This window comes from Leuconostoc sp. BM2, from assembly GCF_002095565.1.
Classification (GTDB): Bacteria; Bacillota; Bacilli; order Lactobacillales; family Lactobacillaceae; genus Leuconostoc; species Leuconostoc falkenbergense.
Map to the genome: position 1 here is coordinate 1 of NZ_MOWQ01000004.1, position 57,671 is coordinate 57,671.

55 protein-coding genes, 4 tRNA genes, 2 pseudogenes and 1 riboswitch (1 of these 62 running past the window's edge) are annotated in these 57,671 nt (G+C 39.9%); of the genes and pseudogenes, 22 read left to right on the forward strand and 39 right to left on the reverse strand.

Annotated features, from left to right (window positions below):
- Positions 1 to 257: 257 nt before the first annotated feature.
- The 3 genes from BMG01_RS02270 to BMG01_RS02280 form a co-directional block, all read right to left on the reverse strand.
- Positions 258 to 872: a hypothetical protein gene (locus BMG01_RS02270; RefSeq protein WP_233127264.1), complete on the reverse strand. Its 615-nt coding sequence runs from the start codon at positions 870 to 872 to the stop codon at positions 258 to 260.
- A 184-nt stretch (positions 873 to 1,056) separates the two neighbouring features.
- On the reverse strand, positions 1,057 to 2,499 hold the full coding sequence (locus BMG01_RS02275) for an amino acid permease (protein ID WP_036068619.1): 1,443 nt from the start codon (positions 2,497 to 2,499) through the stop codon (positions 1,057 to 1,059).
- Between the two features lie 77 nt (positions 2,500 to 2,576).
- Positions 2,577 to 2,744: riboswitch (Lysine riboswitch) on the reverse strand.
- A gap of 19 nt (positions 2,745 to 2,763) precedes the next feature.
- Positions 2,764 to 3,420: a hypothetical protein gene (locus tag BMG01_RS02280; protein ID WP_004913980.1), complete on the reverse strand. Its 657-nt coding sequence runs from the start codon at positions 3,418 to 3,420 to the stop codon at positions 2,764 to 2,766.
- A gap of 177 nt (positions 3,421 to 3,597) precedes the next feature.
- On the opposite strand from BMG01_RS02280, the pseudogene BMG01_RS02285 reads away from it, so the two are divergent.
- The 3 genes and pseudogenes from BMG01_RS02285 to BMG01_RS02295 all read left to right on the forward strand — a co-directional run bounded on the left by BMG01_RS02285 (position 3,598) and on the right by BMG01_RS02295 (position 6,006).
- A pseudogene (locus BMG01_RS02285) lies at positions 3,598 to 4,420 on the forward strand (sulfite exporter TauE/SafE family protein).
- A gap of 11 nt (positions 4,421 to 4,431) precedes the next feature.
- Positions 4,432 to 4,794: a DUF1634 domain-containing protein gene (locus tag BMG01_RS02290; RefSeq protein ID WP_036068621.1), complete on the forward strand. Its 363-nt coding sequence runs from the start codon at positions 4,432 to 4,434 to the stop codon at positions 4,792 to 4,794.
- Between the two features lie 12 nt (positions 4,795 to 4,806).
- On the forward strand, positions 4,807 to 6,006 hold the full coding sequence (locus BMG01_RS02295) for an LCP family protein (protein ID WP_004913961.1): 1,200 nt from the start codon (positions 4,807 to 4,809) through the stop codon (positions 6,004 to 6,006).
- Positions 6,007 to 6,066: 60 nt separating this feature from the next.
- Here BMG01_RS02295 and BMG01_RS02300 read toward each other — a convergent pair whose 3' ends face one another.
- Both BMG01_RS02300 and trpS read right to left on the reverse strand, forming a co-directional pair.
- A complete protein-coding gene (locus tag BMG01_RS02300) occupies positions 6,067 to 7,395 on the reverse strand; it encodes an APC family permease (protein WP_004913959.1) in 1,329 nt (442 codons plus the stop codon).
- Between the two features lie 139 nt (positions 7,396 to 7,534).
- Positions 7,535 to 8,551: a tryptophan--tRNA ligase gene (gene trpS / locus BMG01_RS02305; protein ID WP_004913956.1), complete on the reverse strand. Its 1,017-nt coding sequence runs from the start codon at positions 8,549 to 8,551 to the stop codon at positions 7,535 to 7,537.
- Between the two features lie 273 nt (positions 8,552 to 8,824).
- Between trpS and hflX the strand changes: the two genes are divergently transcribed.
- The gene (gene hflX, locus BMG01_RS02310; protein WP_036068622.1) at positions 8,825 to 10,105 is read left to right on the forward strand and encodes a GTPase HflX; all 1,281 of its coding nucleotides are present in this window, start codon (positions 8,825 to 8,827) and stop codon (positions 10,103 to 10,105) included.
- A 54-nt stretch (positions 10,106 to 10,159) separates the two neighbouring features.
- On the opposite strand, the gene BMG01_RS02315 is transcribed toward hflX, so the two are convergent.
- The 8 genes from BMG01_RS02315 to BMG01_RS02350 all read right to left on the reverse strand — a co-directional run bounded on the left by BMG01_RS02315 (position 10,160) and on the right by BMG01_RS02350 (position 16,024).
- Positions 10,160 to 10,233: transfer RNA gene (locus tag BMG01_RS02315), tRNA-Pro, on the reverse strand.
- A 46-nt stretch (positions 10,234 to 10,279) separates the two neighbouring features.
- Positions 10,280 to 11,473 (reverse strand): MBL fold metallo-hydrolase, encoded by a 1,194-nt coding sequence (locus tag BMG01_RS02320; protein WP_036068623.1) that lies wholly within the window; start codon positions 11,471 to 11,473, stop codon positions 10,280 to 10,282.
- The gene (locus tag BMG01_RS02325; protein WP_036068624.1) at positions 11,473 to 12,762 is read right to left on the reverse strand and encodes an ABC transporter substrate-binding protein; all 1,290 of its coding nucleotides are present in this window, start codon (positions 12,760 to 12,762) and stop codon (positions 11,473 to 11,475) included. The genes BMG01_RS02320 and BMG01_RS02325 overlap by 1 nt, the downstream gene beginning before the upstream one ends.
- Positions 12,763 to 12,875: 113 nt before the next feature.
- Positions 12,876 to 13,697, reverse strand: a complete 822-nt coding sequence (locus tag BMG01_RS02330; RefSeq protein ID WP_036068625.1) for a carbohydrate ABC transporter permease — start codon at positions 13,695 to 13,697, stop codon at positions 12,876 to 12,878.
- Between the two features lie 12 nt (positions 13,698 to 13,709).
- Positions 13,710 to 14,603: a carbohydrate ABC transporter permease gene (locus BMG01_RS02335; protein WP_036066994.1), complete on the reverse strand. Its 894-nt coding sequence runs from the start codon at positions 14,601 to 14,603 to the stop codon at positions 13,710 to 13,712.
- Positions 14,603 to 15,643: an ABC transporter ATP-binding protein gene (locus BMG01_RS02340; RefSeq protein ID WP_004913945.1), complete on the reverse strand. Its 1,041-nt coding sequence runs from the start codon at positions 15,641 to 15,643 to the stop codon at positions 14,603 to 14,605. The genes BMG01_RS02335 and BMG01_RS02340 overlap by 1 nt, the downstream gene beginning before the upstream one ends.
- Before the next feature lie 152 nt (positions 15,644 to 15,795).
- Positions 15,796 to 15,868, reverse strand: a tRNA-Thr gene (locus tag BMG01_RS02345).
- Positions 15,869 to 15,942: 74 nt separating this feature from the next.
- Positions 15,943 to 16,024: transfer RNA gene (locus BMG01_RS02350), tRNA-Leu, on the reverse strand.
- A 110-nt stretch (positions 16,025 to 16,134) separates the two neighbouring features.
- Here BMG01_RS02350 and BMG01_RS02355 point away from each other — a divergent pair.
- Positions 16,135 to 16,485 (forward strand): bacteriocin immunity protein, encoded by a 351-nt coding sequence (locus BMG01_RS02355; RefSeq protein WP_004913943.1) that lies wholly within the window; start codon positions 16,135 to 16,137, stop codon positions 16,483 to 16,485.
- 100 nt (positions 16,486 to 16,585) lie between these two features.
- Here BMG01_RS02355 and BMG01_RS02360 read toward each other — a convergent pair whose 3' ends face one another.
- From BMG01_RS02360 to mutY, 3 genes are read right to left on the reverse strand one after another with little or no spacing between them, the layout of a single operon-like run.
- Entirely contained in the window at positions 16,586 to 16,960 is a 375-nt protein-coding gene (locus tag BMG01_RS02360) for a DUF6508 domain-containing protein (RefSeq protein WP_004913942.1), read from the reverse strand.
- 30 nt (positions 16,961 to 16,990) lie between these two features.
- Positions 16,991 to 18,094 carry an AI-2E family transporter gene (locus tag BMG01_RS02365; RefSeq protein WP_004913941.1) on the reverse strand — a complete coding sequence of 368 codons (1,104 nt, stop codon included), beginning with the start codon at positions 18,092 to 18,094 and terminating at the stop codon, positions 16,991 to 16,993.
- Positions 18,072 to 19,106 (reverse strand): A/G-specific adenine glycosylase, encoded by a 1,035-nt coding sequence (gene mutY / locus BMG01_RS02370; protein WP_004913938.1) that lies wholly within the window; start codon positions 19,104 to 19,106, stop codon positions 18,072 to 18,074. Before mutY ends, BMG01_RS02365 begins: the two co-directional genes overlap by 23 nt.
- 89 nt (positions 19,107 to 19,195) lie before the next feature.
- Here mutY and BMG01_RS11280 point away from each other — a divergent pair, with 89 nt between their 5' ends.
- From BMG01_RS11280 to proC, 3 genes are all read left to right on the forward strand, one after another.
- The gene (locus BMG01_RS11280) at positions 19,196 to 19,339 is read left to right on the forward strand and encodes a hypothetical protein (protein WP_004913936.1); all 144 of its coding nucleotides are present in this window, start codon (positions 19,196 to 19,198) and stop codon (positions 19,337 to 19,339) included.
- A 99-nt stretch (positions 19,340 to 19,438) separates the two neighbouring features.
- Positions 19,439 to 20,842, forward strand: coding sequence for a DHA2 family efflux MFS transporter permease subunit (locus BMG01_RS02375; RefSeq protein WP_004911700.1), 1,404 nt, complete (start codon positions 19,439 to 19,441; stop codon positions 20,840 to 20,842).
- 60 nt (positions 20,843 to 20,902) lie between these two features.
- On the forward strand, positions 20,903 to 21,670 hold the full coding sequence (proC, locus tag BMG01_RS02380; protein ID WP_004911702.1) for a pyrroline-5-carboxylate reductase: 768 nt from the start codon (positions 20,903 to 20,905) through the stop codon (positions 21,668 to 21,670).
- Positions 21,671 to 21,725: 55 nt separating this feature from the next.
- Here the strand turns inward: proC and BMG01_RS02385 are convergent, their stop codons facing one another.
- The 20 genes from BMG01_RS02385 to BMG01_RS02480 form a co-directional block, all read right to left on the reverse strand.
- A complete protein-coding gene (locus tag BMG01_RS02385) occupies positions 21,726 to 22,016 on the reverse strand; it encodes a bacteriocin immunity protein (protein WP_004911703.1) in 291 nt (96 codons plus the stop codon).
- A gap of 180 nt (positions 22,017 to 22,196) precedes the next feature.
- Positions 22,197 to 22,268, reverse strand: a tRNA-Glu gene (locus tag BMG01_RS02390).
- 64 nt (positions 22,269 to 22,332) lie between these two features.
- Positions 22,333 to 23,568: an NADH-dependent flavin oxidoreductase gene (locus tag BMG01_RS02395; RefSeq protein ID WP_004911706.1), complete on the reverse strand. Its 1,236-nt coding sequence runs from the start codon at positions 23,566 to 23,568 to the stop codon at positions 22,333 to 22,335.
- A 212-nt stretch (positions 23,569 to 23,780) separates the two neighbouring features.
- Positions 23,781 to 24,377, reverse strand: coding sequence for a LysM domain-containing protein (locus BMG01_RS02400; RefSeq protein WP_004911708.1), 597 nt, complete (start codon positions 24,375 to 24,377; stop codon positions 23,781 to 23,783).
- 205 nt (positions 24,378 to 24,582) lie between these two features.
- Positions 24,583 to 26,088 (reverse strand): bifunctional UDP-sugar hydrolase/5'-nucleotidase, encoded by a 1,506-nt coding sequence (locus BMG01_RS02405; protein ID WP_004911709.1) that lies wholly within the window; start codon positions 26,086 to 26,088, stop codon positions 24,583 to 24,585.
- A 48-nt stretch (positions 26,089 to 26,136) separates the two neighbouring features.
- Complete coding sequence (gene phnE, locus BMG01_RS02410; protein ID WP_004911711.1) at positions 26,137 to 26,946, reverse strand: phosphonate ABC transporter, permease protein PhnE; 810 nt, start codon at positions 26,944 to 26,946, stop codon at positions 26,137 to 26,139.
- Positions 26,947 to 26,956: 10 nt separating this feature from the next.
- Positions 26,957 to 27,778 (reverse strand): phosphonate ABC transporter, permease protein PhnE, encoded by an 822-nt coding sequence (gene phnE / locus BMG01_RS02415; protein WP_004911713.1) that lies wholly within the window; start codon positions 27,776 to 27,778, stop codon positions 26,957 to 26,959.
- Positions 27,778 to 28,524: a phosphonate ABC transporter ATP-binding protein gene (gene phnC / locus BMG01_RS02420; RefSeq protein ID WP_004911716.1), complete on the reverse strand. Its 747-nt coding sequence runs from the start codon at positions 28,522 to 28,524 to the stop codon at positions 27,778 to 27,780. The genes phnE (BMG01_RS02415) and phnC overlap by 1 nt, the downstream gene beginning before the upstream one ends.
- A 95-nt stretch (positions 28,525 to 28,619) precedes the next feature.
- Positions 28,620 to 29,663 (reverse strand): phosphate/phosphite/phosphonate ABC transporter substrate-binding protein, encoded by a 1,044-nt coding sequence (locus tag BMG01_RS02425; protein ID WP_004911720.1) that lies wholly within the window; start codon positions 29,661 to 29,663, stop codon positions 28,620 to 28,622.
- Positions 29,664 to 29,996: 333 nt separating this feature from the next.
- A complete protein-coding gene (locus BMG01_RS02430) occupies positions 29,997 to 30,440 on the reverse strand; it encodes a F0F1 ATP synthase subunit epsilon (protein ID WP_004911722.1) in 444 nt (147 codons plus the stop codon).
- 14 nt (positions 30,441 to 30,454) lie between these two features.
- Positions 30,455 to 31,855 (reverse strand): F0F1 ATP synthase subunit beta, encoded by a 1,401-nt coding sequence (gene atpD / locus BMG01_RS02435; protein WP_004911725.1) that lies wholly within the window; start codon positions 31,853 to 31,855, stop codon positions 30,455 to 30,457.
- A gap of 147 nt (positions 31,856 to 32,002) precedes the next feature.
- Complete coding sequence (locus BMG01_RS02440) at positions 32,003 to 32,911, reverse strand: F0F1 ATP synthase subunit gamma (RefSeq protein ID WP_004911728.1); 909 nt, start codon at positions 32,909 to 32,911, stop codon at positions 32,003 to 32,005.
- 14 nt (positions 32,912 to 32,925) lie between these two features.
- On the reverse strand, positions 32,926 to 34,443 hold the full coding sequence (atpA, locus tag BMG01_RS02445) for a F0F1 ATP synthase subunit alpha (protein ID WP_004911729.1): 1,518 nt from the start codon (positions 34,441 to 34,443) through the stop codon (positions 32,926 to 32,928).
- A gap of 12 nt (positions 34,444 to 34,455) precedes the next feature.
- Complete coding sequence (gene atpH, locus BMG01_RS02450; RefSeq protein WP_004911731.1) at positions 34,456 to 34,998, reverse strand: ATP synthase F1 subunit delta; 543 nt, start codon at positions 34,996 to 34,998, stop codon at positions 34,456 to 34,458.
- Positions 34,999 to 35,009: 11 nt separating this feature from the next.
- Positions 35,010 to 35,513, reverse strand: coding sequence for a F0F1 ATP synthase subunit B (gene atpF, locus BMG01_RS02455; protein WP_004911733.1), 504 nt, complete (start codon positions 35,511 to 35,513; stop codon positions 35,010 to 35,012).
- A 26-nt stretch (positions 35,514 to 35,539) separates the two neighbouring features.
- Entirely contained in the window at positions 35,540 to 35,767 is a 228-nt protein-coding gene (gene atpE, locus BMG01_RS02460) for a F0F1 ATP synthase subunit C (RefSeq protein WP_004902064.1), read from the reverse strand.
- A 168-nt stretch (positions 35,768 to 35,935) separates the two neighbouring features.
- Positions 35,936 to 36,661, reverse strand: coding sequence for a F0F1 ATP synthase subunit A (gene atpB, locus BMG01_RS02465; protein ID WP_004911735.1), 726 nt, complete (start codon positions 36,659 to 36,661; stop codon positions 35,936 to 35,938).
- 305 nt (positions 36,662 to 36,966) lie between these two features.
- Positions 36,967 to 38,241: a uracil-xanthine permease family protein gene (locus BMG01_RS02470; RefSeq protein ID WP_004911737.1), complete on the reverse strand. Its 1,275-nt coding sequence runs from the start codon at positions 38,239 to 38,241 to the stop codon at positions 36,967 to 36,969.
- Between the two features lie 453 nt (positions 38,242 to 38,694).
- Positions 38,695 to 39,387 (reverse strand): PTS glucose transporter subunit IIA, encoded by a 693-nt coding sequence (locus BMG01_RS02475; protein WP_051586154.1) that lies wholly within the window; start codon positions 39,385 to 39,387, stop codon positions 38,695 to 38,697.
- A 52-nt stretch (positions 39,388 to 39,439) separates the two neighbouring features.
- The gene (locus BMG01_RS02480; protein WP_084013411.1) at positions 39,440 to 40,357 is read right to left on the reverse strand and encodes an IS30-like element IS1070 family transposase; all 918 of its coding nucleotides are present in this window, start codon (positions 40,355 to 40,357) and stop codon (positions 39,440 to 39,442) included.
- 121 nt (positions 40,358 to 40,478) lie between these two features.
- Between BMG01_RS02480 and BMG01_RS02485 the strand changes: the two genes are divergently transcribed.
- From BMG01_RS02485 to BMG01_RS02505, 5 genes and pseudogenes are all read left to right on the forward strand, one after another.
- Complete coding sequence (locus BMG01_RS02485; protein ID WP_004913200.1) at positions 40,479 to 41,009, forward strand: GNAT family N-acetyltransferase; 531 nt, start codon at positions 40,479 to 40,481, stop codon at positions 41,007 to 41,009.
- A gap of 134 nt (positions 41,010 to 41,143) precedes the next feature.
- The gene (locus BMG01_RS02490; protein WP_036067865.1) at positions 41,144 to 41,749 is read left to right on the forward strand and encodes a nitroreductase family protein; all 606 of its coding nucleotides are present in this window, start codon (positions 41,144 to 41,146) and stop codon (positions 41,747 to 41,749) included.
- Between the two features lie 215 nt (positions 41,750 to 41,964).
- Positions 41,965 to 42,693: pseudogene (locus tag BMG01_RS11625) on the forward strand (glycerophosphodiester phosphodiesterase); the annotation flags it as partial.
- Positions 42,685 to 43,545: a C39 family peptidase gene (locus tag BMG01_RS02500; protein ID WP_369802583.1), complete on the forward strand. Its 861-nt coding sequence runs from the start codon at positions 42,685 to 42,687 to the stop codon at positions 43,543 to 43,545. The pseudogene BMG01_RS11625 and the gene BMG01_RS02500, both read left to right, overlap by 9 nt.
- Positions 43,546 to 43,554: 9 nt before the next feature.
- Entirely contained in the window at positions 43,555 to 43,953 is a 399-nt protein-coding gene (locus BMG01_RS02505) for a hypothetical protein (RefSeq protein ID WP_036067863.1), read from the forward strand.
- A 60-nt stretch (positions 43,954 to 44,013) separates the two neighbouring features.
- Here BMG01_RS02505 and BMG01_RS02510 read toward each other — a convergent pair whose 3' ends face one another.
- A complete protein-coding gene (locus tag BMG01_RS02510; protein ID WP_036067861.1) occupies positions 44,014 to 44,415 on the reverse strand; it encodes a ribonuclease HI family protein in 402 nt (133 codons plus the stop codon).
- Between the two features lie 167 nt (positions 44,416 to 44,582).
- On the opposite strand from BMG01_RS02510, the gene BMG01_RS02515 reads away from it, so the two are divergent.
- Genes BMG01_RS02515 through BMG01_RS02540 form a run of 6 tightly spaced genes read left to right on the forward strand, consistent with a single transcriptional unit; the run spans position 44,583 to position 50,330 of the window.
- The gene (locus BMG01_RS02515) at positions 44,583 to 44,972 is read left to right on the forward strand and encodes an EbsA family protein (protein WP_004910865.1); all 390 of its coding nucleotides are present in this window, start codon (positions 44,583 to 44,585) and stop codon (positions 44,970 to 44,972) included.
- Positions 44,962 to 45,900, forward strand: a complete 939-nt coding sequence (locus tag BMG01_RS02520) for an RluA family pseudouridine synthase (RefSeq protein ID WP_004910866.1) — start codon at positions 44,962 to 44,964, stop codon at positions 45,898 to 45,900. The genes BMG01_RS02515 and BMG01_RS02520 overlap by 11 nt, the downstream gene beginning before the upstream one ends.
- Entirely contained in the window at positions 45,890 to 46,417 is a 528-nt protein-coding gene (gene pyrR / locus BMG01_RS02525; protein ID WP_004910867.1) for a bifunctional pyr operon transcriptional regulator/uracil phosphoribosyltransferase PyrR, read from the forward strand. Before BMG01_RS02520 ends, pyrR begins: the two co-directional genes overlap by 11 nt.
- A gap of 59 nt (positions 46,418 to 46,476) precedes the next feature.
- Entirely contained in the window at positions 46,477 to 47,556 is a 1,080-nt protein-coding gene (locus BMG01_RS02530; RefSeq protein WP_036067859.1) for a carbamoyl phosphate synthase small subunit, read from the forward strand.
- On the forward strand, positions 47,537 to 50,050 hold the full coding sequence (locus tag BMG01_RS02535; protein WP_036067857.1) for an ATP-grasp domain-containing protein: 2,514 nt from the start codon (positions 47,537 to 47,539) through the stop codon (positions 50,048 to 50,050). Before BMG01_RS02530 ends, BMG01_RS02535 begins: the two co-directional genes overlap by 20 nt.
- Entirely contained in the window at positions 50,031 to 50,330 is a 300-nt protein-coding gene (locus BMG01_RS02540; protein ID WP_004910870.1) for a hypothetical protein, read from the forward strand. Before BMG01_RS02535 ends, BMG01_RS02540 begins: the two co-directional genes overlap by 20 nt.
- Before the next feature lie 32 nt (positions 50,331 to 50,362).
- On the opposite strand, the gene BMG01_RS02545 is transcribed toward BMG01_RS02540, so the two are convergent.
- Positions 50,363 to 51,574 carry an MFS transporter gene (locus tag BMG01_RS02545; RefSeq protein WP_036067854.1) on the reverse strand — a complete coding sequence of 404 codons (1,212 nt, stop codon included), beginning with the start codon at positions 51,572 to 51,574 and terminating at the stop codon, positions 50,363 to 50,365.
- Positions 51,575 to 51,916: 342 nt separating this feature from the next.
- Here BMG01_RS02545 and BMG01_RS02550 point away from each other — a divergent pair, with 342 nt between their 5' ends.
- Together BMG01_RS02550 and dtd are read left to right on the forward strand one after the other, a co-directional pair.
- A complete protein-coding gene (locus BMG01_RS02550; protein ID WP_036067875.1) occupies positions 51,917 to 54,154 on the forward strand; it encodes a bifunctional (p)ppGpp synthetase/guanosine-3',5'-bis(diphosphate) 3'-pyrophosphohydrolase in 2,238 nt (745 codons plus the stop codon).
- 222 nt (positions 54,155 to 54,376) lie between these two features.
- A complete protein-coding gene (gene dtd, locus BMG01_RS02555) occupies positions 54,377 to 54,823 on the forward strand; it encodes a D-aminoacyl-tRNA deacylase (RefSeq protein ID WP_004910873.1) in 447 nt (148 codons plus the stop codon).
- A 6-nt stretch (positions 54,824 to 54,829) separates the two neighbouring features.
- Here dtd and plsY read toward each other — a convergent pair whose 3' ends face one another.
- Positions 54,830 to 55,447: a glycerol-3-phosphate 1-O-acyltransferase PlsY gene (gene plsY, locus BMG01_RS02560; protein WP_004910875.1), complete on the reverse strand. Its 618-nt coding sequence runs from the start codon at positions 55,445 to 55,447 to the stop codon at positions 54,830 to 54,832.
- A gap of 177 nt (positions 55,448 to 55,624) precedes the next feature.
- On the opposite strand from plsY, the gene parE reads away from it, so the two are divergent.
- Positions 55,625 to 57,671 carry the 5' portion of a DNA topoisomerase IV subunit B gene (parE, locus tag BMG01_RS02565; RefSeq protein ID WP_004910877.1) on the forward strand. It continues 20 nt past the right edge of the window, so only the first 2,047 of its 2,067 coding nucleotides appear in the window; the start codon lies at positions 55,625 to 55,627; its stop codon lies beyond the right edge, outside the window.

A 57,671-nucleotide genomic window follows, 5' to 3' on the forward strand; every position in this document is an offset into this window, starting at 1 on the left:
GAATCTAAGCTCATATAACTCATAATTTCACCTCTTAATTAACAAACCATGGGAACGTTTTAAAATAGTAATTTAAAACGTTTATTTGTCGTTCAACCAAATTATTATTCTACATTTAGTTGTTTTTCTTGACTTTTAACATAGTTTGTCTTTCTTAGTACCAAACCGGCTTTCTGCATCTGAAAGCGGTATCATTTCTTTTACAAAATATATCTTACCACGGTTAGTTTGTTCATGCAACCAACTATGATATATTTTTAATCCAAAACGGCACATTCTTGACATTTTGGTGCGCGGCTTCTCAACACTAACATATAAATAATGCACCCACTCATAATAAATACCCATATTAATGGCACAAAAACAGTTTCAAAACTAATGATATGAACCGCTAAAAGGCTCAATAACATCGAGATATCATTCCAAACATAACAAGATAAACTCTCTGAATACGGTGCCTGTTTAATTTTCTGAATCGTCGGAATAATTGCCAAGGCTTCAACAATCGCCAATATAAACAATAGCTCTCCCTGCGTCAGCCCATGACCCAAGGTCAACAAAAGTGGCACTATAACTGCACCTAACATGGCCACAATAAATCGTCGATTAATTGGTTGTTCTTTGGCGTATTTGAGTCCAATAATGCCAAAGTAGGAAAAAAAGATAACGCTCAAAACCATTGATGTTGCGCCAAAACCGCCACGATTAGCCAAAATAATCACAGACTCAATTAACGAAATTAATGCCCAAATCATAAAAGTCGCAAAATTTGGTTGGAATTGTCCACGTTTTAACGCACGAAGTGCTGGCACATTTCGATAAAATACTGCTAACATTGCTAGTCCACCCAACCACGTCTGTATATGTAACATTAATCTGCCCCACTTTCTCATCATGACAGTTGCTATCATAATGATTCATTACTTTGCTATTTATCATAACAAATATTCGTTAATAGGGGCTAAAGTTCATATTTTATTCACATAAATTGCTCTTTAAATGAATTTATTGCATAAAAAAGCTGGATGCTCGTTGGCATTCAGCGATAAGTGCTATTTACTTTTTAGGTTGTGACAAGTCAACCTCTTCTAACTTAATCACTTTTGTTTTATGGGAAATTTTGTACCAAATATATAAAATTGCAAATAATGGTACAGACAAGTATGTTATTGCGATTTTTTCCCAATTCAAGTTAGTAAAACTTTCTGGATCTTGTCCAATAATTACCCCAATTGAGATAACCAATGCAAATAGTGGCCCAAATGGGAACCACTTTGCCCGATACTTCAAATCCGACAAGCTTTTACCCTGTGCAACATACGCGCGGCGGAAGCGATAATGTGAAATCGCAATTCCAACCCAAGCAATAAACCCAGTCAATCCAGAGGCATTAACGAGCCAAGTATAAGCGACCGAACCACCTTTAGTATTAGAAATAAACGCTAACAAACCAATTGCCGTCGTCAAAACCAATGCTGCCACAGGTACACCGCGTTTGGACACTTTACCAAAAATCTTAGGGGCTTCACCCTTACGCGCCATGGCAAACAACATACGTGATGATGCATAAGATCCAGAATTCGCTGATGATACAATTGATGTCAAAATAACAGCATTCATCAAACTGGCTGCAAAAGCGATACCCGCATTTTTAAAGACAATCGTAAATGGTGATACAGCAATATTTTCAGTTGATGAACTTAACAAACGTGGATCTTGGTAGTAAACCAAAGCCGAAATCACAAAAATTGCTAAAATATAAAACAACAAAATTCGCCAAAAGACTTGATTGATAGCCTTGGGCACTGATTTGTCAGGGTCTTGTGCTTCTCCAGCAGTAATACCAATTAGCTCAGTCCCTTGGAAAGAAAATCCTGCCACGACAAAGACTGACAAAATGGCTTGTGGTCCGCCAACGAAGCCATGGTTGCCAACTGATAAGTTTTTCATGACATTGACGTCAGAATGAATAACGCCAAAGATTGTTGCCACGCCAACCACCAAAAAGACGATGATTGTAATCACTTTAATCATTGACAACCAAAATTCAGCTTCACCAAAAGCTCCAACGGAGAACAAATTAATCAAAAAGATGAATGCCAAAGCAACGGCTGAAAAAATCCAACCCGGTGTATTTGGCCACCAAAACTTGGCAACTAATCCAACAGCCACAATATCAACCGCCAGCGTGATCGCCCAATTGAACCAATAATTCCAGCCCATCGCAAATCCTAATGCGGTATCAACATATTTACCTGCATAATCTGAAAATGAACCAGAAGTTGGTGCATAAGTCGCCATTTCTCCTAAACTGGTCATCAAAAAATAAACCATCACGCCAATCGCTAAATAAGCGACAATAGCGCCCATTGGACCAGCCTGCGCCACTGTGGCACCCGAAGCAACAAACAACCCCGTACCAATTGATCCACCTAACGCAATCATCGACACATGACGTGTTTTTAGATTTCGTTTAACTTGCCCACTATCCTCAGACATAAAAAATTCTCCTTTTCCCAACAAAAAACCTCTTCCTGCTCACACAGAAAGAGGTTTAAAAAGTCATTTTCTTAATCACTTTTCAAAGCGCACCGTATTACTACGACAGTCTAGTAACTGTTAATTACCAGCCCAAACATCATATTGCCAGATGACATTTTCGGCAATCGCCCCTTTAACATAACATCAACGTCTTGGCAGACTCAATTATGCGACTCATGTTGATTGCAACCTCTTTGATATATTAGTAAAAGCATATCACAATCAAACCCGACCGTCAATTTTTAGGGCATGTTGCCATTGACGAGCTCGCTTGCGATACGTTTGTGCGGTTAATTGCCACCAAAAATAGCCAAATAATAACGCGCCAAGACCGCTAGATAATAACATGTTATTGATTTGGACCAATGAAATCATCATGAAAATCCAAAATACACCAATCAGCCAATTCATCATTATCTGCAATCGCCTTGATTGAAATAAACGTGGCACAATCAATGCTACCACCAAGAATAAGATTTGCGACCACCATACCAACAATAAATTTGGCATCATATCACGTAGCTTTAGCCCATTATCCCAAGAGATACCAACTACGATGGCAACAATCAAACACACTAACATCCCCATTGATTGTGAAATAATGAACCACCACATCGCGATTTTGTATTGTGCCAGATAAAGAACACCAGCCATCAAAGCGATAAATGGCAGGACTACCCAATAATGCGCAAACAGATGCCCTATTGTTATCAAAGCTTGCAGAGAATGTGGCAACATATTTTGAACCACTAAGGTAGCTGCATCATCCCCAAATGTCAACAAAACCGCGTTAAACCTGACGGCAAGGCAAAACACAGCAAATACTAGACCAAAAATAATAATCAACAATTTTCGTAATTTATCAGGTTGAATTAACACAAATACACTTCCGTTCACCCGCCATGACGCAGTAAACGCTCTCCCAATTTATTAAAATTCTACAAACACGTTTGCTTATCGTACATAATAATTGTAGCATTGTGTAGAATATAATTATTGAAAAAACAGTGAAGTGGTAGGAATTTAATCTTGGCTTTAACTTTGTCCATTATCATTATGCTATTGGTTGGTGTTCTTGCCGGAGTCCTTGGGGCGCTTTTGGGCCTTGGTGGTGGCATGATTGTCACGCCAATCTTAGTGATTGGTTTTAATATTCCTATTCACTACGCAATCGGTGCCAGTATTGTCGCTGTGATTGCGACTTCATCTGGTGCTTCAATCGCATATTTAAAAGACGACATGTTGAATTTGCGTGTCGCTATGTTACTCGAAATTTTTACGACAATTGGTGCGCTGGTCGGCGCAATATGTGCAGGCCTTTTCGCCCCAATTTGGTTAAATTTCCTTTTTGGCGTGCTACTAGTTTATCAATCTTACCGGATGTGGCGTAAATTGCACGTACACAACCAAGCTGATTTGGTCGCACGCGATGACCCACTCGCCAACAAGTTGCAACTCAACACCGCATACTATGACAAAGCACTGAATCAAACCATTGATTATCGTGTGGAGAATATTCCCGGTGGCGCTGTTGTGATGTTATGGGCTGGCCTCGCTTCTGGTTTATTAGGCATTGGTTCTGGTATGTTCAAAGTGTTTGCCATGGACGGTATCATGAAAATGCCACTCAAGCCTGCCAGCGCGACCTCTAATTTAATGATGGGTGTCACGGCCGCAGCCAGCGCCCTCGTTTATTTTTTTAATGGCACTATTCGAGCCGACATCGCCGTCCCAATTGCTCTAGGTATCGTTTTAGGTGCAACAATTGGGGCAGGCATCATGCCATATGTACCAGCAATACCGACAACTATTTATCCCAGTTGTCGGTATTGCTGGTATACAACTCTTGCTCAAAGCATTTAATATTACATTATATTGAGGCCCTCACCTATGCCCACTAATCAAGCAGAAAAAGATTTAGAACGTCAAATTGGCATTGTTTTAAGAATTGGCGTTATGATTGCTGTTGTTGTGATGATTCTTGGTTTTGCTTGCTACCTCATTAATGGTGCCAAAACCGGTTTCCCCGACAACCAATTTCCGCGTCAACTAGCACAGATTGTACATGGTTCCTATCATTTTCAAGCTGGCGCTCTCATGATGTTAGGACTATTTTTACTCATTCTAACGCCTGTTTTACGAATTATCGCTTCCATTTATGCTTTCACCAAAATTAAAGATTGGCGATATGCTGGCATTACCCTCGCAGTTTTCATTATTTTACTCGTTGCCATGTTCATTGGCCAACACTAATCGGAGATCATCATGGCAGAAAATCAAACAAAGTCTCGTACAGATCGTTTTAAGAAACCAACCCACAAATTGCGAAATATGATTTTAGCAATCATCGCTGTATTAGCAATCACGGCCGGTGGCTTCGCGTGGTACGCAATTAATAACGCTAAATCAACAATTGATAAGGTTTATAAGAGCACAGGCACTAAAAAGGCCCGCAATGTCTCAAGCGTTGTTTCTAGTGGTAAACCATTATCTATTCTATTGTTTGGAACTGATACAGGCGAACTTGGTCGTACTTACAAAGGACGTACCGATTCAATGATGTTATTGCTTATCAATCCCAAAACAGAAAAAACGACAATGATTTCAATTCCTCGTGACGCAATGGTTGCCATCCCCGGTTATGAAGATACTTTCCCACAAAAAATGAATGCCGCTTATGCCTATGGTTCAACATCAACGGCCATCAAAACTGTTGAAGCTTATCTTAATATTCCAGTTGATTTCTATGCGTTAGTAAATATGGCTGGTTTGGAAAAAATGGTCACCCAAGTTGGCGGTATTTCCGTAAAGTCACTACTTGATTTTACTTATAGCCAAGACACCGCTCACGATTACGGTCCCAACTTATACCGGTTCCACAAAGGTAGTACCGGTTATGAACACTCTGATGACAATGGTGTCACATGGTCTGCAACAAAGCATGTTATGACCGGCGATGCAGCACTAGCCTTCTCTCGGATGCGCTATGACGATCCTGAAGGTGATTATGGCCGTCAAAAGCGTCAACGTCTCGTTCTTGAAGGTTTGATTAAAAAATCTGCCAATGTTTCAAGCCTCTTGAACAATTCATTTATGACAACGCTTAGTAAAAATGTCCTCACTGATTTGACATTTGGTGACATGACAACAATCGCAAGTAAATATATTAAAGCCAAGAATAATATTGTGAGTGAACATATTCAAGGCGTGGGAACAAGCTATCCAGACGCTTCTGGTAATGCCATTTCTTATGAAGTCGTGACACAGAAAGAAAAGCAACGTGTAACTAACCTAGCTCGTAAAGCACTAGGGTTAAAGGCAGCAACAACTGGTCCGGCCTATGGTGGTGAAGTACCAAGCACACTACAAGCCGTGGCTGCTTCTCTCCGACCTGCAGATGATGAGTCCTCAAGTAGCACTGAAAGTTCATCTGACACGTCGACAGAGAGTTCTTCTGATCAATAATTTTATCATTTTAAAACCCCTGAAAAATTAATTTCGGGGGTTTCTTTTTGATTAAAACACTTACTTTTTAAGTTGTCGCTTTGATAGAATCAGATAGACCGGCAAGCCCATCGCGACCACGGCAATTGATATTACAACACCAGAAAAATCATGCAAAATTTCTGAAATTTCCACGTAAAGTGAACCTGCAATTGCTAGTATTGGGATAAACGGATATAAGGGTGCTGAAAATGCTCTATTAACGCCAGTCGGATCTTTGTGTCGCAAAATGAGAACCCCGACAAATGCCAAAATATAGAACAAGAAAGTCGTGAACATGGCAATGTCAGTGAGTCGATCAGGATTAGTCAACAATAACATTAAGTCGCCCAGCACAATCATAAACCAAATCGCAGCATTAGGTGTTTTGGTCCGCATGTTAATCTTAGAAAACGTTTTTGCAAACGGGAATAAGCCATCTCGCGCCATTGCAAATAACACACGTGGAAATGAAACAATTTTACCATTGAGTGTCCCTAGTAATGAAATTAAAACCGCCACACTCATCAAACGACCACCAACGACACCAAAGGCACTGGTTGCCATATGAATTGTTGTATTTTGACCCAGCGCAACAATCTTTGATGCCTCTAAGCTTCTGTATGTCCCATAACTGACCCCGACGTAAGAGATAATGACAATAATCAAACCAAATACAATTGCCTTTGGTAGAACTTTTTGCGGATTTTTAATTTCACCACTAATATTTGCCAAAGTTACCCAGCCGTCGTAAGCAAATAGCGTTGCTAAAATAGCGACCCCAAATCCCCCACTATTAGTGTGTGCTACCGCAGTAACTGTCTGTCCCAACGCTTCATGCTGTCCAAAAAACATACCAAAAATGATCAACGCAACAATCGGCAACATCTTAAGTGTCGTCGTCAATATCTGAAAGCCAGCACTGAAACGATTAGGAATTGAGTTGATTATGCCAACAAACGCTAACGCAATAATCGCTGAGGGTATCGCCCACATTTTGGGTAATTGAAACAAGTCAACAAACAATATCCCAAAGTAAGCAGAAATAGATCCCATCATAGCCGGTCCATAAAATATGACTTGCATCCACCCTGCTAAATAGCCCCAAACTTTGCCATAAATTTTTTCAATATAAATGTATAAGCCGCCAGTTTTAGCCATTTGGGAACCAATTTCAGCAACACTCATACCGGAGGCCAGTGTCAAAATACCACCAGCCGCCCATGCAATTAATGCGGACGTCGTACTACCAGCCGACGCTAATACGCTACCTTGTTTAAAAAAAATCCCTGAACCAATGATTGTGCCAACCACTAAAGCCAGTGATGCAGTCAGGCCGAAGCCGCGGTTGAGTTGTGCTTTATTATCCATATCGTCCCCTGATTTTGTTTCTATCTTGCCATTATATACTATTTTAATTTATCATATTTTAACAATTTGTGTCTTTTTTATGCCACTATTACTATGATCGACACTAAAAAAGCAATCTTTTCAGATTGCTGTGATTTATTTAGTCGAAATAATCAATGCCCATTGCATGGCGTACATCTTTCATTGTTGACTCTGCTACTTCATTAGCATGATCAGAGCCAGCCTTTAACATAGCCATCACAGCTGGAATATCTTGGGCAAATGTTTCACGTCGTTGACGAATAGGTGCCATTTCAGCTTCCATCACTTCAATCAAGTGCTTTTTGATTTTCATGTCGCCAAGGCCACCAGCAGTGTATTGCTCTTTTAATGCCTGCACACGTTGCTTATCAGGATCAAAAATATCCAAATAAGTAAAGACGACATTGCCTTCAACATGACCGGGATCATCAATGTTTATGTGCAATGGGTCAGTGTACATCGACTTGACTTTTTTAGCTAATGTGTCTGCATCATCACTAATATAAATACCGTTGTTCAGTGATTTTGACATTTTAGCATTACCATCAATGCCCGGTAGACGTCCTTGCCCCTTCGGTGGAAAGACACCGACAGGCTCAACCAATACTTCTGATTGATAAGCATTTTTGAATGAACGAACTAGCTCGCGTGTCTGTTCAATCATGGGTTCTTGATCATCACCAACCGGCACTTTTGTGGCCCTGAAAATTGCAATATCGGCCGCTTGAGACACAGGATAAGTCAAAAATCCCGCTGGAATACCCTCTCCAAAACCTTTTTGTTGAATTTCTGATTTAACAGTCGGATTGCGTTGCAGACGTGCCACACTGACCAAATTCATAAAATATTCAGTTAATTCTGGCAACCCAGTAATTTGAGATTGTACAAAAATCGTTGATTTAGTAGGATCAATACCAACTGCCAAATAATCCAATGCAACTTCTGTTAGCGAACGGCGAATTTTTTCAGGATTACGAGCGTTGTCTGTAAAAGCTTGCGTGTCAGCAATCATAATAAATGGATCAAATTCACCAGAATCTTGCATTGCCACACGATTTTTCAATGAGCCAATATAATGCCCAATATGCAATTTACCAGTTGGTCGATCACCCGTTAAATAAATTTCTTTTGCCATGTTTAACCTCGATTTAATTGATTAGCTTATTTCATTATACTTGAAAAAACACACCACGTGATAAGAAATATCGTCTAAGTTTGACATTAGGTTTAAAAACTTATACACTATCACTATTAAGAAAAAGAGGTACGGGAACTTGTTGAACGAATTTTAAGATGTAGTGACAAAAAACAGGCAACTGTTTTGGTGCGCTTTTCTTGAGATTGGTCTGCAATTTTCGTCAACACGTTAAATGCCCCAGTCTCGTAGTTTGATTGGAGGCATTTTTTGATGCGAGAAACACCCCGAAAAGTATTTTTAGTTGGCTTGACAACGAGTCAGGCAAATTTAACTTATGAATTAGAAGAATTAGGCAACCTAGCAAAAGCAAATAACTTAGACCCAGTTGAGACGTTCACCCAAAAACTGGAACGCCCTAACCCAGCAACTTATTTTGGTAAAGGCAAAGTTGAGGAAATTAGCGCGGCAGTAGCAACTTACGAGGTCGACATGATTGTGGCTAACGACGAGTTGACACCTTCGCAAATCCGTAATTTGGAAAAAGCAACCAACGCGACTGTGGTGGACCGCACTGGTTTGATTTTAGATATTTTTGCACAACGTGCGCAAACTAAAGTGGCCCAATTACAGGTTCAATTGGCGCGTTTGCAATATCAGTTAACAAGATTACGTACAAGTATGTCAATCACGCTGGATCAGCAAACTGGTGCTGGTGGTGGTGGCTTTACGTCACGAGGCGCTGGAGAAACCAAACTCGAACAATCTCGTCGCCGTATTACAGCTCAAATGGTTCATATTCGTCAAGAATTAGCAGACCTTGAGAAAGGTGAGACAACACGTTCAGCACAACGCCAAAATAACGATTTACCAAGTGTAGCCTTGGTCGGCTACACTAACGCAGGTAAATCGACACTAATGAACCGGCTGTTGGCGCGTTTTGGTGTTGGTGCTAATAACGATGATAGCAAACAAGTTTTTGAAAAAGATATGCTTTTTGCCACTTTGAACACAACCGTGCGCCAACTGACATTACCAGATAAAAAACAATTTTTGCTCAGTGATACCGTTGGTTTTGTCTCTAAATTACCTCACAACTTAGTCGCTGCTTTTAAATCGACTTTGCAAGAAGCGGCCAGCGCAGATTTACTGCTACACGTTGTTGATGTCTCTGATCCTCACTATCAAGACATGATGACCACGACCAGCCAAACATTACAAGAAATTGGTGTTAGCGGTCGACAAACCATCACAGTTTATAATAAAGCTGATCGTACCGAGCTCGTTTTTCCAGAAGTAACTGGTGAAAATGCAATTACCATTTCTGCTTTAGATATTGCTTCCCAAGATGCCTTAATTGATCTCATCAAACAACATGTGTTCAAAGATGTTGCAGTCGTCAACTTGCACATTCCTTTTGACAAAGGTAACGTTCAGGCTCAGCTCGCCGCAAAACACACATTTTTACAGGAAGATTATGATGATACTGGCACTCTGATAACAGTTGAGCTGTCAACTAATGAACGCGAGACTTTCAGAGATTATATCGTTTAAAAAAAGGGCAGCAAACCAATTATGGTTTGCTGCCCTTTTAATATTTCTCGTTCATCGGGATGACGAGATTTGAACTCACGACCCCCACGTCCCGAACATGGTGCTCTACCAAGCTGAGCTACATCCCGTTGATACGAGAATAATTTTAACGCAATCAATGCGCCAATTCAAATTTTAATACGCTAATGTTTCACCTTTTGTTGGTAGATAGACATTCAAACCTACTTTGCGTAATGCTTCTGCTTCTTTTTCTGGCTTGAACGAATGCCAAGTAACAGTCTTTTGAGCATTGACATGTTGTGCTAATGCCACCAAATCTTCTGGCTTGGCGTGACCACTTGCACCCAAGCGTTGGAGCTCGACATGATTGGCATCTAAGTATGCCTGTAATTCGGCAAATCGAGGATCATACTCTCCTAAAGGTTCGCCATTCATGTGTAGATATACAAATTGACCATCAAATTGATCTAAATCATGTAATTGATTAAAGTGATTTTGAATAACATAATGATGAGGTCGTGCCAAAGCGGCTTCCCAATCAATTTCTTTAACATCCGCAACACCCATTGCCCGCATAATTGTAGCAAATTGCTTATCCCAAAGGATTTCACGACCATGCAGCCGTGCTGTATTTTGCAGAGCCTCTAAGCGATCAATGTTACGTTCATAAGGATTAATGACAACCAATTGATGATGTTCATCTAAAATTTGTCCAAAATCTTGTTGCAATGACATCTCAGTATGGCGCACATGTTCCTTTTCGTCATCGGCATCAAAGCTAAATTCTGTACCTTCTAACAAAAATAAATCAATGTGTGCTTCACGTAAGATGTCTGCCCAATGATTGACACGTTCGGGGTGCGGACCATCAAGTCGCACATCCCCACTATGAACAAACGTGTGTACACCGTCACGGACACGAATTGCAGCAGCACCACGTGCATCATGGTCAGTCTCAAAAAATGTAACTTCAAAATCACCAAACATCATTGGCGTCTCAAATGGGATTACTTTGATAGTCGCATTAGGTGCAGATTCGGTCCCTAATTCAGTCAAAACATGGTATAAATCAGCCGAAGCTTGACTCATGTACACATCGGTTAGCTTGGTTAGATACTTCAACGCGCCCATATGATCCAGATGTAAATGAGAAACAAAAATGGTTGTTGTCTTATCACTTTCAACGTCAGTGAATAAATCAGGTAGTGCTGGTAATGTCCCATCTGCTAATAAATCGCCAGTCGGTGTTTCAGCCGGTGCAAAATTAACACCGAAGTCCATCACTAATCGTGTATTCCCCTCTGTGAACGAGACCACATTACCACCAATTGTATTCAGTCCATTTAAAAATTGTACTTGCGTACTCATTATTTATTCTCTTTCAAAGTCTTCTTTGTTTGATCAGATAAAGTTTTCAAAGCGTCTGCAGCAGGTGTTTTCTTCGTCAACATTGAATCAACAGCATTCAGCAAGTTCGTACGATAGTCTTGGTAACCCAAGAATGCAGTATCTGAGAAGGCTCCTGGTAATGAGTCTGACGCTGCTTTAGCTAATGGGTTCTTCTTTAGGTATGCTTTATAAGCAGATGACTTAGTTGCTTTCTTAGTAATTGGCAAGTAACCTGTGGCTTCTGCCCACTTTTCAGTTTGCTTATCAGACATCAAATATTTCATGAATGCCCAAGCGCCTGCTTGTTGCTTCTTAGAGGCTGTTGCCGTAACTACTAAGCTATTACCAGCCAAAACAGTTGCTGATTTGCCCTTATAAGATGGTAATGGTGCTGTACCCCAATCAAAGTCTTTAGCTGCAGCTGCTTGTGTTGCTGTAATTCCTGCAGATGATGAGAAAGTCAAAGCTGTCTTACCATTAACAAAGTTTGTTGTGCCGTAGATATCAGAACCAGCCGTTTTAGCAGTGCCATCAGCGACCATATCGGTAATTAACTTGGCAGCAGCCACTGCTTTCTTTGAGTCAACATTAACTTTGTCTTTGCTAGTTACCAATGATACACCAGCCGAACGGACCATTGAATTCCATTCCATATCAAATGACTTATCAAAGCCTACTGTTGCAATGCCATCTTTCTTCAAAACGTCAGACATCTTTGCAATATCATCCCAGGTTTTTGGTACTGATAAATTGTATTTCTTCAGAAGCGTTTTGTTATAGAACATTTCTCGTACAGAGGCTGAGAAAGGTGTTGAATAGAATTCACCCTTATACTTAGATTGTTGCAAGAAACCAGAATAAATATTGTTTAGTTGCTTCTTTGACAATCCATTCTTACCATCAACCTGTGATTGAAGTGAAGTTACAATACCGTCTTTTACGTAATCAGGCACTTGTGTGTAAGTTGCTTGCGCCATAACCGGCAAAGTTTTTGACTTCGCACCAGCCATGATTTTTTGGTTCAAAGTCGTATAGTCACCTTGCGCAGTTGCCACAATTTTATACTTACTTTGTGATTTGTTGAAGGCATCAATACGCTTTTGCAAAGCGTCTTTGTATGTGCCAGCCATGGCGTGCCAAAATGTGACTTTAACTGGTTTCGTTGCTGCACTCACTGTCTCTGTATGCACAGCCGACAAACCTGCAAAAGATGAACTTGCCATAATCGTGATAGCAGCCAAAGCTGCAACTTTCTTCCCAGTACTCATGTGTACATGTTTCCTTTCGTGTTCCCAAAAAATTTTAGCTGCTTTTTATAAGCAGTAAAGAGATATCATGTCCCATCACATCTCTTTACTGCCCACAAAATGTGGACTGTAAGTTAACCCTTAATGCCGCCACCGGAAATACCAGCAACAACATATTTATTCAAGAATAAGTACAAGATAACCATAGGTAGAATCACAAACGTCGACGCTGCCATCAATTCTGGATAATTGACACCTGAATCTGAACTGAACGCTTGTAACCCAACAGGTAGAGTACGCATCTTGTCTGTATTTGTGACAATTAATGGCCACATAAATGAGTTCCATGAGCCAATAATTTGTAACAAGCCAATTGCCGTAATGGACGACTTAGCATTTGGTACCAAAATTTGCCAAAGAAACTTCCATTCAGAAGCACCATCAAGCTTGGCGGCGTAATAAAGCTGGTCCGGCACACTGGCAAAAGATTGACGCAAAGTAAATACTGCAAAGAAACTAGCTAACCATGGAATAATCAAAGCACCATAAGTATTCACTAGATGTATTTGTGATAGTGTCACGAAGTTAGGAATAATCAGCATTTCCCCTGGCACCATCATTGTTGCTAACAAAATAGTGAAGAGCGTTTTTTTGCCGAAAAAATTCATTTTAGCAAACGCAAATGCTGCCATGATAGCCGTGATAATCTGACCTATTGTGGTCACAAATGATACAACTGCCGAATTCAGAAGATACGTTGCAAAAGGTGCTGCCTTCCAAGCTGAAATCCAATTAGTGATTTGAAGCTTTTTTGGCAACCAAGTTGGTGGTGTTTGTAATGCTTCAAAACCAGTTTTAAATGATGTTGATACCATCCAAAAGAATGGCAATAACATTGTCAGTGCACCAATCACTAACAGTAAGTAAACGATTGTTCTTGATATTGTCTTTTTCATCGTCGACCCCTCTTAGTAATGAACATGTTTTTTGCTAAACCATGTCTGCAATAATGTCACAATTAAAATCATAAAGAATAGTACAACACCTGCGGCTGCAGCGATACCGTATTTGTTTTGCTCATAAAACATACGATATAAGTAAAATACAACTGTCATTGCAGCATTTCCAGGTCCTGCCTGTCCGCCAAACAATGAGAATATTTCATCAAAAACCTTAAATGATCCAATCACAGCATTGACGGCAATCAAAAACGTCATAGGACTAATCATTGGCACTGTAACATGCAAAAAACGATTCCAAGCGTTGGCACCATCTAAGGTCGCCGCGCTATATAGTCGTTTGTCAACATTATTGAGAGCAACCAAGAAAAGCATAATATTGAAGCCCAAACTCTTCCAAATAGCCAAAATAATCAACGCTGGCAATGCCCATGTTGGATCATTCAACCAGTCAATTGGATGGATACCCACAAAGCTCAAAAAATAATTCAATAAGCCCGCATCTTTGTTATAAATCCACTTCCAAACCATTGATATAGCAACAATACTGGTCACAAATGGTAGAAAATAGATGGTACGGAAGAACCCAGCCAACACTTTAATCTGGTTTAAAAGCACAGCCACGGTCAAAGAAATGATAATTTCTAATGGGACAACACCAACAACGAAAATTAAAGTGTTCGCCACAGCAGAATGAAATAATGGGTCTTCCCATAAATATTTAAAGTTATCAAAACCAAGCGCCATTACTTGGTTCGTGAAAAAGTTATATTGCGTATAAAAACTCATCGCCAAACTTGACACAATCGGGTATAAACTAAAAATCGCAACGATGATTAGCATTGGCAAGACATAAAGCCACCCTTTTAATGTCTGTTTCCAAGTAGGCTTTTGATTGTTCATCATGCGTGATCACCCCTTAGTGGCAATCGCTGACCACTTTGATCGAAGGCGTAAACACCACTAAGTGCGGCAAAGAGTGTTGTTTCTTGTTCCAAAGGTGCTGCCGTTGTGACTTCTGTTGCAACTAGTTGTTGTGACCCAACTGAAATCGCCGCTTGTCGATCACGTCCAAATGACAATACTTCATGGACAACCGCTTGCATTTTGATGGCAGGTTCTTTTACCTCATTTGTTAATGATTCGGCACGAATACCAATTGTAGCAACATCGCCATCAAATAATCGTCTCACCTCTTCATCAAACTGGTCTGCTGGTACCATATTTAGCGCAGGTTCTCCGATAAAGCTAGCGACAAATTGATTGTTTGGGTTTTCATATAGTGATTGCGGTGCATCATATTGCTGAATTCGGCCATCATTTAATAGCATGATTTTATCAGCAACATGCATTGCTTCACTCTGATCATGTGTGACAAATACCGTTGTGACGCCTGTTTCCTTTTGAATACGGCGAATTTCCTCACGCATTTCAACTCTGAGACGTGCGTCAAGATTAGATAAGGGTTCATCAAGCAACAAAATGTTAGGTGATTTTGCTAAAGCACGTGCAATGGCAACACGTTGTTGCTGGCCACCAGACAGATCACTTGGTTTTTTGTTAATTTGATCAGCGACACGGACAAGTTCGGCTAATTCTAGCGCACGCTGTTTACGCGTGGCTTTATCCACCTTAGCCATTTTCATCGGGAAAATGATGTTATCTAAAACAGTCATATGAGGATACAAGGCATAGTTTTGGAAAACCATCCCAACACCACGTTCCAACGCATCTTGCTTTGTCACATCTTTGTCCCCAAAGTATATATTGCCACTTGTCGCTGATAATAGACCTGAAATCAAATTCAGCGTGGTAGATTTACCACCACCTGAAGGTCCTAAGAGTGCAACGAGTTGTCCGTCTGTGATATCGAAATCCATGTCATGTAAGACTTCAACGCCATTTGGATAGGTCAAAGTCACGTGATTAAATTTAACTTCCACTGTGTTTCTCTCTTCTTTTTTTGTTATAAATTAGTATAGATGAAATAATCTGCCCTGTGCAAATAAAATGTAGAATTTGTGGGTAAAGATGTCAAGTTAGATTACACAAAAAAAACTTTGAATAATTACTCATTTAAAGCTTTCATAAATTATGCCGACCGCCGGGCTCAAACCGGCGACCCCCTCATTACTAGTGAGGTGCTCTATCAACTGAGCTAGGTCGGCAGATCAAAGTACTCAAGTATTATATCAAATAATACCAGATACCTCAATATAATAATATGGCGGCGACCATATTATACGGGTGACAGGAATCGAACCTGCACGGATTTCTCCACTGGAACCTAAATCCAGCGCGTCTGCCAGTTCCGCCACACCCGCATATCTAACACAACCCTTTAATTTTACTGGAAAAATGATTATACGTCAAGCGTTTATTTACCTTTGATCACAAATAAGCGTAACATAGAAGTAGTGAGGAAAAACAACAAATGACAAAAAGAAACGTTACAACAGTAATCGAAGCAAAGCACAACATTGAATTATTATACTTATCGCTACAATCTAAGCTTATTGTCCCAGGTATTCGCGATATCACTGATGTTCTATTACAAGTTAACAAACAAATAGACACCAGTAAAAATCCAGAGGCTTTAATAAACAGAATGGTTAATTATATCCGTATCACGGCCTCGTCTGAAAAACTTCATTTTTCAAAAGCTGATGAAAAACTGATTATTGATTTAGGCGTGATCGGACAACAAGCTGGTCTGAATGGTCAATATATGGCCGATTTTTCTGATAAATCACAATTTTATAGTTACGCTGACACATATAGATAGATTGTAATTAGTTAGCCACTTTCATCATCAAAAAAGGTTCGATACACTATTTTCTGTATCGAACCTTTTAATGTTCATAGTCCTATTTTAGTCACAATCATTAGGCTTTTTGTTTTAAATCACGTTCTCTTACTAACAAATCAAGTAAAATCCCATTTTGTACCAACGCTTGCCACATCCCCGGTGTGTATTTTTCACCGCGAATAATCGCTGATACAATTGCTCTTATTAAGCTATAATCCTGAGACGTATTCGCTAATTGGGCTACATCTGCCTCTGCCAAACCTTCATGAAATTGATGTTGGCGCAACGTGCGATCAAAATTTCTATCATATTCATCCGACTTAAAATAACTTTGCGCAAACGTCAAAATATCAGCCGTATAAGACGGGTATGTCGTCTCATGCCATGGAATTGCTTGCCCTTTTGCCTGCCGTAAAATACTAATATTTTTGTCAAAATCAAATGCTTGCATTGCGATACCTCTTTCTATGGTATGATTATATCACTTATTTTTAGTAAGTTCACGCATTTGTGTGCCAAATTTGATGACAGTTCTGAGCACAGCATAGACTGGCACCACCAAAATCATGCCAACGATACCTTTCAAGTTACCCGCTACCATCAGTAAAATCATGATTGTCAGCGGATGAATCTGTAATGATTTACCAATCACATTTGGATAAATAAAGTTGCCATCCAATTGCTGAACAACTGTCATAACAACTAATACCAAAATCATTTGCTTCCAAGATTGCGTTCCTGCCACTATTAAGGAAGGAATGACACCAATCCAGGGACCTACATAAGGGACAATATTAGTAATGCCGGCGATGACCCCTAAAAGCCAAGCATAAGGTTGACCGATGATTAGGTAGCCAATCGCCATTGCCACCCCGACAAACAGCATCTCAATCGCTTGACCAGAAATATACTTTTCAATCGTGTGGTCCATCTTATTTGTCAAATCTGCAACATTATCAGCAAAGCGATCAGGAAAAAGACGTTGTAAAGCTGGCAGAAGACGATTGCCGTCACTTAACATATAGAATAAAACAACCGGTATTGTCACTAAATTAATGGTCACTGACGTGATTGTTGAAATCACATTGCCTAGCGTCCCCGCCGTAATAGTCAAAAACGAAGCTGCATACTTTCCAACAGCGCTTTTCACCTCATCAACATCAATCGACAAATGCAAACTGTTAAACCATTTACTTTGCAACGTATCATTAACATAAGATTGGACCGTCTTAGCAAATCCCGGCAAAGCATTGATCAAATTGGTCATTTCACGAACCAAGGTTGGCACCAGCAATATTAAAGCCCCACCAATCACAGTCAAAAATAGCACAAATGTTATGATCACTGCCAGTTGATGTGGCATTTTATGATTTTTAATGGTGATTTTTTCAAGTAAGGTCAAGATTGGTTTCAAGACATAATACAAAAAGCCGGCCACAATTAACGGAACGAATACCGTTGAAATGAAAACTGATATCGGCTGCATCAAAAAATCAAACCGTGACACAATCCAAATTAGTGCCGACAGTGCTAATAATTCTATTGTCCAAAAAAACAAATTTTTATATTTCAGATTCGGAAACATTTAATTTCTCCAGCAATTTATATTGTAATTTTGGCAGACTTAATGCTGCCAATTCTTCTTGATTAAAGTATTTTTGCCATGAATCCGGCGTAATCGATGTCGATTTGACCAACCAAATTTCCCAACGGCGATGTGTGAAAATATGAACCACGGGCTTAATATTGAGCATGTTGCCTTGAATATCTTCCACACTGTTAATTGGTGTTAGTGGGAACGTCCAAAAATTAGCTAACAATCCTGTTTCTGGCCTTTGTTCTAAAAGTAGAGCGCCATTTTTCTCATAAACATGAGCGACAAACAGTTGCTTGACTGGTTTTGGTTTGGGTGTTTTAACCGGATAATGACTTTCAACACCATCACGATAGGCCGCATTAAAAGATTTGACTGGTGAATGTTGCGTGTCAGCGTTTTTAGCGGACATATAGCTAGCACCTAAGTCCATAATGGCCTGATTAAAGTCCCCCGGCCGTTTAGGATCAACAATTGGCAAAATGGCATCATAAAATATTTGCCGTGACTTAGGTTGTGCAATGTCTGCATCAATCTTTAATAACCGACTAAATACGCGATACTGATTACCATCAACTGCTGGTACCACTTCGCCAAAACTGATTGAAGCAATCGCAGCAGCCGTGTATGGCCCAACGCCCGGCAAAGTCTGCAACTCTTTACTTGTCGTCGGCCACTCACCATCATATTCACGAACAACATACTGCGCTGCTTTTTGTAAATTGCGCGCCCGCGAATAATAACCAAGTCCTTCCCATAATTTTAACACAACTTCCTCAGGTGCCTGTGCTAAAGCGCTCACTGTTGGTAACTGCTGCATAAATCGTTCAAAATAAGGGATTACCGTGGCAACTTGTGTTTGCTGTAACATTATTTCTGAAACCATTACGCGGTAAGGATCGTGATTTTGCCGCCAAGGTAAGGTTTTACGCCCCTCGTCATCATACCAATGAAGTAGTGTTTCTCGAAAAGATTCAATTGTTTGTTGAGACCATTTTTCCATAATATCTATTGTAGCACTTGTAATTGCTATTTTTTTACAGTATAATATTTATTTGTATGGAAAACATTGGATAAAAAAGGAGCACTATCATGGCATTAAAGAAGCCTCTTAACTCATTCGCCCGTGCCCGCAAAGTTAGTCACAGCGCTGCGAAGAAGCAACGTCAAGCTGCTATTGCAAAGTTGCAACAATGGGCCAAAGGTAAGTCAGAAGAATTACCTACGACAAAGTAAGTTTGACTTAAAAAAACAAAACCAGTATACGTACTGGTTTTGTTTTTTTAACAGCAACACTTTGATAACTAAAATTTCAAAAAGAAAGGATGTTATTGCTTGAATATATCTCAAAAAAATCGCACAATTTTAATCATTTTAGTGATTGGTACTTTCCTTGGCTTCTTAAATCAAACACTGATGAACGTTGCCCTACCTGATATTATGCGTGAATTTCACATTTCAACCGCATTAGGACAGTGGCTAACCAATGGTTATATGTTAGTCAATGGCATTATGGTACCTTTAACTGCCTTCCTCATTCAACGCCTAACAACACGTGCGCTTTATCTGACAGCGGTTGGTCTATTTGCGATTGGAACGATTACTGCTGGCTTTGCGCCTAACTTTGAAATTTTGATCACGGGTCGTATGATTCAAGCAATGGGCGCCGGTGTTTTTGGACCATTAATGAATGTCGTTGTGATGAATTTATTTGCCCCTGATCGTCGTGGATCGGCAATGGGAACGATTGGGTTGGCGCTAAACTTTGCGCCAGCCCTAGGGCCGAGCTTGTCTGGATTTATTGTAACTAATCTGAATTGGCGTTTTCTGTTTTACATTGTTGCACCCCTCATTATTGCTAATTTTATTTTGGCATATTTTCTCTTAAACAACATTGGCACACCAAAACGATTAAAGTTCGATGTACTCGGTGTTATTCTATCAAGTATTGGTTTAGGATCGTTACTTTACGGCTTTTCAAATGCAGGCGGTACCCCGTGGCATGACTTCACTGTTTGGGGTTTTGTGGTAATTGGCTTGGTTGTCACAACATTATTCATCCTTCATCAATTGCATACGTCAACGCCATTGCTTAACATGAGCGTTTTTTCTCATCGAGAGTTCAATGTTGCTGTTTTGATTAATATTGTTTTGATGATGGCTATGTACGGTGGTGCGTTAATGTTACCACTTTATATGCAAAATGTCCGTGGTGCTTCTGCCTTTATTTCTGGTTTGGTTTTATTCCCCGGGGCATTGGTTACAGCATTTTTGTCACCATGGAGTGGCCGCTTATATGATCGCTATGGTGCCAAATATCTCACCCTTACCGGTATCTTAATTACCGCTGTGGGTACTTTTATTCTTGCTTCATTAACGTTGACAACGCCACTTTGGTTCGCTGTCATTGGACAATTTGTACGGCAACTGGGGCTAGTCTTGGTTTTGATGCCGATCCAAACTGAAGCATTTAATGCACTACCTCTTAACATCATCCCTGATGGTTCGGCCATGTTTACAACGATTCGTCAGTTGGCTGCTTCGTTTGGTACGGCAGCCTTGGTAACAATTATGACAAAAAGTGCTACTAATTATCAGCTGCACCACCAACAAGCTAGTAGTTTACTTGTCAATTTGCATGGCGTCCACATCACTTTTTTAACTGCTGCGTTGTTAATGCTTGTTGCTGCAGCGATGACTAGTTTGCTTAAACCCAAACCAGTTATCACCAAAAAGTAGCAAGTGCTTCGACTATTTCAGTTATAATATAAATAAACTTAATTAATTGGAGGTATTGTTATGACCTACGGGTTTATTGGTGCCGGCAACATGGCGACGGCGATGATGAAAGGACTGTTGCACGCGAATGTTGATCCAGCAGATATTTACGTGTCTTCACCACACCGTGCCAAGTCGTTGGCAGAGGAACTTCACATCAATGCTGCTGATTCACAAACAGTTATTAACCAAAGTGACATCATCATATTAGCGTTTTTACCTAATCAGTTAACAGACATTGGTGCTACGCTTAATTTCACTAATAAAATTGTCGTCTCTGTGTTAGCACAAATCACGATTTCTGATCTAAATCAAGCTATTCCAAATGCATTCAATGTTCGCGCTTTACCCAACATCAATTCAGCTATTGGGCAAGGTAACACAGCGCTCGCTTTTGCCGACAACATAGACGCGGAACAAAATAAAAGCGTTACTCATTTTTGGCATTTGTTAGGCAACAGTGTCATACTCGAGGAAGATCAGTTCGCAATATTTTCTGCCATTGCCGGTTCCGGTCCTGCCTATGCCTTCAAGTTCATTGACGCATTGACCAAAGCAGGTGTTGATAATGGCTTGGACGAAAAACAAGCTGCAAGTATTGCAACGCAAACTGTTTTAGGTTCTGCAAGCACTCTAAATCAGTCAGGCAGCGACGCCGTCACACTCATGAATAGCGTTGCATCACCGGGTGGCTCAACACGCGCTGGTCTAGATAATTTTGAAGCTAATCAATTTGATGATATTGTTGCCAAAGCTATTTCAGCGACCGTCAATCATAAACACGCCTAATCACTAGCACTTCAATCATGAAGTGCTTTTTTAGTGAGCAATCAAAATTGTTAAATCAAATACTGAACAAAACATCACGACCGCCCATATCGTTTGCACCAATATAGCGCTGAGATAATTCGACAAGAAACTGTGTCGATGCAGATGTCAACTGTTGCTCGACTGCAAGCCGTGATAAACTACTTTTGAGCGACGCAGCCACAGCGCGATCATTTTGACTCTTTTCTAGTTGGGTTTTATTGTTAACAAATATATCACGTTCAGCACTCGTAATGGTTTCATCTAAAATTAAATCAACCAAATTGTCTAGCAACCAATTTTTATCTGGTGTCTTCCATGTCATCATTATCATTCCCCCGATTTTGCTTAATGGACAACATACGTTACATGACGTGCCATCCTATCATTTTAGCATTGATTATTTACATCATACTACTTTTTATCAGCAACAGTTCATTTTAAAAATAATAATGCATTAAACGTCTGAGAGCACACAAAAAGCCGCAACCGAAGTTGCGACTTTTAGTAGCTCGTGAGAGAATCGAACTCTCGATTCCGCCGTGAAAGGGCAGCGTCTTAGCCACTTGACCAACGAGCCATGGTCAGTTGTTGTTCGCTCTCGCTAAACAACTATATTAGTATACCAAGAATTCAAATACTCGTCAACCCTTTTTCTTCAAAGTCATCAGTTTTGTTGGATCAATTTGTTTTGTCACTTTGACCGGTGTACTTTTGTAATAACGCCAAGGCTTGTTCGGATCAAATTCCAGATCTGTCGTCACCGGTAATCCATTCTTAAAGCGTGTCAATAACCATTGTTCCAATGGTTTGGGGACACCCAACAAGTCGAAATCTGATGGCGAAATGGCATACCGAATTGCCCGTTCATCATTCATCTTCACCTTTTGCACCCAGTTGGGTTCAACAATCAATTCACGCCCCATGGCCGCAAAAGTCACACCAGTATCCATCAGCTCTTCAACTTGCATAGGCTGTTTTACTAAGCCAGCCACCATCAGTGGAAAGTCGTCTGGTAGTGCCTGTCGATAACAATCAACAATTTTTTTCTGATCATCCTTATCTTTAAACGGTGTTTGAAAGGCATTTTTCAATGACAAATGTAGATAATCAACTGGCAAGTCAATTAATTTGTTGACAAAAGCTAACGAATCTTGCAATGTAATCCCCGGTGTCATTGGTTCTTCAGGTGATTGACGATAGCCGAGTAAAAATGGCCGATCAGCATACTGCTCGATGGTTTGCGCGACCTTAGCAGTAACCGCTAAACCAAAGCGCATCCGTTTCTCCAATGTTCCACCCCAAATGTCATCACGTTGATTACTGTCAGGTGAAAAGAACTGTTGCATCAAATACAAATTCGCGCCATGAAGTTCAACACCATCAAACCCGGCCAAAATAGCTCTTTTCGTTGCAGCAGCAAAGTCATCAATTGTTTGCGCAATTTCTTGATGGGTTAACGCGCGTGGCGTTTCAAAGTCGCCACGTGGATACGCAACGGCTGACGCAGATACCGGTTGTTGCCCACGCAATATCGCAGTAGTCGTCTGCCGGCCAGCAGAAAATAATTGCAGTATCGCTTTTGCCCCGCCTGATTGTATGGCACTGGCTAAACGTGATAACCCCGCAATTTTGTCGTCATCAGCGGCGGAAATACCACCTTCCCAACCTTTTCCTAAATTATTGACATGTGCAACTTCACTCACAATGATTCCGGGACCACCGCTGCGCATTTGGTAATAGCGCAACTCATTATCCGTTACACTACCATCTTCAAAAGACGCACGTAATGTTGTCGGAGCCATCACAACATGATTACGTACTGTCATTTGCTTATTTTTAAATGTATATGAGTCTAAAAAATCGTAATTTATTTGCATATCAATATTGTAACACGATATGTTACTGTGTCACGAGTTGACCAGTGGCAAGATTCGACGTACCTCAGTGAATATCGTTTTTACTAGTGCACACTCGATATGACACAAACAATTAGCGCATTAAATTTATGGTTAATTACCATAAATTTTCTTAACTAAAAAAACATCCCCGCAAATTGAGGATGTTTTGATATCATGGTTTGATTAAAAAATTAATACCAACCAGTTGCTTGTGAGTGTGCCCAAGCATTTTCAGCTGTACCGTAACGTGCTGCAATATACGCCTTCATGGCATTCAATTGGTCGTTATAATCAGCTGTGTTACCACCGTAAATGGCACGGGCTTGTGCTGAAAGTTGACCAATACCATAATATTGACCGTTTGTAGCGTTAACATTACCACCTGATTCACGAGCAATCAAAGCATTCAATGCAGCAGAATTAGAGCTGTCACTTGAAGTTGACGTTGTTACTGAAGATGAAGTAGTAGTAGTAGTTGTTGTCGTTGTGCTTGTCGTTGCTGCTGCAGTAGTTGTTGATTGTGCAGTCGTTGCTGCCGCTTTAGTTGCTGTGGCAAATGACAAATGTTGACCAACAACGATCAAGTTAACGTTTGAAATGTTGTTATTAGTCGCAATTGTGTCAACTGAAACACCATACTTTGCTGACAATTTGTTCAATGTGTCACCAGATTGCACAACATAGTCTGATGGGGCTGTTGTTGTGTCGGCACTAGCATGTGCACCACCAAAGGCAAAGGCGCCTGCAACACCAGCAGCGATGGTCAAAGTCTTCTTAATATTAAACATTATGTATTTGTACTCCTAAGTTGTCTGTTCGAAGATGACAACATCCGAATTGATGAAGTCATGTAATTAACTTACGAGTATTAGTTTAGTCGCTGAATATAATAAGCAAACATCTGTTTCATATCAGGAACATTACATACTATTATTTATTATACATTTACCATACTAATTGTCTTATAAAAATCTTAAGATTTACAATAAAGGATTAATATCGGACTTTTAACTGTAATTGTGGCTTCTCTGGTAACTGATCATGATCTTCAAAATAGGCAACTAACATATCTTGAACAGCCTTATCACCCGAATAAATCGTCTCTGAATCAGCATAAGCTTTGTAATCACCACCACCGACAGCACGATAATTGTTCATCGCAACACTAAAATAATCGCTATCTTGAATATCTTCGCCCTGATACTTTAATTTTGTAATACGTTGTCCTATTGGCTTACGGACATCAATTTCATAATCAATACCAAACGCCAAGTCGTAGTTATAATGTTCCACTTTTGGTTTCAACCAATCAGGATTAACCGCTAGTTTCTGACCTTCGATAACAAAATAATTTGCTGTATGCTCCAATCCAACGCGTAGATCAGCACCAGAAATACGTTTCGTGACCAATGTATTATCAAATGGGTAATTTTGCAAAATTGATCTGAGTGTCAACCGTTTTGGCAAACTTGACGGGTTGTTGTTTAAGCCTTGCAATGTAATTTGTGCACCGGTAGCAGCCAGTTGTACTGCTGCAACCCATCGTAAAACATCATTACCATATTGCGCCAAAGTTAACGGTTCTGCAACTGCAACAGATGATGTCAAATTAGCGATTGGCTGATCCAACCACGCTTCAACTTTGTCATTGAGTGGTTGCAAGGCTTTAAGCATGTCAGGTTGGCTAGTCGTGCCAGCAGCATTTGTTGATGCAGTGAATAACCATTTCCCGTCTCTTAGCTCGCCATCAATTTGTGCGAAAAACTTAGCTTGGTTAGGTAATTGTAGCGTTAATGTGTCATTCATTAACTGGGCCGGCACTTGACCATGCTGATGTGCTGTCAATAAAATATCCAAATCAAGTTCTGCAGTGAGTTGCCAAGCAATATTTTCAGATGTTGTACTAATTACCTTGCCGGAATCCAAGTCACGCTCATAACCACCATGATAAATACCTATCAAAACATCAGCTGATTGGCGCAGGCGTGCGATAGTTTGAGCCGCTTTAATCAAAGGTGATTCAATTTTAATACCTGCGAGATGTTCTGGTTTCTCCCAAATATTAATATAGTCCGTCACTAAACCAATTAAACCAACTTTTGTGCCATCAGCTAGGGTCTTAATTTCTGCTGGATATAAGGTTTGTCCACTCTCATCTGTAACATTTTCAGCTAACACAGTTGCATTCAGATTTGCCAAATGTTTCTTGAGTTCGTCATAGCCCGCATTAAAGTCATGATTACCAAGCGTAACATAGTCATATCCTGCCATATTCATCATGTCTGATACTGCGTCAATGTCTTTATTTTTCTTAAGGTATTGTAGTAGTGGTGATCCTTGATACATATCACCACCATCAATTACTAGGGTGTTGCCATCTTTTTGATAATTCGCGGCCACATTGATAAGGCCTTGTGGTTGTGAACCGCTTTGAATGTAGTCAGTTGGCCATAAGTAACCGTGAACATCCGAAGTGTAATATAACTTGAAATGCTTCATTAAATTCCTTCTTTCAAAAACAAGGCAGCCAATGAGGCTGCCCATCTTCTAACCATGTAGTAAGTGCTGACGTAATTTATCTGATAAGTACTCAATGACAAAAATTAGCACAAACAGACCAATTAGAATGGCCCCAACTTTGTGCCACTCATACCCACTCATTGCAAAAATCATTGGCGCACCAATGCCCCCAGCACCAACCAGTCCTAAAATAGTGGCTTCACGTAGATTCATATCAAATCGGTAAGCAAGAATTGAGATAAAGTCTGAACTGAGTTGTGGCAAAACGCCATAACGGATTTTTTGGAAAAATGTGCTACCCGCTGCATCTAATGATTCCAAGATGCCCGAATCCAAATCTTCAATTGTCTCAATAAATAGTTTTGAAATCATACCGATAGAGACAACTGCCAGTGTCATCACACCGGCAAATGGTCCTGGCCCAGTGACGCGAATAAACATCAAACCATATACCAATGATGGTACTGTCCGAATCGCCATAATCACAAACCGTGTTACCACGACAACTGGTTTCGGCACTATATTTGTGGCTGAAATAAATGACAATGGCACCGCAATAATTGCACCAACTAGTGTCCCAAGAAAAGCAATTGCGATTGTTTGCAAAACCAAATAGGCAACACCAGTATCACCACCACCGAATAATAGGTCTTTGTCTGGTGTCACAATTCCTTCTAGGATATTCCAACCAATTCGCCACCCTTTGTCAGTCAAAGTCATTTGATTGACAGCAGATGATGACCAAACCAAGGCAATCAATACAATGATAGCAGCGGTGATATAGTATTTCGCACGTTTAGGTTGTGTCAGCAGAACAGCTTCTAGTTTTTTATTCATGTTGTTCTCCTTAACTCAAGAATTTTCGTAGTTGTTGGCTCAATGTTTCAATCAGCACCACGGCAACAAATAATGAAACCAAGATCATGCCAACACTTTGAAATTCACGCCAACCAATTTTTTGGTTCAAAATCATACCAATACCACCAGCGCCAACGTAACCTAAAATGGCAGCATAGCGAACATTACCTTCAAAAGCAAATAATGATGTCGACAAATAAGTCGGCAAAATTTGTGGCATAATAGCCGTAACAAACGCTCGCGGTGCATTTGCACCTGTGGCAATCAAGGCTTCATACGCCCCCATGTCCACTGTTTCAATATACTCAAATAGTTGTTTACCAACAAAAGATAAACTAAACATAAAGATAGCAACCGTACCAGCAAATGTGCCTAATCCAAAAATATAAGTCGCAATTAGGGCGGCAACTAATGTTGGCAATGTCCGCAACACTGTCAACGCAAACCGCACAATAAGATTGACGAATCGATTATTAGTAACATTGTTAGCCGCCAATATTGCTAATGGCAAGGCCACCACTGCACCAAAGAAAGATCCAAATAGTGACATTTTAATCGTATCAATTAAAGGTTGCCAAACTGATGGAAAATAAGACCACTTTGGTGGAAATAAATCGCCAAAGACAACCCAAAACTGCTGAAAATTAGCAAATAAGGTTGGTAAACTAAAACCAGTTACAACAACTGAAATAATTAAAATAATTAACAGTATCAGCAAAATCAATGGTGTTCTCGTAAACTTTTGGCTGACTGTTTTACCGTTGGCTAACGTGTATTTCTTAGCTTTAAATAATTTATCATACCACCACATTATTCGGCCTCATCTTTTGAATAGATATTATCTAAAATTTCTTGTGTTACACCAGAAACTGGTCCGTCATATACAACACGTCCAGAACGAATACCAATGATACGTTTGGCATAATCCAGAGCTAGGTCGACATGGTGAATATTGATCAAAACGGTTTGACCAAGTTCGTCATTAATGCGTTTAAAATCGTCCATTACCTCATGCGCTGTCACAGGATCAAGTGCGGCCACTGGTTCATCCGCCAAAAGCACTGATGGATTTTGTGCCAAAGTTCTTGCCAATGACACACGCTGTTGTTGTCCACCAGACAATTGATCAGTTCTAACAAAAGCCTTATCTAACATCGAAATACGATCTAGCGCCTCTAACGCACGCATTTTATCATTCTTTGAGAATAGCCCCAAAATGACCCGCCATAACGGCATATCTGGTACCAATGAACTCATAACATTACGAATAACCGTAATACGGGGCACCAAGTTATATGACTGAAAAATCATACCCACCTTGCGACGAAAACGGCGTAATGCTTTCCCTTTCAAGTTAGAAATTTCGACACCGTCAACCGTCAATTTACCTTCAGTGATGTCATTCAACCGATTAATAGTTCTAATAAAAGTAGACTTTCCAGCACCAGACATGCCGATAATGCCCACAAATTCACCATCTTCAATTTCTAAATTGATATCTTGCAAACCCTTCACACCGTTGGGGTACGTTTTTGAAACATGCTCAAATTTAATCATTTTTTCTTCCTAAACTATAATATGTATTGGCGCCATTTAAGGCACCAAACGCAATAAAAAGCAGCCCTGGAGCCGCTTATTAATGTCGTTGATTTTTACTTAGTTGACTCTTTTAACACTTTTTGTGCTGCACGTTCACCGTCATAGTTAGATGACTTTGCCTTAACATAACCTTCGTGTGAATAGATCGCAATCACTTTTTTACCTTCTTTAGTCTTAGCCAGTTTGATAAATGACTTTGACAAAGCTGACTTAAACTTCTTAGTCATAATCTTTGACTTCTTTGAAACAGAAATTGTGTCGTTGTAGATTGGTTGTGAAACACCGATAACGTTTGTTTCAGCCCAAATTGACTTTGATTGCTTATAATCTTTTGTCCATGCGTCCGCAAAATCACGACGTGCATTTGCATAAACTGGCAAAATATCAATTTGTCCAGAAGCTAAACGTGCCATACCTGAACCGTATGAATCAACCTGAACTGTATTTGACAAGTCAGTCACTGTCTTATTGTACTTTTTATTCAACCACAATGATGGATAAATATAGCCGGCTGAAGAAGTGGTTGATGACAAGCCCCACTTAGCAGAGTTCAAGTCTTTCCATGTCAACTTTTTACCTGCATTGATTTTCTTAGCCAATTCCTGTCCCTTTGCAGAAGGACCAGCGATAAACAATGAACGATATGTCGCTGCTTGCTTTTTAGTAGGTTCAGTTGCCTTACCATCATTCCACTTTGCAGCAGAAGTAAAGTCTTTATTTAAACCGGCACGAGTTGCGGTTAACAAAACTTGAACGCCGTCTTCATACATCACATAAGTACCACCCGGAATGAAACCAACATCGGCAGTGCCTGATGTTAGTGCTTCTCCGGCAGCTTCATAACTTGTACCTACTTTGATATCAACATTCTTAACATTATAACCTTGCTTTTCTAATTGTGCTTTCAACAAGCCTTTCAATGGCTTAGTTGCTGTTACAATTTGATCAGGTTGCTTTGAAGGAACAAAATAGATTTTCAATTCCTTGATTGTCTTAGTTGCTGCACTTGCGCTCTGCACACTCAATGTCGCAAAAGCAATCAATGCAACAGCAAAAACCATACTCAAACGGATGATCTGCTTAGCAGTCTGTTTCATGATTCAGTTCTCCTGTGACCTTAACGGTCTCTCTCGTTTTAGTAACCATTGCGTTACCAGTTTATTCTACACAAGCATTGTCAAATTTTCGTCAAACTTTTGTCAAGAAAAATTCAATGTCTGTCCAGATACTACTTTACCAAAAAAATCATCATCATAGCAAAATAATTATTAAGTATTTCCTCATTTTTAAAATTAATGTACGGAATGTTCTGAACATTCGTCATGATTTTTAATAAAAATACGAACGTTTAGTTTGTAAGCGCTTTTTATACAAATTAATGCCATCATAAAAACCCCGAAATAACTATTTCGAGGTTTTTGTAAATTGATTTAACGTCCAGATTTCAAGGCAGCAACGTGAATTCGGTTAACGGCACGCATCAAAGCAATACGTGCACGCTTTAATTCTTCGTCATTGTTGTCATCTTGGGCATGAGCTAAACGCGCTTCCGCACGTTCTTTAGCACTTTCAGCACGTGACACATCAATTGTGTCAGATGTTTCAGCACTGTCAGCAATCACTGTCAAAATGTTATTAGAAAATTCAGCAATACCACCATTTACGGCCAATGATTCTTTATGATCACCACGCTTGACAATTAATTCATCAATCGTCAATGCAGCTAAGATAGGAACGTGTTTTGCCATAATTCCAATTTGACCACCTTGCGTATTTACAATCGCGATATCAATACCGCTTTCATTGTAAATATCCCCAGCTGGCGTAACAATTTGAACTTGGATGCCGTGTGTTGCAGTTGTTTCATCTGCCATATGTCAATACCCCCTTATTGGGCCATTGTCTTGGCTTTTTCAACAACTTGTTCAATAGCACCAACGTTACGGAACGCATCTTCTGGCAAATCATCATATTTACCATCCAAAATTTCCTTGAATGAACGTACAGTTTCAGCAACTGGTACATATTCACCATTGATACCAGTAAACGTCTCAGCAACTGAGAATGGTTGTGACAAGAAGAATTGAATACGACGTGCACGGTTAACAGTCGTTTTCTCTTCATCTGACAATTCATCCATACCCAAAATTGAGATAATATCTTGCAATTCGCGATAACGTTGCAAAGTACGTTGCACTTCAGTTGCAACTTCATAGTGCTCTTGACCAACGATTTGTGGATCCAAAGCTGATGAAGTTGATGCTAGAGGATCAACCGCAGGATAAATACCTTGCTGTGTCAATGAACGCTCCAAGTTGGTTGTTGCATCCAAGTGCGCAAATGTTGTGGCAGGTGCCGGATCAGTATAATCATCGGCAGGCACATAAACGGCTTGAATTGAGGTAACTGAACCCTTCTTAGTTGAAGTAATTCGCTCCTGCAATTGTCCCATTTCTGTCGCCAACGTTGGCTGGTAACCAACGGCTGATGGAATACGGCCCAACAAGGCTGACACTTCAGAACCAGCTTGAGTGAAACGGAAAATGTTATCAATAAACAACAACACATCCTTACCTTCATTGTCACGGAAGTTTTCAGCCATTGTCAAACCAGTCAAAGCAACACGCATACGTGCACCTGGTGGTTCGTTCATTTGACCATAAACCATGGCTGTTTGTTTCAAAACGCCTGATTCTTCCATTTCGTGGTACATATCATTACCTTCACGGGTACGTTCTCCGACACCTGTGAAAACTGAAATACCATTGTGCCCTTGTGCAATATTGTGAATCAATTCTTGGATTAGAACTGTTTTTCCAACACCGGCACCACCAAACAAACCAATTTTTCCACCACGAACATAAGGTGCCAATAAATCAATAACCTTAATACCCGTTTCCAAAATTTCGGTTGAGTTTGTTAATTCGTCATATTTAGGCGCTTCACGGTGAATTGAACTACGTGGGACATCATTGGCAATTTCGCCATTGTTGTCGACAGGTTCTCCCAAAACGTTGAACACGCGTCCTAATGTTGCTTCACCAACTGGGACTTGGATTGGCTTACCAGTATCAGTGACTGACATACCGCGTTGAAGTCCATCTGTTGAATCCATGGCAATACTACGGACAATCCCGTCACCTAATGCCAAAGATACTTCAACTGTTAATGTTTGGCCTTCGCCTTTGTCAATGACAAGCGCATTGTTAATATCTGGCACTTGTTGACCAGCTTCAAACGCAACATCAACGACCGGACCAATCACTTGTACGACTTTTCCAGTACTCATTGTCGTTTCCTTTCATGATAAACATCAATAACTGAATTACCTTTATCATCTGTCCAAATGTGTCATCACAAATAGTTTTGATATCGGGCAATTATTGATGCATGCTACACAAACAGTAGTTGTGTTTTATTTAATGTGACAGTCGGCTTACTCTAACGCAGCCATACCACCAGTAATTTCTGTAATTTCAGTCGTAATCGCTGCTTGACGTGCTCGGTTAAACTGTAACTCTAAACGACCAATTAGGTCCTTAGCGTTATCAGTAGCGCCCTTCATCGCAGTTGATGAAGCCGCATGTTCAGCCGTTTTTGCGTCAAGCACCGCTTCATACACTAAGCTTTGTGCAAATTGTGGTAAGACAACATTCAACACTGCCGTTGTGTCTGGTTCGATTTCATACGTAGATTGAACGTCTAGTTCCGCTTTTTGCGCTTCTGTTCCACCCATTGCTTCCAACGTATCTGTCGTTAGTGGCAATAACTGGACATCACGGTACTCACTAGTCAATCGGTTAACGAAGTGGTTATACACAACATGCAAGGCATCAAATACGCCAGTTTCATACAAACTCGTTACTGTTTTGACAACAGAACGAATTTCGTTGAATGATGGCACATCCGACACACCGCGATGTTCTAAAATCACTTCAAACCCACGTTTTTTGTAGAAATCGGCACCATTACCACCCACAGCAAGAATAGCTGTGTTAGTGGTATCCAAATTCAATTTCTCTAATAATGCATTGGTTTGCTTAATAACGTTGGCGTTATATGAACCAACCAAACCACGGTCTGATGTTACCACCAAGATACCTGTTTTTTGGATTGGACGTTGTGCAATCAACGGAATATGTTCAGCATCCGCATTATCGAAAAGATGTGCAGAGACAAGATGTTCAACCACCGTCTCTAAACGAGCAGCATAAGCACCATATCCAGCACTATACTTTTGAATTTGACTCAACTTGGCCGTTGAAACCATTTGCATGGCACTCGTAATTTGGCGCGTTTTCTTAGTTGATGAAATACGACGCTGAATATCTTGCAAAGAAGCCATTGCAGCGCCTCCTTTTATTCTGCTGATTCAGATCCAGCAAAGCCAGCCTTAAAGGCCTCAATTGCTGCATTCAAATCAGCCTCTTCAGGTAAGTTCTTGGTTTCAACAATTGTCTTAAACAAACCAGACGCATTGGCGTCAACATAAGCAATTAATTCATCTTGGAAACGTTGAATATCTTCGACAGCAACATCATCCAAGTAACCATGTGTCAAAGCATACAAGACAACAACCTGATGTTGTACTGGCATTGGCTTGTGTAATGGTTGCTTCAGCACTTCAACTGTGCGGCGACCACGAGCCAACTTTGCTTGTGTCGCTGAATCCAAGTCAGATCCGAATTGGGCGAAACTTTCCAATTCACGGAAAGAAGCCAAATCCAAACGCAACGTACCAGCAACCTTCTTCATAGCTTTGATTTGTGCATCACCACCAACACGAGAAACAGAAGTTCCAGCATCAATAGCAGGACGAACACCAGCATAGAATTGATCAGCATCCAAGAACACTTGACCATCGGTAATTGAAATAACGTTGGTTGGAATATATGCTGAAACATCGCCGGCTTGTGTTTCGATGAATGGCAAAGCAGTCATTGAACCACCACCTAATTCATCACTTAACTTGGCAGCACGTTCTAGCAAACGTGAATGCAAGTAGAAAACATCACCGGGATAAGCTTCACGTCCGGGCGGACGACGAAGAATCAATGACAGTTCACGGTAAGCCGTAGCCTGCTTTGACAAATCGTCGTACACGATCAACACGTGCTTGCCATTGTACATAAATTCTTCACCCATTGCTGCACCGACATAAGGCGCCAAATACAACATAGGAGCTGGTTCAGAAGGACCAGCGTTAACAACGATTGTGTAATCCATAGCACCCATTTGGCGCAAAGTTTCAACTTGTGTACGCACAGTTGAATCCTTTTGACCAATAGCCACATAGATAACAATCATGTTTTGATCTTTTTGGTTCAAAATTGTATCGATAGCCAAAGACGTTTTACCAGTCTTACGGTCACCAATAATCAATTCACGTTGTCCTCGTCCAATAGGAACAAGGGCATCGATTGCTTTAATTCCAGTTTGCAACGGTTCAAAAACTGATTTACGTTGCATAACACCGGGTGCTTTTACTTCAACAGGGCGTGTCTTATCAGTTTTGATATCACCCAATCCATCAATTGGTTGACCCAAAGCATTTACAACGCGTCCGATTAATTGTTCGCCAACTGGCACTTCCATGATACGGCCAGTACGCTTTACTGTGTCACCTTCACGAATGTCGTCAAAACCACCAAGAATGATGATACCGACTTCGTTTGATTCGAGGTTTTGGGCCATGCCGTAAGTGCCATTAGCAAATTCGACAAGTTCACCAGCCAAGGCGTTAGCCAAGCCAGTTACACGGGCCACACCATCACCAACATAAGTGACAGTTCCCACTTCTTCTACAGTTAGCGTTGTGTCGAACTTTTCGAGCTGTTGCTTAATTAAAGCAGATATTTCTTCAGCTTGAATAGCCATTATTCTTCCTCACTAACCTAATAATTGTGCCTTCATTTTGGCAATTTTTGTTTGTAAGCTACCATCAATCAAAATTGATTGTGATTGCAAGATAACACCACCAAGGATGCTGCTATCAACTACGTTTTCAATATTAACTTGTTTTGCACCCGTCTTGGTTGCAAATACGGTCGCTAATTTATCTAAACGTTGGTCATCTAAAGCAACAGCTGTCGTTGCTTTGACATCAACGATACCTTTGGCCTCATTATAATGATTGACAAATTGATCAATGACCAAAGACAAAATGTCTATGCGATCATTACGTGCCAACAGCTTAACCAAATTTTGAATTGACTCCGCTGCGCCTTTTGTGAGTGTCTGTAACAATTGTTCACGATCTGTCGTCGTTAAATCCGAAGCAGTCACAACAGTTACAAAACTTGGATTCTCAGTGATTAACTTTTGAATCGTTTCTAAGTCACGCAAGACATCATCAAGCTGATTTTGTTCACTTGCTAGCTCAAAAATTGCTTTGGCGTATTGGTCAGCAATTTCTTTAATATTTTTTGCCATCCCAATACTCCTTATTTAGTTTCTAAATCTGAAATGTAAGCATCAATTAATGCTTGTTGATCATTCAACGACAATTCCTTTTGCATCAACTTTGACGCAATAGCCACTGAAAGGGCTGCTACATCATCTTTTGCACCAGAAATTGCGTCTTCCTTGAGCTTTTGTGCATCCGTCTGAGCTTGTTGGTTAATTGAAGCTGCGCGATCAGTTGCAGCAGCAATCAATGAATCACTTTGCTTTTGAGCACTTGCCTTGGCATCTGCTACCACTTTTGTGGCGTTTTGACGCGTCTCGGCTAGCTCAGATTGACGTTGTGATGCTAATTGTTCTGCCTCTTGACGAGCTGATTCAGCTCCGTCAATATCAGAAGAAATTTTATCTGCACGTTCGTCAAGAATTTTTGTCAATGGTCCGTAGGCCACCTTCTTCAAAATGAGCATCAACAAGAGGAAGGCAATGATAATAAACAGCATATTTCCCAATGGAAGTGCTGCTAATGTTGTTAATCCCAACATGATTTTCCTCCGCTACTATTATGTGATTACTTGCCCATCAACATGAAGGCGAAGACGATTGACAAAATTGGCATAACTTCGACCAACGCGACACCCAAGAACATACGTGACAACAAACGACTTTCAAGTTCAGGTTGGCGACTCATACCTGCCAAGAACTGTGAGATCAAAACACCGTTACCAATACCACCACCAACGGCAGCTCCAGCAGCTGCAAGACCTGCTGCGATTACACCAAGATTGTGCAAATCCATTAGATTTCTCCTTATTGTACCGTGTAGTAGGGGTCCCCATACCACACACTTTATACTATATAGATGATACGCTCTCGCGTTCTTTTGGCAAACCAACTCGTGTCATAACCCCATTAAACAACTAGGTCTAGTGTGATTGTGGCACAAATCCCATTTGCTCCAACAACACTATTCATTACCTGACAATTGTGAAATAAACACACCCGTCAAAATAACAAATACGTATGCTTGAATGGCACCAATAAAGAGTGAAAATCCTTGCCAAACCATTTCGATTGGCAATGACAACACTGACCAAAGACCATTAAAGTGTCCTGGCCATGCCAAACTGTTAGCTACGAGTGTCAGCAACATTTCGCCAGCGAAGATGTTACCAAACAAACGCAGTGACAACGTCAAGAAATTGGCTAATTGTTCGATAATATTCAATGGTAACATCCATGAATACGGTGTGAAGAACATATTCTTGATATAGCCCTTAAAGCCAAGTTCCTGCACGCCCATACCATGAGCTACCATTAACGACATAATTGCCAAAGTCATTGTTACAATTGGGTTGGCCGTTGGTGACTTAATATAAGTCACACCATCACCAAGCTTAATTTGTAACAGCAAGCCCATTTCGTTTGACACAATTATAAAGAAAAACAATGTAAATGCGAACAAACCAAATTGACGTGCTTGTTTTTTTGATAGTTGTCCACCAACGATACCGTTCGTGAAATCTAACAAATATTCAATCACATTTTGCCGCTTGTTAGGTTTTACACTAAGATTGCGGGTCAATACAACTGAGACAATGACAACAATCGCCATAGCCAGCAACGTTGAAATAATGGTGGTCCAATCAAAGGTCAAACCAAGAAACTCAAACGTTGCCATTGGGTCATCCATGCGCCTTCTCCTTTCTCAAATATTTGGCGAAATGGTCGTAAGTATTTCGGCTATTCGTCATAATATAAACCTATGATACGCCTTTCAGTTTGAATTTCAACCACTTAGCGCGACCTTTTTCACAAACTTTTTATTATCTTGACTTTGTAAGGTTGTCAACATAGTTATCAACGCCCATAAATTAAAATTTTGACTGATTAATTTCGATTGGCAACAAGATTATTTCATCACAATTTCAATCAAAAAAGGGTTGTGTTTCAGCATTTTTAGCCTAACACAACACCTTTTCGCAAAGTTTATTCAAATTACTTTTCACTAGCAGCCACTTTTGGCAAAACTAGATTCAACACAATTCCCAAAACGGTAGCAATAGCGACACCTGAAAAGTCCACTTGCGAACTTAACTGTAAATGGAAATTACCAATACCAACCACAAGAATCGGTGCAGCAATCATTAAATTGCGCTTTTTACTGTAATCAACCTTATTGTCTACAATGACCTGCAGTCCCGCCGCCGCAATGACACCGTAAAGCATGAAACCAACACCACCAGTAACGGCACCAGGAATAGTTGAAATCAATGCAGATAACTTACCAATGAAACTGAAAACAACGGCGAAAAATGCCGCACCACCAATAACCCATACTGAGTAAACACGACTTAACTGCATAACACCAATGTTTTCCCCGTATGACGTTACTGCAGGTCCACCAACCAATCCAGCGACTACTGAAGCCGTACCGTCACCAGTTAACGTACGTTTCAAGCCAGGATTAGCGAAAAAATCATGCCCAGTAATTTTAGACAATACCATCAAATGACCTAAATGTTCTGATAGGGTTACTAACGCCAAAGGCGCCATGCTCAGCACCGCTGCCGGATAAAAGACGAAGCCATTTTTACCAATAAAGGTTTCAAAGTTAGGTAATTGGAACCAGTGCGCTGAAGCAACTGGGCTTAGGTCAACTAGACCAACCATTAACGCGACAATATAACCAAATATAATTCCCAGCAACACAGGCAGCAAACCCAAGAATCCCTTTAAGAACATATTAAATGCAATTGTCGCAAGGAGTGTAACCAAAGCGACAACAAAGACGCGCCAATCATATTTATTGTTAAGCATTGTCGCAGAGCTAGCAGCTGAACCAGCTAAACTCAGACCGATAACCATAATAATCGGACCAACAACTTCCGCTGGAAAAATGTATTCGATCCAACCAGTTCCTGTAAATGTCACAACAAGTGCAACAATTAAATAAACTAGACCAACAGAAATGATACCTTGCGCAACGGCAGGATAGCCAATTGTTTTCAAAAGCGAAGCCATTGGTATAATAAAGGCAAAACTTGAGCCCATGTACGCCGGCACTTTACCACGCGTAATCAATAGATGTAAGAGTGTGCCGACTCCCGAAGTAAACAAGGCTACGCCGGGATTTAACCCAACTAGCAACGGTACTAAGACTGTTGCGCCAAACATTGAAAACAAATGCTGCAATGATAATCCAAGCCAAACTAAAAATGGTGGTTTGTCATGAAGATCATAGATAGCATTGCTATTGGTATTTTCTGACATAATTACTCTCCTGAACGTATTGAATCTATTATATACAAAAAACCTGACCTCATGCACGATGATGTCAGGTTTTTTGTTATATAATTTTGTCAAATATGCGCGGCAAACGCATAGTGTTGCTGAAACATCCACTGTCACGCAACACCTCGCTCCTTGCCAGTACACAACGTCATCCCACTATTTTTGGGGTGGTCAGACAAAATTTGTCTGCTACATATATATCATTCGGATAACCTGTGTACTTTTGTGACTTCAGTTGATTGCGCTTTATCATTAGCATTTGTTTATTCTGATTCGAATAATTAAATCATCTCAACCTTAGTCTGCGAGGCGTTACCTTGAACTGCTTCAATTTCTGTCAAATTGTTTTGCGACATTCATGGCCTCCTCTTATTTGATTAACTATAGTATATCATTCTTTGTAAGCGCTTTCAACTGTTTTTTATCCTTATTTTAGTACATTATTTGACCGACATAGTTCCCACCATGACCATCAAAATCCAATTCGTCATCAATTTTAACGGTGGCTGTTTCTGGTAATTCGAGGCAAATCACCATAATCGTTGCCATTTTGTCAGCTTGATGAATTGCTTCAATGTTCATATCTGCCAGTAAATCCCCATGTTTGACATGATCACCGACGGCAATTTTAAGATCAAATGGCGCGCCATTCATAGCGACTGTGTCAATGCCCATGTGAACCAACACATCTGTACCACGCTCTGTTTTAATACCGATAGCATGTTGTGTTGGTGCAATCATTGTAATTTCACCATCAATCGGCGATAAAACATTACCATTAATAGGCTCAATTGCAAAACCATCTCCCATCACTTTGCTGGCAAACGTATCATCTTTGACATGTTCCAAATGTAAAAGTTGCCCATCAGCTACCGCAAAAAGTGATTCAACTGTCGTATGGTTAGCTGGTGTTGTCGCCCTCGCGGTTGTCATTTCTCTTGATTTTAATGGTGTCGCCAGCATCGGTGACAAGTTGCCGTCATAAATGTTTTGAATATTATCTGCCACAAATTGCACATCTGGCCCAATCACAATATGAATTTGATGTTGGTCTAAAACATTAACACCCATAACACCCGGAGCATGTTTTAGCGCGTTAACATCGGCCAATGTCGTATCAGTCATTTTGTAACGTAAACGCGTCGTACAATTATATAAATAAGGTAGATTGCAAGAATTAACCGAACACTGCAAACTGCTGAAAAACCTTTCGTGGTGATTGCCAGTTGAGTGTTTTCATTGGTCTCGCATTGATCCAATGATTAATTTGATCTAATTCTTTGGCGCTAACTGTTTCAATTTTGCGTTCTTTCGGTATAAAACGACGGACGTATCGATTTAATATCTCATTACTCCCACGTTCTTCTGGTGAATATGGGTGCGCAAAATAGACTGGAATGCCTAGTTTTTGCTCGATTTCGTTATATTTTGCAAATTCTCGCCCACGATCAACAGTGATTGACTTGGCATTTTTGATCCCTTGAAAAAAACGAATTAAGACTGGTGTCACTGCCTGACTATTGCGCCCAGTGACCTGTCTCACGATATGTTGCCGGCTTAGTCTTTCAGTAATTGTCACCAGCACATCGCCACGTCTTTTACCCGATTGCATAGTGTCAACTTCAAAATGTCCAAAGGTTTGTCGTGCTTTCACACTTTCAGGTCTCGTTTCAATCGAACGACCATGCACAAATACTTGTCGTCTACCATCAGATTGACGCTTTTGACGGATACCTTTTTCAGGTAAATCAGCTAATGACAGTTTGAGTCGGCCAGCATTGAGCCAATTATAAATCGTTTTGAAAGGTAACCCTAAAACATGCGCAGCGGTTTCTGGTGACCACTTCAATATACCAATGTGGTGATTCAAAAAGACAGCGATAGCTGGTGTTAGCGTGTCATGACGACCACGTAGATGACGTTTTTTCAATGCCAATGCATGAGCAATCTCAGCTTTATAGGGTGTAACTTGATGAATTTCAATCGAAACGGTTGAAGGAGAGCGTTTAATAAAGCGCGCAATGGCACGAACAGAATAATTCAATTCGAGTAAAGTTTGAATGACAGTGCGTTCTTGAGATGATAAACTAGTCATGAGTCGCAGTTCCTTTATGGTTGTTTTAGACAATTACCATTAAAGGCGCTGCGGCTTTTTTATTCAAGTGTTCGGTTTAATTTTACAATCTACCATAATTATAACTAAAAGGATAATGACTATGACAACAGTTTTCATGCGGCCAGCCATCAAGTCAGATTTAAAAGCAATTGCAACTCTTATTGATGGCGCCCGTCAATTTCTCAAATCGCAAGGCCTATCACAATGGCAATCTGGCTATCCAAATGAAGAAACCGTTGCAACAGATATCGCATTAAATCGTGGCTATGTATTGGTTGTGGGCAGTGAAGTAGCTGGGTACACAGCATTACTTGCAGGAACAGACCCAGTATATGAAGCAATTACAGATGGCCAGTGGCTTTCTGAAGCTGACGATTATATCAGTATTCACCGTTTTGCTATCTCGGATGGTTTTCGTGGTCAAAAGTTGGCGCAACGCTTTATGACAGCTATTTTAACATTATGCTATGACAAGAAACAATTCGATGTGAGAATTGATACTCATCCAGGAAATCATCCGATGCAGTCCGTTATTACAGGCAATGGTTTTGAAAAACGAGGCGTTGTCTATATTAATGAGGGGCAAGAAATTAATGGTGAACGAAGGGCTTATCAATTGATCTTGTCATGATGATTAACCATAAAAGTGCCACAGGTCTCAAAACGTGTGGCACTTTTAAAATGTTAAAAATTCATATTTGCTATTTACTTACTTAAAATAAGCGGTTATAATAAAACTATATTAATTTGATAAGGGGTCAACAGATGACATCATTTACAGAATTACAACAACAGCGGCGGACAATTTACGGACTGGGTCGAAATGTTCAGCAAACATCAGAAGATTTATTTGACCTCGTCAAGTCAGCAGTTCGTCAAGCGCCAACTGCATTCAATAATCAAACGGTGCACAGTATTGTTTTGACTGGCGATGCCCATGAAAAGCTTTGGGACATTGTCGCAAAACGTTTAAAAGAAGAAGTACCCGATGAAAGCGCTTATCAAGCAACTTTAGCAAAAATTAATGCGAGCTTTAAGGCTGGATTTGGTACCGTATTGTTTTTCACAGACACTTCGATTGTGAAGTCATTTGAAGAAAATATACCACTTTACGCAGAAAATTTTCAGGATTGGTCTGAACAAGGTCATGGTATTGCGGAATACGCTACTTGGTTAGCATTAACAGAAGCAGGATTGGGCGCTTCCTTGCAACATTATAATCCATTGATTGACGATGAAGTGGCCAAAGCTTTTGATGTCCCTAGTACATGGCGTTTACGTGCGCAATTAGTATTTGGATCTATTGAAGCACCAGCTGCTAATAAAGATTTTGTTGAAGATAATGAGCGTTTTAAACATTATAGTAAATAAAAAATAATATCCAATCATGAAAAAGTGTGAATTAAACCACACTTTTTTTTTGGATAATATACTAGACTCTTATATAATTTTATGCAAAAAAAATGCAATTAATATATAATGATACTTGTTCGGTAATTAATTAATTGTTAGTTATACTTACAATTGATATAGAGAGTGAGAGAAAAATAATGAAAAAAGTTGTTCTGTGCTTTATCATGTGTTTAATGTTTTTCGGTGAGTCTATCCATTGCTACGCTAATGATGGAACTAATGATACATCTGTCAAGAGTAGTTTAAACACACACGATTCAAAAGATAATGGCGCCATTAGTTCTCAAGTTACTAGTGACTCCAGTGTGAGTCAAGTGAATAATGAAACAGTAGAAAAACCTGTGATTAGTTATTCTACACATGTTCAAAATGAAGGATGGCAAAAAAATGTTGAAAACGGTGCTGTTTCTGGAACGACAGGGCAGAGATTAAGACTAGAAGCAATAAAAATACAAGTTGCTAATTTGAATAAAACCTATCCTGGTGGTGTGACCTACTCAACCCATGTTCAAAATATTGGTTGGTAAAGTTATTTGTCTAATGGCGAGTCAGCAGGAACAACTGGTAGATCACTACGTCTAGAAGCCATCAAAATAAATCTTACTGGGGAATTAAGTAAGCATTATGATGTATATTACAGAGTCCATGTAGAAAATTTCGGCTGGCTTTCGTGGGGAAAGAATGATGCTCCTGTTGGTTCTGCTGGTTTTGCATCATGTTTAGAAGCAATTCAAATCAAGCTAGTTGCAAAAGGAACAGCTTTTTCAGAGGATCAGTTACGACCATTCATTTCAGCTAGCTCTATCTCATACCAATCCCATGTTCAAAATATTGGTTGGCAATCTTCTGTAAATAATGGTGAAATTTCGGGAACAACTGGTAAAGGCTTAAGGATGGAAGCTCTTAGAATAAATACTATTAACAATGGATTGGGAGGAAGCATAGTTTATCAAGGGCATGTGCAAGATGTTGGCTGGCAATCCGAGGTTGGAAATAATGTTATTACTGGTACTGTTGGACAGGGTAAGCGCTTGGAAGCTTTAAAAGTATCGTTAAGGGGTGAATTATCCAAATATTATGACGTATATTATCGTGCACATGTTGAGAATAAAGGCTGGTTGGACTGGACAAAAAATGGTGGAATAATTGGTAGCATAGGTGCTTCAAAGAGAATGGAATCTGTTCAGATTTTACTGGTTTTAAAGGGTGCAACTGCACCAGCTATTGGAAACCATTCATATGCGACAATTAATGATTTTCCAAGACCAAAACCGACGTATTTTTCACAATTGGATTCTAGATGGTCTAAAAATAAATTTAACTCGTCAACAATCGGTCCAACTGGTTGTGTACCGACCAGTTTAGCTATGATTTTACACGGTTCTTATGGAATGAATTTGTCCCCAGCTGACGTAGCAAAACGAATGGATGGATTTAGTCCTTGGGCAATAGGTGCTTCCGGAAAGGACATAGTCGTGACCGCAAAATCTTACGGTCGCTCAGTCGAACAAATTAGTTCGCAGTCTCGAGCTCAATTATTATTAAGTCAGGGTATACCACTCATAATGATTGAAAATGTTGGGATAGATCCTGCTGTTACGGTGTACGGGTATAACAATGGAAAAACTGAAGTGTTTGATCCTTACAATAAAATGTTTTTTCAAGGATGGAACTCTCTTAATTATATGTGGAATAAAGTGGGAACGGATTCGGTTGATTGGGATGCAGGAAGACCAGTATTTGCGATTAGGTAAAGAAATATTATGAAATATAAAAAAGTAAATTGCGTTTTAATCATTATAATGTTAATGATGATAATAGGTTTTACTTTTTATTTTCACAGTTTGCAAATAAAAACAACTAGCAAAAAAACAGCTGAAAGAACGCAACAACGGTCTAGTTCAACGACGAAAATTAGTGAGCCTCATAATAGCTCATCGATTGATACTGAACAATCATCAAGTAATTCATCATCTAGTAGTACGACGCTGAGGGAAGATGCTACACTAAAATCAAAGATAAATAAAGCAAGAATGGCACTATATGAAGCAGGGATTGATTCATCTTCAATTTCTGATAATGAATTATTAAAATATTGGAATACTGCTCACCAAAAAAAAATAAACTTTGTCAAGTATATTGAAAGTATACTGTCAAAATAAAAAAAGCGAAACGATTATGAAGTGAACCCAAATAGTTGGACAGAATAAAAATCTGTTCAACTATTTGGGTTCACATCGATTAGCGTTTCGCTTTTTTAACGCTTGCATTGCGAGCTGATGAGCGCCCTGATTTTGCTTTTCAGGTATCCAATTGACTAGAACCAAAGGATATTCAGTTAATAAGGTCATAATTTGATCAACATAAGACTGATAATGTTTGGCGTATTTTTTTTGAATGGCGTCAGCGACGATTTTTGAATCGGTATAAATCTGTAAATTATCAACCATAGGTAGCTGTTTGATACTCCAGATAAGTCCCATAAATTCGGCTTCATGGTTATCAGCGCTTTGAGGTAAAGCCTTTTTGAGTTGTTGCTGTTGTTTGTTAATAATTAAAACTGCGCCAACTGCTGATTGTCCGTCATGCACGTTTCGGGCGGCGTCAACATAAAGTGTCAGCATGTCCAAAATCCTCTAAAATTGTTTACAATCCCTAGTATAACAGAAGTCGGGTGTCTAAAAAATTATCGCTTTGATATTGGCGAGCTAACTTTTGTTTGTCATCATTTTTTTAATATCAAAAATCTGGTAAAATAGGTTACGAATACGTTTATAGAAAAGAGTTTCACATGGTACCAAAACGCGGTTATTTTCAGCCAATTGATTCTGTCGGCCTCATGAGTTGGTTATGGTGGGGCGTATTTTTAATGTTAAGCTTCATTATTTGGAATGAAATTGGCTTCAAGTTTGATATTTTTCCAATTGCTAGCATTTTAGTAGTGGTCTTAGTGGGCCTGTTAATGATTATTCGTAGGCGCGTTTATTTGGCCGGCTCACAAATTTTTTTGGGACGTATTTTAATGGCTGAATACGAAAAAGTTAAGTTAGAAGATATTGATAATTGGCAAATAAAGGGACGATTTCTGTCTTTTGAACGCGCAGATCGTAAAAGAAAATACCTATTAAGTCGCAATGTTGCAGAACAAATTAAAGGATATAAAGATACGAATGGTAGATAACATAACGATTAACATTGTTGATCAGGTTGGGCGTATTGATGGTGTTTTGGCAAAAGAAACGTTACCATATTCTAGGACAACACTTTCAGAATGGCTGGTAAATGGCAATATTTTAGTCAATGGCAAACAAGTGAAAAGATCTTACAAAGTATCTTCAGGTGATGTTGTCACAATTACGCCGCCAGAAACTAAAGACACTGAAATTTTGGCTGAAAATATACCGCTTGATATTGTATACGAAGATGATGATTTGTTAGTCGTTAATAAACCTCAGGGCATAGTTGTGCATCCGGCTGCCGGCCATACAAGCGGTACCCTGGTGAATGCTCTAATGTATCATTCACCACTGTCTACTATTAATGGTGAATTTCGGCCGGGCATTGTGCACCGCATTGACCGCGACACTAGTGGTTTGCTGATGGTTGCTAAAAATGATGTTGCTCATCAAGCACTGTCAGCACAATTAAAAGCTCATAAAAATCAACGTATCTATATTGCACTAGTTCGCGGCGAATTTCAGGAAGATACTGGCACCATTTCGGCACCGCTAGCGCGTCATAAAGTTGATCGTAAAAAACAAGCTGTGACTGAAGGCGGACGGGAAGCCATTACACATTTTCAAGTCTTAAAACGGTTTGTCGGCTATACACTATTGCAAGTTCGTTTAGAAACCGGACGTACACATCAAATTCGTGTTCACATGACTTATATTGGGCACCCTATTGTCGGTGATCCGGTCTATGGTAATGCACAAAAGTTAGCAAATGTTACACTGAATGGTCAGCTATTACATGCAAAGACCTTGTCATTAACGCAGCCAACGACAGGTGAACAGTTAACGTTTGATAGTGTACTCCCAGATTATTTTGATAAAGCGTTAGCAACATTAACACCTATTATTCGAAAGGATGAAAACAATGGCAAATAAAGAAGTTTTAGATAATGCCTCTTTGCAAAGAGCGCTAACTCGTATTACATATGAAATCATTGAGCGAAACAAAGGTGGAGAAGACCTCGTTTTGGTTGGTATTAAAACACGCGGTGAGTTTTTGGCACATCGCATTGCCGATCGACTAGAACAACTTGAAGGTGTTCGTATACCAGTGATGGCGATTGATATTACTAATTTTCGTGATGATATCCCAGATCATCATGATGATCTGGGACTGAATCAAGCTGAACGGTTAAACATTTCTGAAAAAAATATTGTGCTGATTGATGATGTACTGTTTACTGGACGAACAATTCGTGCAGCATTGGACGCCTTAATTCATATTGGTCGTCCAAAAACGATTGCCTTGGCTGTTTTAGTGGATCGTGGTCACCGAGAATTGCCAATTCGTGCAGACTTTGTTGGAAAAAATATTCCAACAGCTCAGAATGAAAAAATCAAAGTATTTGTACAGGAAATTGATGGCAAGGACGCCGTGGAAATTGTCCACTAAATTGTAATTTGTTGGTTATCTTGATGTTAGATCATGACAACTTTGGAGTGTGGTATTTTATGAAAAGACATTTAATCTTAGAAGACGGGACTGTTTTTGAAGGTCTTGGTTTTGGTGCACCTGCTACGACGTTTGGTGAAATCATCTTTCATACTGCCATGACTGGTTATCAAGAAATCATTACAGATCCGATATATGATGGTCAAATGATTGTATTTGCTATGCCTGTTATTGGTGCGGCAGGTATTCATGCTGAAGCTTATGAGTCTGTCAAGCCCGCCATCAGGGGAATGATTGTGCACGATTTGGCGGAAGTTTCGGTTAATCGACAGCGCCGTATGAATTTAGACCGTTTTTTGAAGCAACATAACATACCTGGTTTATATCAGGTTGATACACGTAAATTAATTCGTCATTTGCGAGAGACTGGCCCACAAAAGGCTACCATCGTTGATTTTGCAGACGATCACGCGGTGGATCAATTGGTCGCTACGGTGTTGACAAACAAGCAAGTACAAAATACGGCAACACTCAAACCTTATGCTAATCCAGGGCGTGGACGACATATCGTTGTCATTGACTTCGGTTTAAAACATGGCATTCTGAGAATGTTGGGTGATTATGATGCCAATGTTTCTGTATTGCCATATACAACAAGCGTTGACGAGGTGCTCACACTGGATCCTGACGGTATCATTTTGTCCACGGGACCTGGTGATCCGCGCTCATTACCAGATAGTGTATTGACACTAATTCGCGTTTTGCAAACAAAGGCACCATTACTAGGCATCGGGTTAGGTCATGAGTTATTTGCACTAGCCAATGATGCTACTTTGGCACCGCTATCGTCGGAACATCATGGCATGAATCATCCAATACAAGAAATCATTTCGAGACAGATTTTCTTTGCGATGCAAGGGCAAGGTTATGCTGTTGATAATGACTCAATTGATCGCAAAAAGTTATTTGTTACTTATCGCGATTTAGTAGATGGCGCCGTGCAAGGATTGAGGCATCGTGAATACCCCGCTTTTAGTGTACAATTCTTCCCTGATGCAGCGCCTGGCCCTTTAGAAGCCACAGCAGTCTTTGCAGATTTTTTTGAAACGGTGGAGGACTATGTCGAACATCACAGCTAACAATGTATTATTTATCGGTGCAGGTGCTAACGATTTTGGTCGTGAAGCGGAGTATGATGCAGCCATTTATCAAGTCATGCCAGAACTGCGTGGTCATGGCGTTAATGTCTACCTGATTGATGAAAACCCTTACTCATTGTCGTTGGAAAGTCTTGCGGCAACGGCTATTTGGCAACCTCTAACTGTTGAAAACATTAAGGCGGTCATTAAACAGTATCAAATTGATACGGTGTTACCACTTTTCGGTGGTGAAAGGGCGTTACGTTTATGGTCGCAAACAGTGCAGGCGTGGTCACATGGCGATGGCCCAGTCCCTCAAACACTTGGACTAACCATTGACATGTTATTGCGTGTTAATAACGTGGCCGTTTTGACAAGTATGATGGCCGATGCTGGTTTACCAGTAATTACCAATCACGTTGCCAAGGCACAAGAAGACGCTAATGAACTATTACGTGAAATTAAGTTACCATTGATGGTACGTGCCTTGCACCCAAATCAGGCCAACACACGACAAATTGTTGAACGATTAGATGAATTTGAAACGGCTGTCAAGAGTGCTAAGAGTCAGTCGATGACACAAGAAATCGTGATTTCAAGAGCTATTAATGGCATGAAAGAAATCAGCCTTGAAGTGTTACGAGATTTTCGAGGCAACAAAATGCAAATTGGAGCTAGTGAAGATATGGATCCAATTGGGATTCACACTGCTGATTCCTTGAGTGTATCACCGACACTAACGCTTTCAGACCAAATTTTAGAAAAAATGAGATTTTATGCCTTTCAGGTTGCCGATTTATTGGAACTAAGGGGTGTACTGCATGTCCAGTTTGCTGTTGATGATTTGACGAATGCTATCTATATTATCAAGATATCACCTTATATAGATCAAATGGCCAGCCGCATGGCATTGGTAACAGGATACCCTGTTATGCTGGTTGCAATCAATTTGGCAATGGGTGTTGCCCTTGAAGAAATTGTTTTATCCCATGATTTTGGCAAAAAAATGGCGATGATGGAACCGATGATGGATCACGTCACTGTTAAATTACCGATTTTTCCCTTCGGTGAATTGGAACAAGCAGGCGTTTCAGTTAATCGTCAGCTCAATAGTATTCAAAAATCTGTCGGATCGACAATTGGTTTTGGACGAACATTTATCGAAGCGCTTGAAAAAGCCATTCGTTCAGCCCACTTTAATAACGCAAGTTTTTCACCAACCAATATGAGTCATAGCTCAGATGATGCATTGATTCAACAATTGATTCATCCGGAAGACAATCGTGTTTTACTCTTAGTTGAAGCCATTAAGCGTGGTTATGAAATTGATGAATTGGCTGAATTAACTAATATTGACGAATTCTTTTTCTACCAATTACGTCATTTGTTAAAGTTAGAAATAGAAGTTGAACAACAAGTTGAAAGTGTTGAGGCGTTGCGACGTGCGAAAAAATATGGTTTGTCAGACGGCTTGTTAGCACGATTCTGGCGGACTAATTTTAAAAATATTGCAACATTAGCACACGAAAATCATATTGAACCAACTTTCAAAGCATTAGAACCATCTGCTGGTGAATTCCCAGAAAATGCCAGACAATATTATTCAACTTATGAAGAGGAAAATGAATCATTGCCAGTTAGTGAAGATACTGTCTTAGTGATTGGTAGTGGCGCATTCCGAATGGGTGATGCCGCCGCTGGTGGTTATGCAACCACGATTGTTTTGTCGGAATTAAGACGTTTACAATATCACACCGTGATTATGAATAATAATGCAAGTGATGCCACCTTACTACAAAATCTGGCTGACAAGCAGTATTTGGAACCCTTAGAAATATCAGATGTTATGAAAGTAGTGGCACTTGAAAAACCAATTGCTATCATTGTGCCTGGCAATCGACGTAAGTTGATTGATGCCTTAGCTGATTTGAAGCAAAATGTTTTAATTTTGCCAAAAGAAAAGCACGTACCGAATGGACCAGATGACACTGAAACGGAATTCGCACTAAATGTCTTTTCCGATGGGCATAACATTTATCCAATCAATATTACGCAACACATGACTGGTGAGCTACATATTGTACCAGAAATTGCGCAACTGCCGATTCAACTGGCGCAAACACATTTAGAAAATCCTGGTGTTTACCAAGTAATTTGGTATCAGGATACTTCAGAATGGGTAAAACATGTTGATGTGCCTGATATTTCACATGATACATGGTTGCGACCAATGCCATTTGGCCAAATGGCATTTATGAGTAAGGTGATGCAGGTGCAATGGTTGCGTATGACAGTGAGAGCATTGTTGGCAAGAATGACGTCGCAGGACAGTGAACTATTAACTAATGTCAATAAATTAACTTTACAAGCAGATGTTGCTATGATTGCTTCAGACATTAACTATGCCTTACACTTACAGCCAACACAGATGATTGATGGCACGCGTTTTGAGATTGGGGTAGGTATTAAATACGATGAGCAAATCAAAATATGAGACATACTTATACACAGGTGTTTTAGTTGAACAGGATGCTTCTGGACGATACATGCCAAAAAATAATGGTGCCAAGCCAAATATTTGGCGAACAGGTAAGCATACAAAGGGTAAATATGCTAATTTTGGACAAGTTTTTTTGACTGAAAATAACCAAACTATCGCTGTTATAGCAGTAGAAAAATTACCTTTCAATCAACGTCATAATTACACGCCAATGCAACGATGGACATCAGAAACTGTTGATAGTGATTTGTTATTACCATACAAAAAAGCGTAAACACGACATGTGTCTACGCTTTTTTTGAAGTCTCATTTTTTTTGAGTAATTTTGACGTTGAAATTAAATAAAATAGCATTGAGAATAATTAGTAGGGCACTGAAAATAAAAATGCCTCGGTAATCAAACATACTAGCAATCAGGGCACCAAACATAGGGCCCATCACACTACCAAGAGCTTGAAAGCTTTGATTATAACTGAAAATGCGGCTAGTCATGGCCATTGGTGAATTTTTAGAGAGTAGCGTTTGTACGGCAGGCAACATCGTAGCATCACTAATACCGACAATAAATCGAAAGACCATTAACATAAAAATACTCGTGACAAATGCTGTTGGTATAAAGGCCACAACGGCAATCATGAACCCGATTTTAATCATGCGGTCAGTACCAACACGATCACCAATTTTACCAAATTGCGGGGCGGCTATAACCGTTGCCACACCAGGCATGGCCGCGACCACACCAGCTATGAACGTTGTATTAGAAGCATTATGAGTTAATTCACGAACGAACAAACTCACAATAGGATTAATTGACGTGTTCACAGTTTGAACTAACATGGTCGTAATGAACAAACCTAGAATGAGTTGTTTATTTGGAACGGCTTGCCAAAGTTGTGCTGTGGAAGCACGAGCGGTTCGAGGCGATATTTTAACAGGTTCTTCCTTGACTAAAAATAGTGTCAGTAGAAAAACGAGGAATAAAATGACACCTGTGATGTGAAATGACATGCGATAAGAGACTAGCGAAGCTAACGTGCCACCAAACAATGGACCAAGTAAGTTACCAGCTGTCATACCAGTAACTAAAATACCTAAAGCGTGACCAGCATGCTCTTTTGGCGTTTGGGTGGCAATCAAAGCATTTGAGTTAGAAACAAAACCACCCATGACGCCTTGCAACGCCCTTAAAGCAAATAGTTGCCAAACATTACTGACATAACCCATCAAAAATAATACAATTGCCATACCTAGTGCAGCGCGCAGCATCATTAGTTTTCGACCTTTGCGGTCTGCTAGTTTTCCCCAAAATGGTGACACAACTGCCGTTACCAAAAAGGTTATAGCGAAGACAGCACCAGAGTAAAACGTGAGCTCATTTTTGTTAAAATCACCTAATGTGTCAATGTATAAGGCCAGAAAGGGTATTACCTCACTCAATGCAATGCCAGTCATGAAGACGCCAAACCAGAGAACAAAGACATTACGCTTCCAAAGTGTACTTTCAGAATTTTCAGACATAAATATTACGCGAACTAATAGTAAATTTAAGCGATTAATACTATTAAAAACGATGTGTTGTTAAGGGTGAACCTTAGATGTAACATCATCGATACGCGACCTCCTTAACTTAGTATGTTATAAAATGATATAAACTATTATTCCATTTTATCCCTAAATGTTAAAATGTGCACATTTTAAACCTTGACTTGTGAATAAATTAAATTTTGATTATAATTGATGTACGTTTAAAAAGCGTTATTAAGGTATTTTGCGGTTTTAAAAATAGTGAAGTATCTTCCTGATTATATGAAGGGAAATGAGCGCCAAAAGTGATATTATGTGCGCTTACAAAGTAATGATATGGCAAGAACAAAAGATTATACTGGACAAGAAGTGCTTGATATGGTTAATGAATACATGTCAAGTGAAGATTCTCAAAAAGTTAAAGCGGCTTATGAATGGGCAACAGATTTGCATAAGACACAAAAGCGCAAATCAGGGCAACCTTACATTATTCATCCAATTCAAGTTGCGGGAATCTTGGCTGAATTGAAAATGGATACCGCCACAGTTATTTCAGGTTATTTACATGATGTTGTCGAAGACACGCCAGCGACATTGGCAGATGTACAAGAACGTTTTGGTGATACGATTGCTCAAATCATTGATGGTGTGACCAAAATCAGTAAAATTCAATACCAAAGTTCACAAGAACAATTGGCCGAAAATCATCGTAAATTACTTTTGGCAATGTCAAAAGATATTCGAGTGATTATTGTTAAGTTAGCTGACCGTTTGCATAACATGCGGACACTTGGCGCCTTGCGTGATGATAAGCAAAAGCGAATTGCTAATGAAACGCTTGACATCTATGCACCTTTGGCTGATCGTTTAGGAATTAGTGCAATCAAGTGGGAATTAGAAGATTTATCATTAAGCTTTATCAATCCTGAACAATATCATCGTATTGCTTCCTTGATGAATATGAAACGTGATGAGCGCATTAGTTATGTCAATGAGGCTGTTAAAGAAATTGAAAATGCAATTCATGAATTAGAATTACAAGATGTGGACGTCAACGGACGACCTAAGCATATTTATTCAATCTATCGTAAAATGACTGACAAACACAAGGCGTTTGAAGAAATTTATGATTTGTCAGCTGTCCGGATTTTAACCGATTCTATTCCTGATACCTATGCAGTTCTAGGTGCTATTCATTCTAAATGGACACCAATTCCAGGCCGATTCAAGGACTATATTGCGTTACCTAAAGCCAATGGTTATCAGAGTTTACATACCACAGTAATTGGACCTGGTGGACGTCCATTAGAAGTCCAAATTAGAACGCATCATATGCATGAAGTTGCTGAATTTGGTGTGGCTGCTCATTGGGCCTATAAACAAAACAAAGGTTCTAACAAAGAAGCTAACGTCAAGGATAAAAACCAGCAAACATTAAATGTGATACAAGGTATTCTAGAGCTTCAAGAAAATGCCAAAAATGCTGAAGACTTCATGGATAGTGTGCAAGGCGACCTATTTTCGGATCGTGTGTATGCCTTTACACCTCGAGGAGATGTTTTTGAACTGGCCAAAGGTGCTGGACCATTAGATATGGCCTTTTCAATTCATACAAACGTGGGCATTAAGACCACGGGTGCTAAAGTTAATGGTCGCATTGTACCGCTTGATTACAAAATTAAAACTGGTGACATTATCGAAATCACCACGTCAGCTAATGCCAAACCAAGTCGCGATTGGCTGGAGTTAGTGTCAACACGTCGGGCTCGTAATAAAATTAAGCAGTATTTTAAGCAGCTTGATCGTGATGATAATATTGAAGCAGCTCGAGAATTATTGAGTAATAGCATTAAAGATGGTGGTTATAATGTCAATGATATATTAACGGCAGACAATATTCAGGAAGTCTCTGAAAAAATGCACTACCACTCATCGGATGATATGTTAGCTGCGATTGGTTTTGGTGATGTTGCCTTACCTGGTGTTGTCAACAAACTTACGGAAAAAATACGTGAGGCGCAGCAAGAAGCAGCGGCACAAGAGCTACAACGTGAAATGCTTGAAGAAGGACATGGCATTAAACGTGATGAAACAGCCTTTACTAAACGTCAAAAAGCCTCGGCCGATGATATTGTCATTGCAGGCGTTGATAACCTGTTGGTTAGATTAGGACGTTGTTGTACACCAGTTCCGGGGGATGCTGTAAAGGGTTATATCACTAAAGGACGTGGCATATCTGTCCATCGACTTGGTTGCCCCAACATTCGTGCTGCTGAAGCACAGGGACAACGGCTAGTTGATGTCGCATGGGAAGATGATTCTGGCTTGAAACCTAATTATGACGCTGATCTAACTGTTCGTGGAGAAAATCGTAATGGCTTGCTGAACGATGTTTTGCGAAGCGTCAATGGTCGTACTAAATATGTCAACTCAGTTAATGGTCATGTGACAAAAAATGGTATGGCACAGGTCGCGTTATCATTAGGTGTGCGCAATGTTGAGCAGTTAACCGTTATTATGGATGCACTCAATAATTTGCCTTCCGTATATGATGTTGAACGCGCATTTCATTAATGAGTTCGTTTTGTAACGCGATAAAAAAGATTTATCTGCAGATAAATCTTTTTTTGCTATAAATGTAGTTAATGTTCTTTGTAATTTTGTGTGATTAAAATAAGACACTGGATGCTTTATTAATACCGGCACATGCTACCTTATTATGATGGCGCTTGAAACACAATGCTATTTCACGTATCATGATAACAATAAAAGATATACTTTAAAAATGGAGACAATATGAGAGTAGTAGTACAACGGGTTAAACAAGCGGTCGTAGCCATTGATGGTCAACCAACTGGTCAAGTTGGGCAAGGATTTGTCCTTTTAGTAGGTATTAGTGATCATGATACAGAGGCTGAAATTGATTACCTTGTTCGTAAGATTACAAATTTACGCGTTTTTAGTGATGATAATGGTCAGATGAATTTGAGCCTTAAAGATATTAATGGTGGCATATTGTCAATTTCACAATTTACATTGTACGCAAATACCAAAAAGGGTAATCGACCAAGTTTTACTGACGCCGGCGCACCCGATTTTGCAGAAAAAATGTATGAACTGTTTAATGAGCGTTTATTGACAACCGGTGTATCAGTCGAAACGGGTACATTTGGTGCTGATATGCAAGTAACGTTGACCAATGATGGCCCGGTAACAATTATTTTTGATACCGATCAAAAATAAAAACGCTCATTTCTGAGCGTTTTTTTTGTGATGATAGTACCAACCAATCGAAACAAGACTTTCAGTGCCATTTTTAATACGTGATAAGTTAGCACGATGACGATAGAAAACAAAAATAGTTAATACGATAGCAACCAGTGTTAATATCCAATCATGAAAGTAAAAGGAAACCACCGTTGCAAATCCAAATCCAATCATAGAACTTAAGGATACCATTGAACTAATTAATAGAGCGATGATAAACACTGCAGAGACCATTAAAAAGAAAGGTGGATTATAGGCTAGTAGCACGCCGGCCGAAGTTGCAACCGCTTTGCCACCTTTGAAACCAATCCAAAACGAATAGGTATGACCAAGAATCGCACCTAATCCAATTATCATTGGATTAATGTTACTTTGAAATAATAGAGGTAGTAGTCCAGCTGCTGTTCCTTTAAGTAAATCAAGAATCAAAACGGTGATACCTGCTCGAACGCCTAAAACACGGAATGAATTTGTTGTGCCAATATTTCCGGAACCTTCGTCACGAATGTCTTTATGATAAAAAATTTTGCCGACCCAATAGCCTGGCACTAAAGAACCTAATAAATAGGCCAAAATAAACATGGTAATGGTGGTTAACATAACTTAACTCCTTTAACTAAAAACCATTTATTAGTTTACCATAAAAGCACTTAGTATATGCCATAACTAATCAATTTTAAAATATTACTACTTGTCAGAATACATTTTTTAATCTATTATAAAATAGATTGACATTAACGCACGAACACTGGTTCGTGTTTTTAAGGATAAATAAACATGCCAGAAAAAAATCATTATGATTCAGATTCAATAAAAATTTTAGAAGGATTGGAGGCCGTTCGAAAAAGACCAGGAATGTATATTGGCTCAACTGACGGTCGCGGTTTACATCATTTAGTGTACGAAATCGTTGATAATGCGGTTGATGAAGCTTTAGGTGGCTTTGGAAATGATATTCGTGTGACGATTCACCCTAACAATGCCATAACCGTGCAAGATTTTGGCCGTGGGATGCCGGTAGGCATGCATGAATCAGGCAAACCAACACCAGAGGTTATTTTGACAGTTTTGCATGCCGGTGGTAAATTTGGGCAAGGTGGTTATGCGACATCAGGCGGTTTACATGGTGTTGGGTCATCAGTTGTGAACGCCTTATCGGAAAGTTTACAAGTAACGATTGTCCGTGATGGACACAAATGGGAAGAAGACTTTATTAATGGTGGGAATCCTGTTGGCACACTGCGTGATTTAGGTAAAACAAAAGCGCATTCTGGTACAACAGTAACTTTTAAGCCTGATCCAACGATATTTAGCGCCACTGTATATAAGTATGAAACGTTGTCAGAACGGTTACGTGAATCAGCTTTCTTAATGAGTGGTGTTAAATTTACATTGACAGATGAGCGAGTAGATCCAGTTCGCGTTGAAGAATATCATTATGAAAAAGGGTTGGAAGCCTTCGTTGGCTTTTTAAATGAGGACAAAGAAACCATTGGGCCAGTCATGACTTTTGAGGGTGAGCAAGAAGGTATTGTGGTTGATGTTGCTGCCCAATATAATGACGGCTACTCAGAAACCTTGCTGTCATTCGTCAACAATGTGCGAACTCAAGATGGTGGCACACATGAAGTCGGTTTTCGAACTGCATGGACAAAAGCATTTAACGAATATGCCCGAAAAGTTAATTTGTTGAAAGATAAAGATAAGAATTTGGAAGGGACAGATGTACGTGAAGGCCTAGCCGCCGTTATTTCATTGCGTGTGCCAGAACAATTCTTACAGTTTGAAGGTCAAACTAAGGACAAGCTAGGTACACCGGAAGCTCGTGGTATCGTTGATGCGGTTGTCAACGAAACGCTAGGTCGTTTCCTGATGGAAAATGGTGACTTTGGGCAAAGCTTGATTCGCAAAGCAATCAGAGCGCGTGAGGCACGTGAAGCAGCACGTAAGGCGCGTGACGAAAGTCGTACTGGCAAATCAAAGGGTGCTAAAGATCGTTTGTTGTCAGGTAAATTAGCACCAGCACAATCAAAAAATGCCGACAAAAATGAGTTGTTTTTAGTTGAGGGTGATTCGGCCGGTGGCTCAGCTAAACAAGGTCGAGACCGTAAGTTTCAAGCGATTCTACCCTTACGTGGTAAAGTCTTAAATACTGAAAAGGCGAAATTAGCCGACATTTTGAAAAACGAAGAAATATCAACGTTAATCTATGCAATTGGCGGTGGCGTTGGAGCTGATTTTAAAGTAGATGATGCCGCATTCAGTAAAATTATTATCATGACTGATGCTGATGATGATGGGGCTCATATTCAAACTTTGTTACTCACCTTTTTCTACAAGTATATGCGGCCATTGATTGAAGCAGGTCGCGTATATATTGCGTTGCCACCACTTTATCGCGTTAAATATTCATCTAAAAAGATTCCCGATCAATTTGCATGGACCAACGATGAACTTGAGCAAATTACCAGCAAACGTGAGGCACGTTACGAACTGACACGTTTTAAGGGATTGGGTGAAATGAACGCATCATTACTCTGGGAAACAACAATGGATCCTGAGTCAAGAACATTAATTCGTGTCAAAATTGATGACGCTGTACTTGCTGAAAAGCGGGTAACGACCTTGATGGGTGATAAAGTCGAACCAAGACGTGACTGGATTGAAGCTAATGTCCAATTTACATTGGATGAAGCTGGTTCTATTTTGGATACAGTTGAAGGGGATACTAAGTCAAGCGATGTTTTCGAAAAAGCACGTCATCATGAGTCGCCAAGTAGTGAAACAATTACTGCAGCCAAGGAACAGGGACCGGTGATTACAT

What these genes read in the sequence shown, in the direction of transcription:
- BMG01_RS02520 (WP_004910866.1), top strand. Translation starts at nt 44,962, where the DNA reads ATGGTAGATAACATAACGATTAACATTGTTGATCAGGTTGGGCGTATT.
- BMG01_RS02535 (WP_036067857.1), top strand. Translation starts at nt 47,537, where the DNA reads ATGTCGAACATCACAGCTAACAATGTATTATTTATCGGTGCAGGTGCT.
- phnC (WP_004911716.1), bottom strand. Translation starts at nt 28,524, where the DNA reads ATGATTAAATTTGAGCATGTTTCAAAAACGTACCCCAACGGTGTGAAG.
- BMG01_RS02395 (WP_004911706.1), bottom strand. Translation starts at nt 23,568, where the DNA reads ATGCAAATAAATTACGATTTTTTAGACTCATATACATTTAAAAATAAG.
- atpA (WP_004911729.1), bottom strand. Translation starts at nt 34,443, where the DNA reads ATGGCTATTCAAGCTGAAGAAATATCTGCTTTAATTAAGCAACAGCTC.
- BMG01_RS11280 (WP_004913936.1), top strand. Translation starts at nt 19,196, where the DNA reads ATGGCATTAAAGAAGCCTCTTAACTCATTCGCCCGTGCCCGCAAAGTT.
- plsY (WP_004910875.1), bottom strand. Translation starts at nt 55,447, where the DNA reads ATGTTAACCACCATTACCATGTTTATTTTGGCCTATTTATTAGGTTCT.
- BMG01_RS02275 (WP_036068619.1), bottom strand. Translation starts at nt 2,499, where the DNA reads ATGTCTGAGGATAGTGGGCAAGTTAAACGAAATCTAAAAACACGTCAT.
- BMG01_RS02500 (WP_369802583.1), top strand. Translation starts at nt 42,685, where the DNA reads ATGGAAGCTCTTAGAATAAATACTATTAACAATGGATTGGGAGGAAGC.
- atpF (WP_004911733.1), bottom strand. Translation starts at nt 35,513, where the DNA reads ATGTTGGGATTAACAACATTAGCAGCACTTCCATTGGGAAATATGCTG.
- BMG01_RS02325 (WP_036068624.1), bottom strand. Translation starts at nt 12,762, where the DNA reads ATGAGTACTGGGAAGAAAGTTGCAGCTTTGGCTGCTATCACGATTATG.
- BMG01_RS02335 (WP_036066994.1), bottom strand. Translation starts at nt 14,603, where the DNA reads ATGAACAATCAAAAGCCTACTTGGAAACAGACATTAAAAGGGTGGCTT.
- BMG01_RS02405 (WP_004911709.1), bottom strand. Translation starts at nt 26,088, where the DNA reads ATGAAGCATTTCAAGTTATATTACACTTCGGATGTTCACGGTTACTTA.
- BMG01_RS02320 (WP_036068623.1), bottom strand. Translation starts at nt 11,473, where the DNA reads ATGAGTACGCAAGTACAATTTTTAAATGGACTGAATACAATTGGTGGT.
- BMG01_RS02480 (WP_084013411.1), bottom strand. Translation starts at nt 40,357, where the DNA reads ATGACTAGTTTATCATCTCAAGAACGCACTGTCATTCAAACTTTACTC.
- BMG01_RS02485 (WP_004913200.1), top strand. Translation starts at nt 40,479, where the DNA reads ATGACAACAGTTTTCATGCGGCCAGCCATCAAGTCAGATTTAAAAGCA.
- BMG01_RS02550 (WP_036067875.1), top strand. Translation starts at nt 51,917, where the DNA reads ATGGCAAGAACAAAAGATTATACTGGACAAGAAGTGCTTGATATGGTT.
- BMG01_RS02515 (WP_004910865.1), top strand. Translation starts at nt 44,583, where the DNA reads ATGGTACCAAAACGCGGTTATTTTCAGCCAATTGATTCTGTCGGCCTC.
- BMG01_RS02425 (WP_004911720.1), bottom strand. Translation starts at nt 29,663, where the DNA reads ATGAAACAGACTGCTAAGCAGATCATCCGTTTGAGTATGGTTTTTGCT.
- BMG01_RS02330 (WP_036068625.1), bottom strand. Translation starts at nt 13,697, where the DNA reads ATGAAAAAGACAATATCAAGAACAATCGTTTACTTACTGTTAGTGATT.
- atpD (WP_004911725.1), bottom strand. Translation starts at nt 31,855, where the DNA reads ATGAGTACTGGAAAAGTCGTACAAGTGATTGGTCCGGTCGTTGATGTT.
- BMG01_RS02530 (WP_036067859.1), top strand. Translation starts at nt 46,477, where the DNA reads ATGAAAAGACATTTAATCTTAGAAGACGGGACTGTTTTTGAAGGTCTT.
- BMG01_RS02505 (WP_036067863.1), top strand. Translation starts at nt 43,555, where the DNA reads ATGAAATATAAAAAAGTAAATTGCGTTTTAATCATTATAATGTTAATG.
- BMG01_RS02545 (WP_036067854.1), bottom strand. Translation starts at nt 51,574, where the DNA reads ATGTCTGAAAATTCTGAAAGTACACTTTGGAAGCGTAATGTCTTTGTT.
- phnE (WP_004911711.1), bottom strand. Translation starts at nt 26,946, where the DNA reads ATGAATAAAAAACTAGAAGCTGTTCTGCTGACACAACCTAAACGTGCG.
- BMG01_RS02540 (WP_004910870.1), top strand. Translation starts at nt 50,031, where the DNA reads ATGAGCAAATCAAAATATGAGACATACTTATACACAGGTGTTTTAGTT.
- BMG01_RS02475 (WP_051586154.1), bottom strand. Translation starts at nt 39,387, where the DNA reads ATGACTGATACGACATTGGCCGATGTTAACGCGCTAAAACATGCTCCG.
- BMG01_RS02295 (WP_004913961.1), top strand. Translation starts at nt 4,807, where the DNA reads ATGGCAGAAAATCAAACAAAGTCTCGTACAGATCGTTTTAAGAAACCA.
- dtd (WP_004910873.1), top strand. Translation starts at nt 54,377, where the DNA reads ATGAGAGTAGTAGTACAACGGGTTAAACAAGCGGTCGTAGCCATTGAT.
- BMG01_RS02400 (WP_004911708.1), bottom strand. Translation starts at nt 24,377, where the DNA reads ATGTTTAATATTAAGAAGACTTTGACCATCGCTGCTGGTGTTGCAGGC.
- pyrR (WP_004910867.1), top strand. Translation starts at nt 45,890, where the DNA reads ATGGCAAATAAAGAAGTTTTAGATAATGCCTCTTTGCAAAGAGCGCTA.
- BMG01_RS02385 (WP_004911703.1), bottom strand. Translation starts at nt 22,016, where the DNA reads ATGATGACATGGAAGACACCAGATAAAAATTGGTTGCTAGACAATTTG.
- BMG01_RS02355 (WP_004913943.1), top strand. Translation starts at nt 16,135, where the DNA reads ATGACAAAAAGAAACGTTACAACAGTAATCGAAGCAAAGCACAACATT.
- mutY (WP_004913938.1), bottom strand. Translation starts at nt 19,106, where the DNA reads ATGGAAAAATGGTCTCAACAAACAATTGAATCTTTTCGAGAAACACTA.
- BMG01_RS02290 (WP_036068621.1), top strand. Translation starts at nt 4,432, where the DNA reads ATGCCCACTAATCAAGCAGAAAAAGATTTAGAACGTCAAATTGGCATT.
- hflX (WP_036068622.1), top strand. Translation starts at nt 8,825, where the DNA reads ATGCGAGAAACACCCCGAAAAGTATTTTTAGTTGGCTTGACAACGAGT.
- BMG01_RS02490 (WP_036067865.1), top strand. Translation starts at nt 41,144, where the DNA reads ATGACATCATTTACAGAATTACAACAACAGCGGCGGACAATTTACGGA.
- BMG01_RS02510 (WP_036067861.1), bottom strand. Translation starts at nt 44,415, where the DNA reads ATGCTGACACTTTATGTTGACGCCGCCCGAAACGTGCATGACGGACAA.
- BMG01_RS02430 (WP_004911722.1), bottom strand. Translation starts at nt 30,440, where the DNA reads ATGGCAGATGAAACAACTGCAACACACGGCATCCAAGTTCAAATTGTT.
- trpS (WP_004913956.1), bottom strand. Translation starts at nt 8,551, where the DNA reads ATGGCAAAAGAAATTTATTTAACGGGTGATCGACCAACTGGTAAATTG.
- atpE (WP_004902064.1), bottom strand. Translation starts at nt 35,767, where the DNA reads ATGGATTTGCACAATCTTGGTGTAATCGCAGCAGGTCTTGCAGCTGCT.
- BMG01_RS02365 (WP_004913941.1), bottom strand. Translation starts at nt 18,094, where the DNA reads ATGTTTCCGAATCTGAAATATAAAAATTTGTTTTTTTGGACAATAGAA.
- proC (WP_004911702.1), top strand. Translation starts at nt 20,903, where the DNA reads ATGACCTACGGGTTTATTGGTGCCGGCAACATGGCGACGGCGATGATG.
- BMG01_RS02270 (WP_233127264.1), bottom strand. Translation starts at nt 872, where the DNA reads ATGTTACATATACAGACGTGGTTGGGTGGACTAGCAATGTTAGCAGTA.
- phnE (WP_004911713.1), bottom strand. Translation starts at nt 27,778, where the DNA reads ATGTGGTGGTATGATAAATTATTTAAAGCTAAGAAATACACGTTAGCC.
- atpB (WP_004911735.1), bottom strand. Translation starts at nt 36,661, where the DNA reads ATGGATGACCCAATGGCAACGTTTGAGTTTCTTGGTTTGACCTTTGAT.
- BMG01_RS02440 (WP_004911728.1), bottom strand. Translation starts at nt 32,911, where the DNA reads ATGGCTTCTTTGCAAGATATTCAGCGTCGTATTTCATCAACTAAGAAA.
- BMG01_RS02360 (WP_004913942.1), bottom strand. Translation starts at nt 16,960, where the DNA reads ATGCAAGCATTTGATTTTGACAAAAATATTAGTATTTTACGGCAGGCA.
- atpH (WP_004911731.1), bottom strand. Translation starts at nt 34,998, where the DNA reads ATGGCAAAAAATATTAAAGAAATTGCTGACCAATACGCCAAAGCAATT.
- BMG01_RS02470 (WP_004911737.1), bottom strand. Translation starts at nt 38,241, where the DNA reads ATGTCAGAAAATACCAATAGCAATGCTATCTATGATCTTCATGACAAA.
- BMG01_RS02300 (WP_004913959.1), bottom strand. Translation starts at nt 7,395, where the DNA reads ATGGATAATAAAGCACAACTCAACCGCGGCTTCGGCCTGACTGCATCA.